The following is a 57,671-nucleotide window of genomic DNA, read 5'->3' on the forward strand; positions in this document are numbered from 1 at the left end:
AGGCAGCGGGGTTGACCAAACATGTGACCAGCCACACGTTCCGTCACTGCTTCGCGACTCATCTGCTGTGGACGGGAACGGACATTCGCCGGATCCAAGAACTGCTGGGACATGCCGACATCAAGACAACGCAAATCTATACACATGTCGACAACACGCTGGGACCGGTCGTCGTCAGTCCACTGGATCGGTTAGCGGCGGATGCGGCGGGGAAGGCAGCCGAAAAGTGAGGAACTGGGAGAATTGAAAAAGCTAAACTGACAATTGAAATAGGTAAATTGAAGTGGGGGCGGATGATATGCCGGCAGCCTGTGCTACGTGAACGTTCGGTTCGACCGTAGTGGATCTTGCTAAAGATCCTCATGTGGCAGGAACTTAAGCAGTACCCACTACGCTGAGGTTACCATTGATTGACGGCTTAAAGAGACTTGGTTCTTAGGCTGGAAGCCTAGGCTACGTGCACCTTCGGTTGCTCCGGTGGCACTCCGCTGAGCTCCACCGCAATGGCGAGAATCGGATTATTGGCAATCCACGCGGCAGTTGCAAGCGAATTCTCGGAGGATTTCTGTTCGCTGCCGGAGCTCGAGGATGGGAGGTGACGACTGGCCCCGAATGGGGAAGAAGTCATTGAACAGGAGGAAAGGGAGATAACGGAGAAAGAGGGGATTTGTGGCTCGGGCGTCTCGGCTTGCCGCTGTTCAAATTGTCCGTGCAAAATCCACTTCCGTATGCATCGGAGAAATCGTGTGTAATGCGGAGGCGTGATTGAATGGGGGCGGCGGGGAGTGGTTGACGGTCGAATGTGGGCGGGATCTTTAGCAAGATCCACTACGGGAGGCCTCGACGGCCCGTCCGACCTCTCCCGCGCTGCGCTCGGGAGAGGTGGCTGATGGAGAAGCTTATGGAGAATACGTGACTTGCGGCTCTGTTCCCTCGGTTTGCTCCTGTTTAAAACAGACCTCGCATCTGTTGCTTGCGTCTGTGGCGGCGAGCATCGATGCGGAGTTGTGATTGAATGGGGGCGGCGCCGAGGGGGTGACGGTCGTCTTGAGGCGGGATCTTTAGCAAGATCCACTACGGGAGGCCTAAGGGGCCCGTCCGACCTCTCACGTGCTGCGCTCGGGAGAGGTGGCAGATGGAGCGAGGGCCAATGGGAAACATTGTCCATCACCAGGTAACCTTTACCGCGGCCTGTGGATCACTCGTCGGTGACACAGCCTTCGCTAGCGCTTTTCACGTTCTTGATGTACTTGTACAACGTGCCGCGAGTTGCTTTCAGCGGTGGTGCGGTCCAGGCGTCGCGGCGTTTGGCCAGTTCGGCTTCGTCAACGTCCACATCCAGTCGATTGGTTTCCGCATCGATCGTGATCGTATCACCATCTTGAACCAGAGCGATCGGGCCACCCTCTTGGGCTTCCGGCGTAATATGGCCGACGATAAATCCGTGGCTGCCGCCGCTGAATCGGCCATCGGTCAACAGTGCCACATCCGATCCAAGTCCCGCGCCCATGATGGCACTGGTCGGGGTCAACATCTCAGGCATGCCGGGGCCGCCCTTGGGACCTTCGTAGCGGATCACAACGACATCACCCTTTTGGATCTTCTTTTCCTCCAGTGCATGCAGCATGTCCTCTTCGCTGTCAAAGACGCGTGCCGGGCCGCTGAACTGCAATCCCTCTTTTCCCGTGATCTTGGCCACCGCGCCGTCGGGTGACAGCGATCCACGCAAGATGCGAATGTGACCGGTCTTTTTGATCGGTTCCTTGGTGGAGTGGACGATCGTTTGCCCTTCTTTCAAATCGGGCAGCGACTCAAGGTTCTCGGCCAGCGTTTTGCCGGTCACGGTCATGCACGATCCGTCGAGCAGGCCTTCTTTGAGCAGGTACTTCATCACCGCAGGAGTACCACCGACCGAATGCAGGTCTTCTTGCACAAATTTGCCGCTCGGCTTCAAATCGGCGAGGAATGGGATGCGGTCACTGACGCTTTGAAAGTCGTCGATCGTCAGCGGTACTTCGACCGCACGCGCCATCGCGATCAGATGCAACACGGCATTGGTGCTGCCACCGAGTGCCATCACGGTCACCATCGCGTTTTCAAACGCAGTGCGGGTCATGATGTCGCGTGGTTTCAGGTCCAGTTTCAGCAGTTCTAGGATCGCATGGCCTGCGTGTCGGCATTCTTCTTTTTTCTCGGGATCGACTGCCGGGATGCTGGCCGAATACGGCAGCGACATGCCCAAGGCTTCGATTGCCGAGGCCATCGTGTTGGCAGTGTACATCCCGCCACAAGCGCCTGCACCTGGGCAACTGTGGCGGACGATTTCTTTGCGTTCCTCTTCGTTGATTTGGCCGGCGATGAATTGGCCATAACACTGGAATGCGCTGACAATATCCAAGTTCTGGTCCTTGAATCGTCCCGGCTTGATCGTTCCGCCATAGACCATGATGGCAGGGCGGTTCAATCGTCCCATCGCGATCAAGCATCCTGGCATGTTCTTGTCACATCCAGGTAGTGCGATCAGCGCGTCGTACCACTGAGCGCCCATGATCGTCTCGATCGAATCGGCAATCAAATCGCGGCTTTGCAGCGAGTAGCTCATGCCGTCGGTGCCCATCGAGATGCCGTCGCTGACGCCGATCGTGTTGAACCGCATTCCGACCATGCCGGCGTCCACGACGCCCTTTTTGACCTCGGCGGCCAAATCCAATAGGTGCATGTTACAGCTGTTGCCTTCATACCAAACGCTTCCGATACCGACTTGCGGTTTGTTCATGTCTTCGGAAGTCATCCCGGTGGCGTAGAGCATCGCTTGGGATGCGCCTTGGCTTTTGGGCTGGGTGATGTGTTGGCTGTACTTGTTTAGCGGAGCATTCATGGCCGGTGGAGTACGCAGTGCAGGAGGAATGGGGGAGAAACGTCAACAAGCGAAGAGAGGATTTTGCGGGGCTGAGTTCGCGTTCTCTGGCAGACTAAATCTGCGTCGATTTGCCGACTTCACAGGCCACCGATTATGATCTTCAGCGAGCGTTTCACAACGGGACGGCGAAGCGAACTTTATCGGAGTAGACAAAATGATGCGTTTTTCGTGGTTTTTGCTGGCGTTTGCGGTTTTTGCCCCTGGGGTCACGCTCGGCAACCGCGAGGCGTTGGCAGACGATTTTCAGCTCAAGTCGATGTCGCTGTTCGATGGGGATACCTTGGCAGGATGGGAAGGAAACGGTTACTGGTTCCGCATCGAGGACGACGCCATCGTGGCGGGGCGACTAGACGAGAAGATTCCGCACAACGAATTTTTGTGCACGATGGAACGTTTCGCTGATTTTGAACTGCGATTGGAAGCCAAATTGGTCTCGCCGAACGTCTCGGATGGGAAGGGGCCGGACCTTGGTAAGAAAAAGCCTTCGCTGAACGCCGGAGTCCAGTTTCGAACCAAACGCATCCCCGGCGATACCGAGGTTTCGGGCTACCAAGCGGATATGGGGAATATGGGCGAACGATCGATTTGGGGGGCGTTGTACGACGAGTCGCGTCGCCGGAAATTCCTGGCTGAACCCGCTGCGGATCTCCCCCAAGACCTCGTCAAAGACAACGATTGGAATTCGATTCGGATCCGCTGCGAAGGTCCGCGAATCCAGATTTTCATCAACGGCGTGCAAACGGTGGACTATACCGAAACCGACGACACGATTGCTCGCGACGGGATCATCGGGCTGCAAATCCACAGCGGTCCTCCGGCCGAAGCCCACTACCGCAACATCCGCATCCGCAACCTCACCGCAAATTAGGCAATGTCGCTGATCGCTCCGCGATCTTGCGTTTTCGGGCATGGTGCGATTCCGAGCCCCTGCGTTTTTACAGACTTCTCGTTTTGATCGCCGAGCGAGCAACGACATAAATATGATGAAAATTGCATTTGTTTACTTCGATCTCGGCAACGTGATCGTTTCGTTTGATCCGAAAATTGCCGTCGGCAATGTCGCGAGTCGCTTTGGGGTGGACGTCGCGATGGCAGAACAGGCGATTTATCGGAGCGGATTGCAGGATCGCTTTGAACACGGCCATGTCACCGGCGAAGAATACGCTCAGCTGGTTCGTGATTTGCTGGCGGTTTCCGATTCGCAAATGCCGACCGCCGACCTGCTTGACGCGATCAGCGACATGTTCACGCCGATCGAATCGATGCGAAATACGGTCACGAAGGTCCACGAATCGGGAACACGTTATGGGTTGCTATCGAACACCTGTCACGCTCATTGGGACTGGATCGCCCGACAAACGTGGCAGGTTTCGTCGCTTGCGTGGCCTGTTCGTGTATTGAGTTGCGAAGTCAGCTCGATGAAGCCCGATCATGGGATTTATCAGGTGGCTGAAGAATTGGCCGGTGTTTCTCCCGAAGCGATCCTGTTTCTCGACGACAAACCTGAGAATGTGGCCGCGGCAATCGACCGAGGCTGGAATGCGGTCCAGTGTTTCGGAGGCGATCAAGCCGAGGATGCTCTGAAGACATATGGGGTGATCGCTTAGCCCGTTCGCCATCTCGGCGGTCGGTCCCCTAATGCCATCGACGTTGGCCGGTCCCCCATGCCGGCTCGCTAAATAGGGGAAGCCCTTCGGCTGTGCCGGGCGGCGTGGACGTCGTATGATGAGGCCAGGCACGACATCCGCTCTTTTTCTTTTCATCTTTCGCATCAACTGCAATGGCACAGCTGGCACCCCCCTCATCGATCCCGATTCAATCCACGCCTCCTCGTCCCGTTGCCGTGATTGATATTGGGGCAACCAGCGTTCGCATGGCGATTGCCGAGATCCATGCCGATGGCGAAGTCCGCACGCTCGACACACTGGTCCAACCGGTTGACCTGGGACGCGAAGCGTTTGACGTCCGGCGGTTCTCGCGAGGCACGATCGAAAAGGTCGCCGGGATCCTGAAAAAGTACCAGCGAGTGCTGCAAGAATACGGTATTTCCGCACCGCATGATTTGCGGGTCGTGGCCACCACGGCAGTCCGCGAAGCCCTGAACCGGCTTGCCTTCACCGACCGCGTCTACATCGTCACGGGGATGAACGTCGAGCCGATTGACGAAGCCGAGGTGAACCGCATCACCTACATGGGGATCATGCCCCAGCTCCGCACGCATCCCGATTTGGCCGACGGTCGTTCGGTGGTGGTCGAAGTCGGCGGCGGCAACACCGAATTGTTGGTGATCCGTAGCGGCAATGTGTTGCACAGCCAATCGTATCGCTTGGGATCGCTGCGGCTGTTGCAACTGCTTGACCAAGCCAATGTGTCGGTCGCGAGACGACGGATTTTACTAGAAAGTCACATCCGCCGAATCTTGGACATGATCGTCGAAGAGGTGCACTCCGATGCGATGATTCATTTGGTTGCCTTTGGTGGCGACATGCGTTTCGCCGCCCATCAATTGCTCGATGGTTGGGATGGCACCTCGCTTGCCCAATTGTCGACCGATCGGTTGATCGAATTTACTAACGAAGTGCTCAAGCTTGACGAAGACGCGATCGTCAAACGATTCGGGGCAAGCTTTATCGAGGCCGAAACGCTCGGCCCGGCACTGCTTGCCTATTCGATGTTGGCCCAAGCGTTCAATCAGACGCACGTCTACGTTTGTGACACCAATTTGCGTGACGGTTTGTTGCGTGACATGGCGATCGGCGGCGAGTGGACTGCCGAATTTCGCAATCAAATTGTCCGCTCAGCCATCACGCTCGGGCGGCGGTTCGATTTCGATGAAACGCACGCCCGAAATGTTGCCGAGTTGTCGCGGAAATTGTTTGAACAATTGGTTGCTGAACACCAATTGGATCAGCGACACGAAGTGATTCTGCACGTCGCGGCGCTGTTGCACGAGATTGGATTGATGATCAACGTTCGCAGCAACCACAAGCATGCTTTGTACGTCATCCGCAACAGCGGATTGTTTGGATTGTCCAAAAGCGAATTGCTGCAGGTCGGTTTGGTGGCTCGCTATTATCGCCGCGCCTCACCCCAACCGGCTCACGAAGGGTACGGATCGCTGGAACGCGAGGACCGTGTCATCGTGGCAAAGTTGGCGGCCATCCTTAGGCTTGCGATCGCACTGGACGATACCCGCAGCGGACGGATTCGCGAGATCGAATGCACTCGCGAAGGACGACAACTCGTCATCAATGTTCCCGGTGTCGATGACGTTTCGCTTGAACAAATTGCGATGCGACAAAACTCGGGGCTGTTCCGTGACGTGTTTGGGATGCAAGTGTTGCTGCGTAGCGGTCGTTAGTCCAAGGGATAAAAACGGTTGCTTGATTGATTACAATGGACGTTTGGCGAGACGTTCGCGTTTTGACCGTTCCCCCCCTTGCGGGACGGCGTCGATTCGCCGCGTGAATCCCCGTCCTACAACCCGAATCGGGCTCGTCGTAGATCCGGTGACAATCCGTTCGTCGACACCGCTCACGAACTGCGCAGAGGCATATCCATGAGTTTTTCTAATGACGTTCCGGCGTTTATCAAATCTATCTGTATCTTCGGGAGTCTGGTTTTGGCGTTTTTGATTCGCAGTGAAGAAACGTCGGCGGACGATCTGTATACGATTTTGCGAGAGCGTTTGGTCGAAGACCGGATCGCCTCGGCCGGGGTCAAGGACTCTCGCGTGCTCGACGCGATTCGAAATACCGAGCGACATGAATTTGTCCCCAAAAGCCAACGAGAGAGGGCATATTTGGACATGGCGCTGCCGATTGGCGATTCGCAGACGATTAGCAGCCCGTTTACCGTGGCGTCGATGACAGAGGCGATCGAGCCCGAACCCACCGACAAAGTGCTCGAAATCGGTACCGGCAGCGGTTACCAAGCGGCTGTGCTTAGCCCGTTGGTCGAGCATGTCTATTCGATCGAGATCGTTGATGAATTGGGACGCCGAGCCGCCGAGACGCTCTCGCGTTTGGGCTACGAGAATGTGTCCACGCGAATTGGTGATGGGTTTCTCGGTTGGCCCGATGCCGCGCCATTTGACAAGATCATCGTCACTTGCAGCCCTGAATCGGTACCGCAGCCTTTGATCGATCAACTTCGCGAAGGCGGGCTGATGATCATTCCCGTCGGCCAGCGCTATCAGCAGACGTTGTATCGAATGCAAAAGGTCGACGGGAAATTGGTCCGCCAAGCACTGCACCCCACTCTGTTTGTCCCGATGACCGGCGAAGCCGAAGAGACTCGCCGCGAATTACCCGATCCGACCAATCCGGTGGTCGTTAACGGGAATTTCGAGACGCTGCCGACGCCGGAACAGAGTTCGACCGAAGATTTTGTTCCTGGGTGGTACTACGGACGCCAAGTTAGCCAGGTCACGCCCGGCTCGGAATCCGCCAGCGAGGGGACGCTGTCGTCATCCGGATCGCCACGAGCGACGGTGCCTGAGGGCGCGACGTTCGTGCGATTTGAGAACGAGACATCGGGGTTGAGTTCACATTTGTTGCAGGGGATTGCGATCGACGGCCGCGAAGTGTCCATGATCCGGTTGAGTGGCCGCGTGCAAATCGAGAATGTGAAAATTGGCCCCGACCCCGAATCACTGCCCATGATCGCAATCAGTTTGTACGACGAACAACGCCGTGATTTGGGAGCCTATTGGCTCGGACCGTTCCGAGGGACCCGGTCATGGCGCGAAGTGAGCCGTTTGGTGCGAATCCCTCATCAAACCCGCGAGGCCATTCTGCGGATCGGATTGTTCGGAGCGACTGGCAAGGCGGAGTTTGACGCCATTGCCATCGAAAAAGTGGATTGATTTTTTACCGGCCGCCTCTATTTTTTTCTCGGCGGCACGCTGTGGCGTTTTGACTCAGATTCTGCGGCTGATCGCTTGATTGGTCGCCCGATCGGCAGCAGAAAATATCTCAATTTTGCGACGGAAACGGCGGTTTCTGTCGGCTCTTTCTCGTTTTCGGTTTGCCGAAATCCGGTGCGAGCATTGTTAACGCAGATCGGTCCGGGGGGTAAAGAGTCCGCCCTAGGATGTCGGTAATCGGTAAATTTTGCCTAGGCTGCTTGTTTCCCGCATTTCAACGGTTATTCTACCGCTGATACCAATCGTATCGGATATCGCTACAAGGCTTTCATAACGCGTTCAGAAATCGACGGAGGGGATTGAATTGGCTATCAGGCATTTCCAGGTTTTGACCATCACCGCATCGGTGGTCCTATTCTCAAGCTTGCCGGATTCGGTTCAGGCAGGAGGTTCATGGGGAGGCAGCTACGGCTCGTCCGGTGGCTATTCTTCTTCGGGTGGATCCTCTGGCGGAGGATTATTGAGTAGCTATCGAGCCCGCCGATATTCGGCTGGCTCAAGTGGCGGGTCCAGCGGCGGTTCGTCCGGTGGATACTACAGCGCTTCGAGCGGCGGATCTTCCGGCGGTTCAAGTGGCGGTTCCTCCGGTGGATCTTCCGGCGGTTACTCGGTCTCGTATGCCTCCAGTGGAAGTTCGGGCGGCAGCTCGGGCGGGTCTACCGGCGGACACGTTGGACCGATTCGTCGATTGATCGCCAAGATGCACGCTAAACGTAGTTCGGCCGGCAGCAGCGGCGGGTCAAGTGGCGGCTACGCCAGCCATGGCAGTTCGGGCGGTAGCTCGGGTGGCAGCTATGTCCGCTACGCAAGCTACTCGATGAGCTCCGGCGGATCCTCTGGTGGCTCTTCGGGCGGATCGTCCGGTGGCGTGATCTACGGTCACTACTCGAGCCCAGTGTCGTCGGGTTTTGATGCAGGTTACGAATCTCCGGTCATCGAATCGGGCTACGAAACCTACTCGGCACCGATCGAAGGCACGATCATTGACGGCAGCCACGACTCGGGGGTCAGCGCTCCGGTTCAAACTTCCGAAGATCAATCCGCGTCGACCGCAACCGAAACGATCAACGACTCGACTCGTTACGAATCGGCCAAGCCAAGCATCGAGCAAGACTCAGCGCTTTTGACCGTGGCAGTGCCAAGTGACGCAACCGTCACCGTGAACGGCCATGCCACGACCAGCGAAGGCAACATTCGCCAGTTCATGTCTCGCGGGTTGAAGGAAGGTTACGTTTACACCTATGTCGTCAACGTCGACTACACCGTCAATGGCGAGAAGCAATCGGATTCCAAGGAAATCAAGCTTCGTCCCGGCGATATCGAGCAGATCGTATTCGATCTGAATGAAGCAAGCGACACGGCCAGCTCCGAAGAAACTGTGGCTCCGAAGACCGACGAAGTCGTAACGGTTGTCAAGTTGCACGTGCCCGAAGACGCAAAGGTCGTTCTGGCTGGCAATGAAACCGCGGGTCAAGGTTCGATTCGGACCTTCCGCACGAACCAATTGAAGGTTGGCGAACAGTGGACCGATTACACCGTCCACGTGACCGCGATCGTCAATGGTCAACCGATCAGCAAGGAACGCACCGTCGACGTGATTGCCGGTGATACCACCGAGCTGACGTTCAACTTCGACGATTCGTCGATTGCACAGCGTTAATCTGGCGGATTGCATTTCGTCGTCAAGACGGAAAGCAAGTCATCGATCAGCCGCGTTCTCGCCTCGAGAACGCGGCTTTTTGTTTGGCTGTTCACTATCTCGCACACTGAACACGTCTGTACTTCCACGCGTTCCCAACTAACCTAGAACGGTCTACCATCTATCATTTTGGGGAGCTCCCTAAGCGAAATGACGTCCGAAGAAACTCCTCAGGTGTCCAAACGCACACGATGGATCGTTTCGATCCTGGTGTCTGCTCATCTGATCGCACTTGTCTTACCTCCTCTCGCTTTTCAAACTCGCGGCGCGATGGGCGATTCGCCCTCGGTACAGACTCTGATGGCGTTGGTGCGTGATTACACACAGTTCCTGTATATCGACCGCGGTTATGCCTTCTTCGCTCCCGATCCGGGACCAAGCCATTTGATCCAAGCTGCGATCACCGACGCATCCGGAGAGGTCGAGGAGAAGATGATTCCAAGTCTGGATGATCAATGGCCACGGCTGCTGTACCATCGTCATTTTATGTTGGCGGAATACTTAAGCTCGATCTATCAGCCGCCAAATCCACCCGAAGAAATTGCAAAATTGGATCCGGTCGGAGCCCAGTTGTGGGAACAATCCCGTGCCCGTTATGAGTACGTTCGCCAATCGATCGTCGATCATTTGCAACACAAAAACAACGGGCAACGCGTTGTGATTCGTCGGCTCGAACACGCCTTGCCCGGATTCATCGAACTTGCCAATGATCCCATCCCGCTGAACGATCCACGGCTGTATCGCGTGCTGCGTGATCAAGCGATTGATCCACTGCAAACCAACGAAACGTCCAGCAACCTGCCCGAAGCGATCCCGGCACCGAAAATGGTTCAGCCCGAGGGCGAATCCAGTGCTCCGGCTGCGAACGAAGGTGAAACCACGCCACAGCAGCCATCCCCAGCGGCTAATTCTGAGTTGAGCTCTGAATCAAACGCCGAGGCTGACGAAGAACCGGAGACTGCAGCGGAGGGCGAGGAATGAACGGATCAACCGTGATCGGGATTTTAAAAGCATGGGTGCTGCAGTTGGTTGCCGCATGGGATCGATTCTGGTTCACGCCGCGGTATTCGCAGGTGTTAGCCGTATTGCGAATCGTGACCGGAGCCATGCTGTTCTATTCGCATCTCGTGCTGGCGATGCAGCTAAGCGATTTTCTTGGTGATCATGCATGGATCAACAACACGACCATCGCGCAGCTACACGATGGCGCGTTTGGTACATCGGATATGGGGCGTAGCTATCTGTGGCATCTGAGCAACCCGTTGTTGCTGTGGCTGCACCACGCCGTGACGCTGTCGATTACAGCGGCGTTTGCCGTCGGGTTCATGACTCGCGTGACTGGCCCAGCGGCTTGGTTTCTGCAAATCATGTACATCCACCGTTTAACGGGAACCCTGTTTGGGCTGGACCAAATTGTCACCTACATGGCGATGTATTTGATGCTGACGCCCAGCGGCAGTTGTTTCAGCGTCGACGCATGGCTTCGCGAACGTTTTTCCGACCGCCGCCAATCCAATCGCAAATTAGCGTGGCTGTTGCCCGAGAATCGCCCTAGTGTGGCGGCCAATGTGGGAACGCGATTGTTGCAATTGCACCTCTGCGTGATCTACCTGTTTGGCGGTCTGGCCAAGGCACGCGGCGAATTGTGGTGGGATGGAACCGCCATTTGGTTCGCAGTGGCCAACTACGAATACCAATCGATGAACATGACCTGGATCGGTAGGTACCCGCATGTTTTTTCGGCACTGACGCATCTGACGCTGTTTTGGGAAGTGTTTTATTGTGCGTTGGTGTGGCCGCGACTTAGCCGTCCCCTCGTCATTGCGATTGCGATCTTGGTGCATGGTGGGATTGCGACCGCGCTAGGGATGGCCACGTTTGGTTTGATGATGATCGCCGCGAATTGCATCTTCATTGAACCGAAATGGTTGCTGTTGCGATCCGCTTCTGAACCCTTGGCCGCGGCCGAGGGGACGAGTGCCCAGGAAGACTCGGTCACCGATACCCAGGTGGACGACGCCGATCTCCGGCAGCGAGAGGAAAAGCTTGCCGCGGACAAAGAGAAATTGAAGCAGCGTGTCGAAACGCTGAAGAAACGTGAACGCAAGGTTCGCCGCGCCGCGAAGAAACTTCGCGAGCAAGGTGCCGGCAATCACCAAGAACTGGCGGAGTTGGACGAACCGCTCGAGCTGGATTAGCCCGCGGATTTGGTTCGTCCGGATAGCCTGGATCAATACGCTTCGGGTTGGCTCCAAGCCACTCGCAGCGTTTTGAACAAGATCTTGATGTCCAACCACAGCGACCAATTGCGGATGTAGCGATGGTCCCAATCGATCCGCCGTTCCATCTTGTCGATCGTATCGGTTTCGCCGCGACAACCGTTGACCTGGGCCAATCCAGTGATTCCTGGTTTGACTTTGTGGCGAAGCATGTAGCCGCGAATTCGGCTGCGGTATTGCTCGTTGTGTGCCGAGGCATGAGGTCGCGGCCCTACCAAGGACATCGTCCCCGCGATCACGTTGAACAGTTGCGGTAATTCGTCCAGACTGGTGCGGCGCAGAATGCCTCCCAACCGAGTCACCCGCGGGTCCCCTTTGGTCGCCTGTTTCACCACTGCGCCGTTGTCACAGGTTCGCATCGAGCGAAACTTCCACACCAAGATTTCTCGACCATCCAAACCGTAGCGTCGTTGCCGAAAAAAGACGGGGCCGGGGGACGATAGCTTGATGGCGATTGCGATTGCCAACATGGGGATCGCCGCGACGACCAAGGCTGCCGTGGCGATCGCGACATCCGTCAATCGCTTGATCACGCCATCGACACCAAACAACGGATTCTCGAACACGCTGACCGCCGGAATGCCTCCCATGCTGGTCCATCGAGAGTGCAGCAGTTCAAAAACAAAAAAGTCGGGAACGATATAAACGGACGCCGTCGAGTCACTGAGTTGTTCTAGCAGTTTGCGGATGCGATCCTCGGCCCGCATCGGTAACGTGATAAAGATCGTGTCAATTTCACCTTGCCGTGCTTTTTCGACCATTTCCGTCAAATCGCCTTCGAGCGAAAATTCTTGGCTCGACGAAGCGTCCGCGGATCGAAATTCGTTTCGGTCGTCAAAAAAGCCAACCATCTGAAAACCCAACGAGGGATCATGCTGGACATTCTCGGCCATTTGCACCCCCAACTCGTTCAGTCCTGCGACCGCGATGCGACGGGTGCCGATGCCTCGCTGCAACAAGCCTTGTTGGATGATTCGCAAACACATTCGTCCCAACCCGATCACCGTGGGGGCTAGGATGATCCAGCAAAGCATGACCGAGCGAGCGAACTCTTGACCGTAGCGAGTGGCAAATGCTAACAACGCGAGCACCAAGACGGTCATGCTCCAAGCGCCCGCGATGCTGGACATTTCCATGTTGGCCGACCCCGCGTGCGATCTGCGGTACAACCCGGTCAAGTGGCCGGTCAGCAAGAACACGATCACGGCAATCAAACCCATCGCCAACGTGGTGTCGTCGACCCAGCCACGCGCGATCCATTTGACGGTCGCCAACGATGCGATCACGCCAGCAGCATCAAGACACGGTTGAAAGAAATCCCACCAATGGCGGTGAGGAAGAATGGGTAACCGCATGAATCAATTCCGGTCGATTAGGGCGTCTCGAATTTTGTGCAAAAGGCCGCGTGACGTGTGAAAACGAAGACGCTTTCTTCACGATGGCGACGCTACAAAACCCTAGCTCAACGATTGATCGAACCAGTCAAAACCGAGGTCTAACCAGGTCGCTTGGTGTGTCAAAGCGCCACAACTAATTCGCTCTACACCGGTTTTAGCGATCTCGGCAATCGTATCGATCGTGACATTGCCCGAGGCTTCGAGTTCGACCGCGGAATTTTGCTGGTCGCGAATCGCCACGGCTTCACGCAGCGATTCGAGCGAGAAATTATCAAGCAAGATAATGTCGGGATTTGTTGAAATCACGTCGCGAAATTGCTCGAGTGAATCGACTTCGATCTCAACCATCGTTGGCGCTACCAAGTGTTCCACATTGGCACCCCGCCACTGAATCGCTTTTTTCGCGGCCGTGCTGGCAGCAATCGGTCCCGACGAATCGCCTGCCAACGCCAAATGGTTGTCTTTGATCAAGAACCCGTCGTGCAAACCGCTGCGGTGGTTATGGCCTCCACCGCACCCGACGGCGTACTTTTCCAGCAACCGCCAACCCGGTGTGGTTTTACGAGTGTCGTACAATCGTGACCTAGTCGATGCGATCACTTCGGCGTAACGCCGGGTCTGTGTTGCGACTCCGCACATCCGGCTGAGGATATTCAAAATCGTTCGCTCGCAAGTCAACAAGTCACGTGCATTGCCGGTCAAGCGTGCAATCGATTGACCGGCGACCAAATCCGATCCATCCTCTTGCAAACACGTGACTTCCAATGATGCATCAAATTCATCCACAATCCACGGCAGCGTCGCTAGTCCCGCGCAGACGCCCTCGCCGCGAGGCACGATTTCGCAACCGCCTTGGCGATCGGCGTCGATCAAGCAGACCGTCGTCCAGTCCATTGCATCACGGAGGTCTTCGGCGATCGAAAGTCGAACCAACATTCGCAAATCATTTTCGAGCAGCGAGTCAGCTTCGACGCGGGGATAATCAGTCATCGATGTACGTCCAGGGTTCGATTCGTGTTAATGGTTGGGGGGCAAGCGGAATGTGCCATCTACTTTCGCACTAACCGGGTGGTATTTATAGCGGAGTGGCGCGAGCCGCCCGGTCTAATTCGAACGCGTTACTCGCCGCAACCGGACGGCTCGCGCCGTGCCGCTACTAAAGTAGATGACATTGGGCTCGCGGACGGTGGCAAGCGATGTTGTCGATCGATCGTGCGATCGCATCACAGCAAGCTCGCTAGCATTGTAGCGTTTTTGCCAAAAAGTGGACCTGCCGTCGAAGTGATGCGTTGTTTTCGTCCGGCTCGATCGCGGATAATGAGCGAACCGTAACTCGATATTAATCTCGGATCGATGAATCCAATTCCCCCAACCCCCACGCGGCATTCGCCTCTGCTGCAGCCCTCGGTGCAGTGGACATTAGCGGTGGTTTTGTTGGTTTGTTTTGGGATGTTGGGCGGGCGGATTGCCATGCATCACGAATTGCCGCGGGCCGAGCCCCGCCGTGATGCGGACGCAAAACTACTGTGCTTGGACGTCAATGCCGCGGCCGAACATGAATTGTCGCTGCTGCCGACGGTCGGCCCGGTGCTTGCCAAACGCATCGTCCAGGATCGTCAACAGCGTGGGCGATTTGAATCGGTCGAGGATCTCCGCCGCGTACCGGGGATCGGTCCCAAAACCATTGCCGAGATTGCTGAGTACTGCTGTGTCGAGGTCGCTTCGCCGCAAGATGAAATCGCTCCCCCGCATGAGGCGATCGCGACGAACCAACAGTAAACGCCATCCTCAAACACCGCGAATTGTGGCGTTTCGCAGTCCCTCGCTCACGCGTTCTGAAATGACGCTGTTGTCGTTTCTGCCGGCAAATCACAACCCGACGCGTCAGCGAGGGACCGAATCATGATCGAGATTCCCTCGCTAACGCTTCGGGTTGTGATGAACGCTTTGCTTCAGAACTCACATGTCGGGTTCTGATTTTCAAGGCCGGACCATCGTCGTTTTCGCGGTTCTTCGTTACAGTGAAGCGGTCAACGCATGTCACCATGACCGCCTGTGGAACGATCCATGACGTCCAAATCAAAAAAGCTTCCCCGCGCCGAATTTCACCTCAATCAGCCGTTTCCGCCTGCGGGAGACCAACCGCAAGCGATTGCAGAGCTGACGCGAGGGTTTTTGGCGGGGCGGTCCGCTCAAACCTTGCTCGGAGCGACCGGCACGGGCAAGACGTTTACGATGGCCAACGTGATCGCCAATCTGGGCCGCCCTGCGCTGATCCTCAGCCACAACAAAACCCTGGCCGCTCAGCTGTACGGCGAATTTCGCGAATTCTTTCCCGAGAACGCGGTTCACTATTTCGTAAGCTATTACGACTACTATCAACCCGAAGCCTACATCCCCCAGCGTGATGTCTATATCGAAAAGGATTCGTCGATCAACGAAGAGATCGACCGGCTACGTTTGGCGACGACAAGTTCATTGGTCAGCCGCCGTGACGTCGTGATCGTCGCATCGGTCAGCAGTATTTACGGATTGGGATCGCCCGAGGATTACAAGCAGTTGATCGTTTCGCTTCAAAAGGGCGAAAAGACGCGACGCGACCACTTGTTGCTGAAGTTTGTTGACGTGCTCTACGAACGCAATGACGTGGCATTTGAACGTGGCAAGTTTCGCGTCCGCGGCGACAGCATCGAGCTGTGGCCGAGCTACGAAGAATTCGCTTATCGAATCGAAATGTGGGGTGACGAGATTGAACAAATCTCGCTGATCAACCCTGTGTCGGGCGAGACAATCAAAACGGTCGATAGTCTCTACATCTATCCCGCCAAACATTTTGTGATGCCCGAAAATCGTATTCAAAATGCGATTCGTTCGATCCGCGAAGAATTGACGCAGCAGGTCGAACTGTTTCAACAGCGAGGCAAGCTGCTCGAGGCCCAGCGGATCTCGGCTCGCACGCGGTTTGATCTGGAAATGCTTAGCGAAGTTGGGCATTGTCCAGGGATTGAAAACTACAGTCGTCCGCTGTCGGGCAAGCCGCCTGGTGCGACCCCCGATACCTTGTACGACTTTTTTCCCGACGACTTTATTACGTTTGTCGACGAGTCGCATGTGACGGTTTCGCAAGTTCGGGCAATGTACGCCGGAGACCGCAGCCGAAAAACAACCCTCGTCGAACATGGATTCCGTTTGCCGAGTGCGTTAGACAACCGCCCGCTGAAATTCGAAGAATGGGAAGAGCGAACGGGGCAGATTTGTTTCGTTAGTGCAACGCCCGCCGAGTACGAATTGAACCGTACCGGAGGCGAGGTGGTTGAACAGATCATTCGGCCCACCGGTTTGCTCGATCCCGTTGTCGAGGTGATTCCGGCGCGAGGCCAAGTGAATCACTTGCTAAACGAGATCCGCATCCGCGCCGAGAAAAATGAACGTGTGCTGGTGACCGCGTTGACAAAGCGGTTGGCCGAAGACCTTTCCACGTTCTTTCAAGAACAAAACGTGCGTTGTCGTTGGTTACACAGCGAACTCAATGCGTTCGAACGTGTTGATTTGCTGCAGGAACTTCGCACCGGTCGCTTCGATTGTTTGGTCGGTGTCAACTTATTGCGAGAAGGCCTGGATTTGCCCGAAGTCTCGTTAGTGGCCATCTTGGATGCCGATAAAGAGGGCTTTCTGCGTAGCGAAACCAGTTTGATCCAAACGATCGGACGCGCCGCTCGGAATGCGAATTCGAAGGTCATTCTGTACGCCGACAAAGTGACGGCATCGATGCAGATGGCGATCGAAGAAACGAGCCGCCGACGAAAGATCCAAGAAGAGTACAACGCCAAACACGGGATCGTTCCCCAGACCATCTTGAAATCGATTCGGACGGGAATCGATTCCGATGCTGCAAAACGCAAGAAAGAGACGGCGCTGGCAAAAAGCGAGGCCGAGACGGTTTACATCACATTGGAATATGTCGAAGCACTCGAGCGTGAAATGTTGTCAGCTGCCGAGGATCTCGAGTTCGAGCGAGCCGCGTCGCTGCGTGACCGGGTGCTGCAGTTGAAAGAGAACATCGGCAAACCGATCTCGGAAGTCGAGTTCACGACCAAAAGCGAAGCGACCGGAATCCAAAAGAAACGTCGCAAAGGCGTCAAGGGAGCCGGCCGTAAAAACGTCCCCCGTCCCAATCGCGGGTAAGGGGGTAGGCTCGAACTTGCTTCACTCACTCGGGCTGACGGCGACACTCCGAAACTCGCGTCGCTCCGCTATAAAAACCACTCAGTTTGGGCCAAAGTCGATGGCATTGGCCGCGTGGCGTTCGGCGGTAAATCAATGATCGTGATACCCATTCGTCCCCAAAGCCTTTCGCTGCTTGGTGTATAGACTTTTGGTCTGATTCGGTCGCATTCCTGTGGGCGAGCCATTAAAATTGATGGGGCGTTACCTGCCAAAAACGTTCGTCGACCCCATCCCTCGACCTTTAACGCCTGCGGTTCGAACTGACACATCGCCGCCAATTCGAATCGCTGTCGACCGGGCTGCCGAGCGTCTTTCGCGGGTTTCCTGCGTTCCCCGCGTTTCCAGAGGGGGCGAATCAATTTCTCCGCAAGTCATCGTGAGGTCTCTAGTGAATTTCGTAATGAGTCGATTTTGGTTGTGCGTCGGTTTGGTTTCATCTGCGACGATCACGTTGGCCGAGGAATCCAATCGTTTGCCGACCATCGATCTTTCCGGAGAAACCGAACGTCAACTCGTGATCGCCGAGGGCACACCGCAAACCTACCAAGGACACCCCACGACGCTGAAATTGCCTGGCAGCGACACGCTGTTTTGTGTGTGGTGTATCAACCATGGGGGGGCGGCGGGGCCGATGGCGCGAAGCGACAATGGTGGACGAAGTTGGGTGCGTCTGGATTCCACACTGCCACCCGGATTTTCAACGCATCAAAATTGTCCCAGCATCTATCGCATGGTGGACCCGCAAGGAGTCGCCCGGTTGTGGGTGTTTTCAGCTGCACTGGGTAAACGAGGCGGCCCTGGGATGCCAAGCATCATGAGTGAAGACGATGGCAAGACGTGGAAGGAAATGCCGCCGCTCGGTTTTCCCTGTGTGATGACGTTTAGCAGCGTGATTCGGCTAAACGATGGACGCTACCTTGGACTCTATCACAAAGGCCCCGACGGCCAAGACCGAACCCCACTCAATGTGTTGCAGTCGATCTCGTCCGATGGAGGGATGACTTGGTCGGATCCCAAAGTGGTTGCGGCCGTGGACGGTAAAAATCCATGCGAACCGTTCGTGCTACGATCACCCGATGGAAACGAACTGTGCTGTTTGATGCGTGAAAATACCCACACCGGCAACAGTTTGATGATGTTCTCTCAAGACGAAGGCGAAACGTGGAGCGAGCCGGTCGATACCGCTTGGGGGGTGACGGGGGATCGCCATATGGGCATCCAAGCTGCCGATGGACGCTGGGTCATCGCGTTTCGCGATCAAGCCCCCAGCAGCAAAACGAAGGGGCACTTTGTCGCTTGGGTGGGCACCTATGACGACATCAAACACGGACGCCCCGGCCAATATCGGATCAAGCTACTACACAACCACGCACGCAATGTTTTCGACTGTGGCTATCCAGGACTCGAGCGTCTAAGCGATGGCACCCTCTACGCAACGACCTACATCAAGTATCGCCCAGGGCCCGAGAAACACTCGGTCGTCAGCACGCGTTTTCAGCTGTCTGAAATCGACAAACGGGTGGATTCGCAGTAGGCACTGTCTGAGAACGCATCCGAGGCGGAAACTTGGCAGCGGAATTCGTTAACGGCTTGTTGTTTTAGTCGTACGATGGACTTCCTAGTCCGTCGAATACACCATTGACGGACTAGAAACTTCATTAAATCAACAAACCGTTAACGACTTGTTGATTTATTGAGCCGTGACGCGTCAGCGGCCGGGTCCCACGCGGTACCCGGTGCCTTACGACCCACGGCTCACTATTGCAATTCGCATTTGGACTAAAGCAACAAGCCGTTGACGATTTCCGCTACGGCATTTAGACAGAGCCTAGTACGTTTGTATTCTTAGTTTGCGTATTGTAGGCGAGGGTCGTCCAAACCGAGTCGTTTCATTTTCTTGTACAGCGTGGTGCGGTTGATGTCCAACGCGTCTGCCGTGGCGGCTCGATTCCAGTGGTGGGAACGTAGCGATTGCAGGATGATTTCACGCTCTGGAGCTTCCAAGGCTTCACGGAGTGTTTTGCCATCGATCTGCCCAATCGCGTGGTTGACGCGGTTGGGCGTGCTGGTCCCTGGACTGGCAAAAACCACATCGGACGTTCGCCCAGTTACCTCGGGTGGCAGATCGTCGATCGTCAACACCGGTCCTCGGCCAAGCAAGACCGCACGTTCGACAATGTTTTCGAGTTGACGCACGTTCCCCGGCCAATTGTAGCTTTGTAGCGCCGCGATCGCCTCGCGGTCAAACCCTTCGATCTCTCGGCCACACGACTCCGCTGCTTCGGTGAGGAAATGGTCCACCAATAAGGTGACGTCGCCGGGGCGTTCACGTAGCGGTGGCAGAACAATGTTCACCACATTGATTCGGTAGTACAAATCCTGGCGGAACGCGCCACTGGTTACCGCGCCGGTCAGATCTTCGTTAGTAGCCAGAATAACGCGAGTGTCGACCGAGTGGGTTTCGTTGCCTCCGAGCGGCTCGAATTTGAATTCTTGCAATACACGCAGCAGCTTGACTTGCATTGCCGGAGTTGCCGTTGCGATTTCGTCCAAGAACAACGTCCCACCGTCGGCCATATCGAATTTGCCAAGCTTGTCATGGTTGGCGCCGGTGAATGCGCCTGAAACATGGCCGAACAACTCGCTTTCTAGCAGCGTGTCGGGCAACGCCCCGCAAGCAACTTCGACAAAGGGGCCATTTCGCCGCGAGCTACGAGCATGGATCGCGCGAGCAATCATGCTTTTGCCGGTGCCGTTTTCGCCGGTGATCAACACCGAGGCCCGGGCGTCCGCCACACTGTCAATGACATCAAATACCTTCAGCATTCGATAATCGTGACTGAGGATGTTTTCCATTCCGCTGCGGCGGTCCAGCTGCAAACGTAGCGTCTCGTTTTCTTGGGCGATCTTACGCTGTTGGACGGCGCGTTCGATCGCCAGCGTCAATTCGTCGTCGATCAACGGTTTCGTCAATAGATCAAACGCGCCGGCGCGGACCGCTTGGACGGCGGTGTCCGGAGTCGCGTAGCCGGTGATCACCAACACCGAGGTGTCCGGGTGTTGTTTTTTGGTGTAACCGATCAGATCAAATCCGTCGTCTGCTCCGAGACGGAGGTCGGTGATCAGCAAATCAAATTTTTGTTTTTTTAATGCTGCTTTGGCTGCTGCCAACGTTCCCGCTGTCTCTATATAGTGGGACATCTCGCGCAACCACTGCGCCATGGAATCGGCGAGATGTTGGTCGTCGTCGACTAACAGGATCGATGCAGGTGCGCTCATGATGATTTGTAGATCGAAAGGGCGTGAGACGGATGTTGCGTTGCCAAAGGTCGCCATACCGGTCAAGGTATGCCAGCAATCACCTCCGGAGATCGAAGGAGTTTGCTGATTGGGTTCGCCGTTTGATTGGCGCTCGTCACGGTCCTGCACCCTTCGTCTGGGGCAATTGCCCAGCCGGATGACGGAACAGCGGTGAGGTCGTGCTAAATACCAGCAAACTCTGCGGATGCGGAGTGATACAGGTATCTAGGTCACCATTAAGAATTGGTCAAATAAGTGCGAATCCGCGCGCCCAAAGGCATACGGCAATCCGAAACCCCTCCTTTGACGCACTTTTTTGCTCCGTTATGACTGTAAGTGCTGTTTTATCAATGCTTTAGCGAAAAAGTGGGCTAGTGTTGAGTACACAAACAGTGAACAATCGTCGACATCACAAGTTCAACAGCACGTTCATCATCATCGTTTTTTGGAAGCAAGCATGTCCCCACAACTCCTAGTTGTAGACGATCACGAAGCCGCACGTTTTGGCTTAAAATGCATGTTTAATGGGACTTCAATGCAGGTCGCGATGGCGACCGGCACCTCAGAAGAAGCGTTGAAATTCATGGCCGAGCAACCGTTTGCCGCCGTGATTATGGATATCCGAATGCCTGAGATGAATGGGCTTGAATTACTCGAAAAAATTCGGCAATCCGAATTCGATGTGCCGGTGGTCGTGCTCAGCAGCTACGACAATCCGACCTACATCGCCCGCGCCGCGGCGCTGGGAGCGAACGATTACGTCCTAAAAAATACCGAGCGAGAAGGACTGATTGACGCCGTTTCTCGCGCGATCAACGCACAAGGGGCTGTTCCGGAGGGGCGTTTTCATCAAATTCGTGAAAAAATGCTCAACGAAGTGGACCTCGCCAAATTCAAGTGCGATTGGCCTCTGACGAGCCGCGAATCCCAAGTGTTGCTGCACATCGCGCTGGGGCTTAGTAACAAAGAGATTGCCAAGTCACTGATGATCAGTGTTGAAACGGTCAAAGAGCACGTGCAAAACATCTTGCGAAAACTTGGTGCCAACGATCGAACCGATGCCGCCGTCAAAGCGGTGCGAGTGGGCTTTATCGACTAGGTGATTCTATGGACTTTCCTGCTCTATGGACTAGCGGTCTCTATGCACTCGACACGTCTATGGATTAGTTGCCCACGTCGGCGAAACCGCTCAATCGGCTAACCGCAAAGGAGCCAATGTGATGGTGCTCCGCTCGCGATGATCATGCGTTTCTCTCATCACGCTCGATACTCAGTCCCGCCGCCTTCCACTCAGGAACGCTGAAACGCAAACGCTGGGATTTGAATTGATGTTCTCGCAGCCAGCGATTTCCCGCAAACGCGGCCGCGCAAAATGGGCCGCGGCAATAAACCAACATCGATGCCGATTTGGGTAGCTTTGGTGCCGCTTCGGCAAGCGAAGCAAAGGGGACGTTTCTCGCTTTGGGCAAATGCCCTTGTTCAAATTCGGTTGCCGGCCGCAGGTCCAACAGGGTGAAACGTCCGCGATCGAGCTTGGCGTTGAGTTCAAGTTCGGTCAGCGGGGATAAACCGTCGTCGGCATCAAATTCCTCTCGCATGACCTCGCGAATCTCGGGGACGACAACTTCGCCAAGATCGCGAAATCGCAGCCAAAGTTCCGCGACACGCGGATCTTTTAGCGAACAATAAACGCTGCGTCCTCGCTTTTCTGTCGCGATCAAGTGGCAGTTTCGCAGCACCTTCACGTTGGCGCTCGCGGCCGCCAGCGACTGATTGGTCAATTTTGCCAATTCATCGATCGGTTTATCGCCCTGCGCCAACAGGCTGATCATTTTCAGCCGATGGGGATTCGAAAGTGCCCCCCCGACCTCGGCAAGCTGCCGATAAATCGCCGCTTGATTCTGTTTGTCGAGCATGATTCCCCTCGGGGGGTGAGTGAATTGGCTGCGTCGCGGTCACCGTGCCGGCGTCAAAAATCGGTGTCGAATGTCAGTCCTGTCCGCGATCAGCATCTGTGATCAGCATCCCCGGCGGCATGGGCGTTTCTGTTTTGCCATCATAGCCGTGGTTGTTACAAAGTCAATGAACTTTTTGAGTTTGGGTTGGCGGACGTGACGGAGTTGCGTACATTAAAAAAGTCAACGAACCCTTTGAGTGTTGTGGCGGGGGAATTCATCGGACGCCCGTTCTCAACCAAACGCAGTTCATCCATCAAGGAGCCAACGATGAGCACATTCTTGAGCACATTCAATCGACGCGAAGTCCTTCAGCACGCCGGCGCGATCGGGCTGGGAACGGCCTTGCTGACCAAATTCGGAACGATCGCCCAGGCTGGCGAGAGCTCCGACGCCACCCAGCCACCCTCGCATCTCGTGCTGGAGACGATCAAAGCCGGCGGCTTGTCACACTATTCGTATTTCATCGGTGACAAAACCGCGGGCGTGGCCGTCGTGATCGATCCACGACGCGATGTTCAGGTCTATTTGGATCTGGCGGAAAAACATGGCATGACGATCACCCATGCGGTGGAAACACATGTGCATGCCGACTTTGTGTCGGGATCACGAGAGCTTGCCGATCGTACAGGCACGGCGCGGATCGTGGCCAGTATCGAAGGCGATCCAGGGTATGGATTCAAGCTCGATCGGCCTCTGCGTGACGGTGACCAATTGACCGTCGGCAGCATTCAATTGCGTGGTATTCATACTCCGGGGCACACGCCTGAGCACATGTCCTATTTGGCATCGTCCAAAGACACGGGCAAGGCATGGGGGTTGTTCACCGGCGACTTTTTATTCGTCGGCAGCGTCGGACGCCCTGATTTGATGGGGGTGAAAAATACCGATTCGCTCGCTAAATCGCTCTACCAATCGGTCCAGAATGCCTACGCTCAATTGCCTGGCGAACTGACAATCTATCCCGCCCATGGTCCAGGGTCTCCGTGTGGTGCCGGAATCAAAGCACCCGAAGGGGATCCCACGCTTGCCAAAGAGCGGCAAGGCAATCCGTATTGGCGGATGAATGACGAAGCGATGTTCATCGAAGCGCTGCTAAGTGCCCAGCCGCCCGTGCCGTATTACTGGCCGCGAATGAAGGAAATCAATTTAGCTGGCCCTGAAATTTTAGGAGGAACGCCACACGTCCAGCGGCTGAAGCCCGATGCCTTTGATAGAGAGCTACGTTCCAACGACATGCAACTACTGGACCTCCGTTTGATGCAAGCCTTTGCCGGCGGCCACATTCGCGGTGCGATGAACATTGGTTACAACGAAGTGCTGTCGATGTGGGGAGGCTGGATGCTCGATCCGGATCGCCCGATCGCGATTGTCAAACCGGCCGAAGGGAATTTTGAAGATCCGTTGGATTGGCTATCGCGTGTCGGGCTGACCAATGTCAAAGTCGCACTTGATGGCGACATGAAAGCGTGGATCAATTCGGGACGCGAATTCGATTCGTTCCAAACGATGTCGGTGCATGACGTGAAGCGGCAATTTCCGACCGACCAAATGACGCTGCTGGATGTGCGTCAGCCGTCCGAATGGGACATGGGCCACATACCCGGAGCGAAGTACATGTTCTTGCCTGAAATTCCCAAGCGAATCAGTGAGCTGGATCAACGCAAGCCGGTGATCGTGTACTGCGGCAACGGTTACCGCGCCAGTGTGGCTGTGAGCGTACTGCGCGCGAATGGCTTTGACGCGCGGACCGTTCCAGGGTCTTGGGACGCATGGACTGCGGCTGGTTACAAAGCGATGAAACCCGCGAAGCCCGGCAAGGCGAGCGATACAACGCGAACAGCCTAGGGCTCCCTGAGTAGAGTCCCGTGGGATGCGTCTGCGAAGCGTCTCTTTCTTCTTCTCTCTTATTTGAAAGCTTTAATCATGAATCCTATTGGCATTTTTATGACTGCCATTGTCGGATGTTTGGCGACAACATTGTCGGCGTCCGCTGCAAACAGCATCCCCGCAAACGGTGCAGAACCGAACGCCAAAAAGTTCTCGATCGCCTTTGTCAATGACATTCATGCACAACTGGAACCGCACCCCGAGTTGTTTTGGCGAGACGACCATTCCAAGCGTGTTCACAACGCGGGCGGGCTGAGCCGGATCGCCACCGCGTTCAAGCAACTCGAAGCCGAGCGTCCCCACGGGATGCTGAAAATTGATGGTGGAGACACCTTCCAGGGCAGCGGTCCCGGTGCGTGGACCCAGGGCGAAGTCATGGTGCGACCGCTGAATGCACTTGGATTGGACGTCGCGGTCCCTGGCAATTGGTCGGTGGCCTACGGAGCAAAACAGTTGCAATCGCTCAGCGAAAAAGTCAATTATCCGATCATTGCTGCCAACATCTTTGACCAGAAAACGGGCGACAGGTCCTTTCAGCCTTATCTGGTCAAGGAAGTCAATGGATTGAAGATTGGTTTGCTTGGGTTTACCGATCCCGATGTTCCAACGCGACAACCGCCGCACATGAGTAAAGGGCTCAATTTCCAAGCCGCCAAGGTGCTGCAGCCGCTGATTGACGAACTTCGCAACGAGGAAAAAGTCGATGTAGTGGTGTTGATCACTCACATTGGTTTGCACAAAGCCGTTCCGCTGACGCGTCAGCTTCGCGGTGTCGACATTTCGCTTTCGGCGGACACTCACGAACGCACTTACGAACCGATCGAAGTGGGGGATGTTTGGGTGGTCGAAGCCGGTGCATTCGGTTCGCTCGTTGGCGTGATGGACATCACGATGTCCGGCGGCAAGATCGTTGATCGGCAATGGGAATTGATCGAGCTACGCGAAGATAAGTTCGCCGAAGACGAACATGTCAAAGGGATCGTCGACGAAGTGCTTGCCCCGCATCGCGAGCGAATGAATCGCGAGATCGGTCATACCGATATCTGGCTTGAACGTTACAACGTCATGAGCACGTCGATGGACCGTTTGATTGCTGACGCGGTAAAGGAATCAGCCGGCACCGATATCGCGTTGAGCAACGGTTTTCGCTTCTCGCCGCCCACCGCTCCCGGCCCTATCACCGAGGCCGACTTGTGGAATTGGTTGCCATTGAATTTGGAGATCAAAGTGGGCAAAGCCTACGGAAAACAGTTGATCGACTATTGGGAAAACGAATTTGAAAACGTCTTCTCTCGCAATCCGTCTCGGCTGTATGGCGGTTGGTTGGCGAGACCTTCGACCAACATGGACGTGCAGTTTGATTCCACCGCCAAGGCCAACGAGCGACTTCGAAGTCTGGAGATCGACGGCGAACCGGTGGGCCCCGATAAATCCTACAGCCTGGCTGCAGGAGCTCGCGACGGCCAACCCGCCGACCAGATTCACCGCGTCAAACGATGCCACGTTACCAAGCAAATCGGACTGACCACGCATGATGCGGTCCGCCATTACTTGGCACAACGTGGCGATGTCACCGAGACCGGAAAACCGCCGGTACAGTGTGTGGTGCGTCCTGATGTGTTGCGTTCGCAATATCTGGCATTCATCAAGGAACGTCAACAAGAACGCGAAGCGGAGATGCAGGGTGCAGATTCCCCGGCTGATCCCAAAACCAGTATTAGTCCCTCCGTAGATTCCAATGAAAAAGAACCTCATGAAAAGGAAATGAATGATGAATAAGTTTTTCACGACCACGCTTGCGTCGCTTATGGTACTTGCCGTGAGTGTTACTTTGCCGGCATTCGCAGCATCGCCGACGGACAGTCCTTCGGCCCAATCGAATTCCGACCCCGCAAATCGGCCCGTCATTGGGCTGCAGTATGAAGGCCCGATCAAGGTTGTCTATCAATGCACCCGAGACGAATGGAAAGAGGGGGTCAGTAAGCCGCTGCTCTATCTGAAGAAGCTTCGCGGTTACTATGCGAAGCAAGGCATCGATCCGGAGCAACTCGATTTGCGAGCTGTTTTCCACGGAGACGCGTCGACTCATGTGTTAACGGACGAAGCTTGGAACCGAGTCAAGCAAACCGATACGGGTAACCCCAATACAAAGCTACTTGCAGAGCTGAAACAGATGGGAGTTCACGTCGAATTTTGTGATTCACGGCGTCAAAAGGAAGGATGGGCGAAAGCGGATATCCATCCCGATGTGATGCTTGCCGAAGCGGCGTTTGCCCGAGTGATCGATTTGCAGCACCAAGGTTATGCCTACATTCGTTTCTAAACGCGTGTCGTCGACGAAATACAACGAGCAAAAACGAGGAGCAGGTAATTCGATGAAAACATTACATCAACCGATGCGGTCTGGACTCATTTCAATCTTGGTCGTTGCGATCATGATGTTGGCTGTCATGGTCACCGCGATTTGGGTCTATCGCGGTGGCGTCGTTCCTGGTGCGATCCCCGACTCGGGGGCGACGCTAGCCATCGAGTCGGCCAGTGGTGACGAAAGCCACGTGGCAAGGCGTGAACCGGTTGACGGGAATCCCAAAGAAGAGGTGAACGTCGCGGTGACAGCGGCGGAAAGAGTCCCGGAAACCGAAGCGGTGTGGGAGAGCGACTACGAGGAAGCAATTGCCAAGGCCCGAACGTTGAAACGACCGGTGCTGATCGACTTTGCCGCCTCGTGGTGTGTACCCTGCCGAATGATGGACAAGCATGTCTGGCCCGATGCCGCGGTTCAGCAAGCGTTGTAGAACGATGTGGTGCCGCTACGGGCGGACATGGATGCGGCCAACACCCACGTTTTAGTCGAGAAGTTTGGTGTCGAGTTTGTGCCAACCCTATTGCTGGTCGATACCGACGGCACCGTACTGAAGCGATCTGGTTTCGTCGATGCAAAAGGCTTGCTCGAACTATTGTCAAAGTGACGTGGAATCGCGCGAAATAGTCGCTCGGCTCTCCGAGCCGTCAGCAGGTGCGGCATGGTCGAAACGTTTGCCGCTTTCTCCGCGTTTCCAGATCCGCGGATCGTTCGGTGTAATGCGGTACCAGCTTGGAAAGCTGGCCGACAATGTCGCTCGGCTCTCCGAGCCGTCGGCGTGTGCGGCATGGACGAACCGTTTGCCGCTTTCACCGCGGTTCCAGATCCGCGAATCGTTCGTTGCAGTACGGTACCAGCTTGGAAAGCTGGCCGACAATGTCGCTCGGCTCTCCGAGCCGATAGCGGGTGTGGCGTGGGCGAGACGTTTGCTGCTTTCACCGCGTTTCCAGATCCGAGGATCGTTCGGTGTAATGCGGTACCAGCTTGGAAAGCTGGCCGACATTGTCGCTCGGCTCTCCGAGCCGATGGCGTGTGCGGCATGGTCGAAACGTTTGCGACCTTCACCGTGGTTCCTGATCTGCGGATCGTTCGGTGTGATGCGGTACCAGCTTGGAAAGCTGGCCGACATTGTCGCTCGGCTCTCCGAGCCGATGGCGTGTACGGCATGGTCGAGACGTTTGCCGTTTTCACCGCGGTTCCAGATCCGCGGATTGTTCGGTGTAGTGGGTTACCCGCTTGGAAAGCTGGGCGACAATGTCGCTCGGCTCTCCGAGCCGTCGGCGTGTGCGGCATGGACGAACCGTTTGCCGCTTTCACCGAAGTTCCAGATCCGCGGATCGTTCGATGCAGTGCGTTGCCCGCTTGGAAAGCTGGCCGACATTGTCGCTCGGCTCTCCGAGCCGATAGCGTGTGCAGCATGGTCGAAACGTTTGCCGCTTTCTCCGCGGTGCCAGATCCGCGGATCGTTCGGTGTAATGCGTTGCCAGCTTGGAAAGCTGGCCGACAATGTCGCTCGGCTCTCCGAGCCGATAGCGTGTGCGGCGGGGGCGAGACGTTTGCCGCTTTCACCGCGTTTCCAGATCCGCGGATCGTTCGGTGCAATGCGGTACCAGCTTGGAAAGCTGGCCGTCATTGTCGCTCGGCTCTCCGAGCCGATAGCGTGTGCGGCATGGTCGAAACGTTTGCGACTTTCACCGCGTTTCCAGATCTGCGGATCGTTCGTTGTAGTGCGGTACCCGCTTGGAAAGCTGGCCGACAATATCGCTCGGCTCTCCGAGCCGATAGCGTGTGCGGCATGGTCGAAACGTTTGCGACTTTCACCGCGTTTCCAGTTCTGCGGATCGTTCGGTGTAATGCGGTACCAGCTTGGAAAGCGGCCGACAATGTCGCTCGGCTCTCCGAGCCGATAGCGGGTGTGGCGTGGGCGAAACGTTTGCGACTTTCATCGCGGTTCCAGATCCGAGGATCGTTCGTTGTAATGCGTTACCCGCTTGGAAAGCTGGCCGACATTGTCGCATTACTTCGCGGCGACGATGTAGCAGATCCAACTTGGGTCGCTTGATGCGGATTCGCACCGCTCCCAGTGGGTGTCTCCGTCCTTGTCTTCGATTTCCCAGTAGACGTGATTTTCGCTAAAACCTGCCTCGCTGAGCATCTCGCGGACTTCTGGGATCGTCCAGAAACGCCAGTGGTATTCGAACGCTCGTTTTAGTTTGCTGCCGTCTTTGAATTTGAAGCTGATGTAAAAGCTTGCGTCCGCGTTGATGGGGTTAAACGAAGCTTGTTCCCATTCATAGCGAAATCCTTTGCGTCCTTTTTTGATGGTGCGTTTGTCGACGTGTTCTTCGGTGTAACATTCACCGCCCCCCATCATGTCCATCACCATCACGCCCTCGCTTTTCAAATTCGCACGGGCAGCTTTGAAGTAATTGATCACCTCGGCTCGCGTTTTGAAGATCCAGAACGAGAAATTCTGGGCCGACAGAATATCGACTTGGGGACGATTGCGTTTGCGAACATCTTGTTCCAGCAACTTCACGCGGCTTTGCTGTCCTTCGCTCAGCGTGGCCAGGTTGTGTTCGCGGCCCCAATCGAGCGTTTCGCCACACAGGTCGACGCCGACGGCCGTCCGCTCGGGATCGGATTGCACCCAGTGGCAGCAGATCGCAAAGGTGCCACAGAAATCTTCGCGTAACGTCAGCGGTTTGGTTTGATAAAAGTCGCGATAGGCTTGCTCAAAAAACTCGACTTCATGCTCCGGTGTTTGCACCGATTTCTGGTAGCAGTCGAACTTGTCCGCCAACTCAGCTTGCGTTGGCTTGGCGGCCTTTGGCTTCGGTTTGTCCGCCTTCGCGTTTTTATCCGATTTCTTGTTCTTGGGTTTTCCCATCGGTGATGCACTTATTTGGAGACGTCGAGCAATTCAGTGCGTCCAGATTAGTTTAGAGCTTCCCGTCGCGAAACGGGAAGCTTCCAAGAATTCACAATCGATGGGGCTATCGGCTGCAGTTGCAACGTAAGCTGCTAAGGACGTTCAGAATAATCAATGGCGTGCGGTACGGAAGACGCCGCCGGTTATGCTTCCGACGGTGCTTAGCTGACTTCCATCGAAGTGCCCATCGTCGTGCCAGGGGCGGGCAGCGAACTCGAGCCTTCCAAGTAGATGTCGATCGCACGTGCCGCACCGCGGCCTTCGTTGATCGCCCACACGACCAAGCTTTGGCCACGACGGCAATCGCCTGCGGCAAAGACCCCGTCGATGCTGGTGGTAAATTCACCATGCGTCGCTTGGTAATTGCTGCGTGGATCGACTTCGATGCCGAGCGATTTTGCGATGTATTGCTCAGGCCCCAAGAAGCCCATCGCCAACAAAATCAACTGTGCCGGCCACTCCTTCTCGCTGCCTTCGACTTCGGCCATCTTCCAGCCGCCGTCGTCTCCCTTGGTCCACTGCACTTGGACCGTTTTGATGCCACGCAAATTGCCGGCTTCGTCCTTGAGGAATTCCTTGCTAAGGATTTGGTATTCACGAGGGTCGCGACCGAACTTGGCACTTGCTTCTTCATGTCCGTAATCGACACGGAAGATACGCGGCCATTCAGGCCATGGGTTGTCCGGAGCACGATCTTCGGGCGGTTGTGGCAACAGTTCAAAGTTCACCAGGCTTCGGCAACCATGGCGAATGCTCGTGCCGATACAGTCGGTACCGGTGTCACCACCGCCGATCACGATCACGTCTTTGCCTTCGGCGCTGATGAATGCATCGCCAAGCGAATCGCCATGCACGCTTTGCTGCGTATTGGCGGTCAAGAATTCCATGGCAAAGTGAACGCCATTGGCATCGCGGTTTGCGATCGGCAAATCACGAGGCTTGGTCGCACCACAGGCCAACAGCACTGCGTCAAAGTCGTTGGTCAATTCCTTGGCATCAATGTCTTCGCCAACGTTCACGCCGGTGACGAATTTAATGCCTTCAGCGGTCATCTTGTCGATCCGCCGCTGGATCACTTGCTTGGAAAGTTTCATGTTGGGGATGCCGTATTGCAGCAATCCACCGATGCGGTCGGCTCGTTCATAGACCGTGACTTCGTGACCAACCTTGTTCAATTGATCCGCGGCTGTCAAACCGGCCGGTCCGCTGCCGACAATCGCAACCTTCTTTCCGGTGCGAGAGGTTGGCGGTTCCGGATGGATCCAACCTTCTTCCCACGCGCGATCAACGATTGCATTTTCGATGTTTTTGATCGTCACCGGCGGATTCGTGATGCCTAGCACGCACGAACCTTCGCACGGAGCCGGGCACACACGGCCGGTGAACTCGGGGAAATTGTTGGTTCGGTGAAGTCGTTCGATCGCTTCTTTCCAGCGATCGTTGTAGACCAAGTCGTTCCATTCAGGGATCAGATTGTCGATCGGGCATCCGCTGCTGGATTGGCAAAACGGCACGCCACAATCCATGCATCGTGCGCCTTGTTCACGCAGATGCTCGACTCGTGGTTCGGTATAGATTTCGTCGTAATCGTTGATACGAACGACGGGCAGTCGCCAAGCGACTTTTTTGCGATCAAACTCTTTGAATCCGGTTGGCTTTCCCATAACTATTCTCAATCAGGTCGGTGGGTGGTTGTTCGGTAATGGACGTCGCCAATGTTTGCGATCGTCCGATGCGACAGAGTCGAGCGGCCGGAGGGTTCGGCCAAGGCCGCTCGACGATACGGGTTGGGGCTTACGATGCCGAAGCAGCGGTTTGAGCCTTCATTTCTTGCAAGACGCGTTTGTAGTCTCGCGGCATTACCTTGACGCACTGGGCGACAAAGGTATCCCAATCCTCGAGGGCTTGCTTGGCCATCGCACTGCCGGTGTAGTCGTAATGCAATTGGATCAACTCCTTGACCTCGGCCTGTTCCTCGTCCCCTTCGATTGATTCGAGTTCGACGGTGGCAAGGTTACAGTTCAGGTTGAAGTCGCCCTTCTTGTCCCAGACATAGGCGATTCCTCCGGACATCCCGGCTGCAAAGTTTCGCCCGGTCGTTCCCAGCACCACCACGCGGCCGCCGGTCATGTATTCACAACCATGGTCGCCGACACCTTCGACAACGGTTTTGGCACCGCTGTTGCGAACCGCAAAACGCTCGGCCGCACGTCCTCGCAAGAACGCTTCGCCGCCGGTCGCCCCGTACAAACAGACATTGCCGACAAGGATGTTGTCCTCGGCGACAAAACTGCTTTGTTTCGGTGGGTAAACCACAACGCGACCGCCCGAGAGTCCCTTGCCGACGTAATCGTTGGCATCACCATCGAGTTCGATCGTGATTCCGTGTGACAAGAACGCACCCAAGCTTTGCCCTGCCGATCCGGTCAACTTGATGTGGATCGTGCCATCGGGAAGTCCCGCTTGACCGTATCGCTTGGCCACTTCGTTGCTGAGGATCGTGCCGACGGTGCGGTTGATGTTGATGATCGGCGATTCGATCGTCACCTTCGTTCCGTTTTCGAGTGCCGGCATCGCGGCTTCCAACAACACCGTCATGTCCAACGATTTGTCCAATCCGTGGTCTTGAGCACGCGTGCAGCGGACGTCGACATTGGGATGAGGCTTGTTCGCTGGTTGCAAGATCGGAGTCAAATCGAGACCGTCCATCTTCCAGTGGCGAATCGCTTCTTCGGTCTTCAAACAGTCGGTGCGTCCGATCATTTCGTCGATCGTGCGGAACCCGAGCTTCGCCATGATGCGGCGAGCTTCCTCGGCCACCATGAACAAGTAGTTAACGACATGCTCAGGTTTGCCAGTGAATTTGGCTCGCAATTCAGGGTCCTGAGTCGCGATACCCACGGGACACGTGTTCAGATGACACTTACGCATCATGATGCATCCGAGCGTAATCAACGGCGCGGTGGCAAAGCCAAACTCTTCGGCACCCAGCAGCGCCGCGATGACGACGTCGCGACCGGTTTTCAGTCCACCGTCGGTTTGCAGTACCACGCGGCTTCGCAAATCGTTCAGCACCAGGACCTGATGCGTTTCCGCGATACCAAGTTCCCATGGCAAACCAGCGTGTTTGATACTGGTCAGCGGTGAAGCACCCGTTCCGCCGGTGTCGCCAGCGATCAGGATGTGGTCGGCGTGTGCCTTGGCCACACCCGATGCAATCACCCCAACGCCCACTTCGCTGACCAGTTTGACACTGATCCGAGCGGCACGGTTGGCGTTCTTCAAATCGTGGATCAGCTGAGCCAAGTCCTCGATCGAATAAATATCATGGTGAGGCGGCGGGCTGATCAAACCGACGCCCGGCGTGCTGTAGCGAATCCGGGCGATGTTCTTGTCGACCTTCTTGCCCGGCAATTCACCCCCTTCGCCTGGCTTCGCCCCTTGCGAAATCTTGATTTGCAATTCGTCGGCGTTGGTCAAGTACTCGATCGTCACACCGAAACGTCCCGATGCGATCTGCTTGATCGCCGACCGCTTTGAATCGCCGTTATCCATTGGATGGAACCGAACAGGGTCTTCCCCCCCTTCGCCGGTGTTGCTCTTGCCGCCAAGACGATTCATTGCGATCGCCAGCGTTTCGTGTGATTCGGCACTTATGCTGCCGAAGCTCATTGCGCCGGTGCAGAATCGTTTGACAATTTCGCTCGCCGGTTGGACTTCATCCAGTGGAATCGCTTCACCAGCAACGCCTTCTTTGAAACCGAGCAATCCACGCAGCGCACAACGTTTGCGATTGTCTTCGTTGACGCCATGAGCGAATTTCCAATAGGCATCTTCGTTGTTGGTTCTCGCAGCAACCTGCAGTGTCGCGATCGACTGAGGGTCCCAAGCGTGTTTTTCGCCTTCGGCACGCCAGTGGTATTCGCCCATGTTGGGCAGCTGGGCTTGGCGATCGACGTTTCGATCGGGATAACCCAAGCGGTGGCGGCGGAGCGTTTCTTCGGCAAGCACGTCGAACGAAACCCCTTGAATTCGGCTGGCCGTTCCGACGAAGCAGTTGGCAATGATCTCGTCCTTCAAACCAAGCGCCTCGAAGATCTGAGCACCCTTGTAACTTTGCAGCGTGCTGATCCCCATCTTCGCCATGACCTTGAGCATGCCTTTAGCAACACCCTTGCGGTACGCCGCGACAATCTTGTCGTCGTCCAGCGTCGAATCCATCAAACCATCGCGGCGAGCTTGCCACAATGCTTCGAACGCCAAGTAAGGGTTGATCGCGTCGGCACCGTAGCCGATCAACAAGCAGTGATGATGCACCTCGCGTGCTTCGCCGGTCTCGATCACCAAACCGATACGGGTTCGTTTGGCTTGTTTGACAAGGTGGTGGTGAACCGCACCGACGGCCAACAGGGCGCTAACCGGGACACGGTCGTGGCTGATCTGACGATCGCTCAATACCACCAATTGGATGCCTTCGTCGGCCGCCTCTTCGGCTTCCTTGGCGATCCGCTCGAGCGTTGCTTGCAGTCCCGCCTTGCCTTCGCTGCGGTCAAACGTGATGTCAATCACGCGGCTATGCCAGCCTTCGTAATTGATGTGCTTCAGCGCTGCGATTTCTTCGTTGGTCAAAATCGGATGTTCAACGAGCAAGCGATGGCAATGTTCAGGGCTTGCGTCCAACAAGTTTTGCTCGGGACCGATGTAGCACTCGAGCGACATGATCACCTCTTCGCGAATCGAATCGATCGCAGGGTTGGTGACCTGAGCAAACAACTGCTTGAAATAGTCGTAGATCATTCGCGGCTTGTCGCTTAGACAAGCCAACGCACTGTCGTTGCCCATCGATCCGACAGGGTCACGCAGTTGTTCGACCAACGGCCGCAGCATGAAGTTGATCGTTTCAATGGTGTAGCCGAACGCTTGCATCCGAGGCAGCAATGTCTTGCTGTCGAAACCATGCGGTTCGGATTCGGGATGCAAGTCCGCCAACCGAATGCGGTTTTCTTTCAGCCAATCCCCGTAGGGCATCTTTTTGGCGAACGAGCTTTTGAGTTCTTCGTCCGGGATCAAGCGGCCCTCGGCAAAATCAACCAAGAACATCTTGCCCGGTTGCAAACGCCCTTTTTCTTTGACGATCGCAGGATCGACCGGCAACACGCCCACTTCGCTGGCCATGATGACGCGGTCATCGTGAGTGATGTAATAGCGGCTCGGACGCAGCCCGTTTCGGTCCAACGTCGCACCGATGTAATGACCATCGGTAAACGCGATCGAGGCCGGACCATCCCAAGGTTCCATCAAGCACGAGAAGTACTCGTAGAAAGCACGTTTGTCTTCGGGCATGGTTTCGTGTTTTTGCCACGCTTCAGGGACCATCATCATGATCGCTTCTTGCAGCGTGCGGCCGTTCATCAACAAGAACTCGAGCACGTTGTCGAAGGTTCCCGAGTCGCTGCAGTGAGGTTCGACCACTGGGAATAGCTTCTGCAGATCGTCACCGAACAATTCGCTCTTGGCCGAACCTTGGCGAGCACGCATCCAATTCGAGTTGCCGCGAAGTGTATTGATTTCGCCGTTATGGCTCATGAAACGCAGCGGTTGAGCACGGTCCCAACTGGGGAACGTGTTGGTCGAAAACCGGCTGTGAACCATCGCCAAATGGGTTTCGAAATCTTCGTCTTGCAAATCGGGATAATAAGGCAGCACTTGGGCCGGAGTGAGCATGCCCTTGTAGATAATCACTTTCGTGCTCAGCGAACAAACGTAGAACATCATCGCTTGCTTGAGCGATTCGTCGGCGCGGAGCTTGCTGGCCTGCTTGTGGATCATGTACAGCTTGCGATCAAAGGCGTCGTCGCTCAGTCCATCGCTGGCGCCGACGAACAATTGTTCGATCACTGGCTCGCTACGACGCGCGGTCGGACCGACGTCGGCGGCGTCGGTCATTTGCGGAACGTCACGCCAACCGATCAATTTTTGGCCCGTTTGGGCAATCAATTTTTCGACGGTTTCTTTGCAGTATTTTCGCTCGGCTTCGTCTTTGGGCAGGAATACCAAACCGGCAGCGAATTGGCCCGCCGCGGGCAAATCGACACCGAGGTCTCGCTTGGCAACCTTCTTCAAAAAGGCGTGTGGTAATCCACACATGATGCCCGAGCCGTCACCGGTGTTGGGCTCACAACCGCATGCACCACGATGGTCCATCGCTTGCAGGATTTGGTCGGCGTCCAAGACGATTTGGTGGCTCGGTTTGCCTTTGATGTGCGCGATGAAACCCACGCCACACGAATCCTTCTCGTGGTTCGGGTCGTACAAGCCTTGTGCCGGCGGCAAATGGAATTCGGCAATCGCTTTCTCGGCACCGGTTTCCGGAGCCGTCTGCGTTGGTTGGATTAAATGATTCAGAGATGAATTCTTGTTTTCGGGTTGAAGCGTCATTTTCAGTCTTTCCATTTCGCTAGTAAAAATTTGGATGAGGCGTCCGAGCTACACCGGGAATTCCCGATGCCGCAGGCAAAACCAATCGACTAATTCGATGCGTCTTGCAGCTCGATCGAATCAAGCGACAACCGAAGTGCCCGTCCTGGCGTCGGTTGCTGAGTTTTCCGCGGCATGCTTCCCGCTGCCGGATTTGCGTTTTCCCGTCTCAACCCTGCGACCAAGCAACAGCGACGTGTATTCACTCGCCGCTTTGCTCAGTTGTCCTCGTCGACGAAAAATAATTCCAAGCGGGCGCGTCATCCGGAGCCCGCGACAAGCTACTACTTTTAACGATCCGTTGGCCGTTTCACGACGCACCGCAGCCTCGGGGACAATCCCCACACCACGGCTCGCCTGAATCGCACGGATCAATGAATCGGCGTTGTCGAATTCCATTCGAGTGTCAACCGAAACGCCTGCCTTCAAAAGGTAGTGATCAATCTCTTTTCGTAGCGTCAAACCACGATCAAAGCCGATCAAAGCGATGCCTTTGAGAGCATCAAGAGAAAGGTTGGTGCGGGATGCAAAGGGATGCTCCGAGGAACACACCAATCGCATCGGTTCCTGTTGCCACATCACGCTTTGCAATGTCTTGCTGCTGCGTGGGAAGCTGACCAAGCCAAAGTCGACCTCGCCATCGGTCGTCATCTCGACGACCTTTTCGACCGAACCAAACTCGAGCTTGACGTCAACTTCCGGATGCAAGGCCGCGAACTCTTCGCTGGCCTCGGGAAGGTAGCTGAGCCCGACCGAATAAATGGTGCCAATCTTTAGCTGGCCACTCAGCTTGCCGCCGATCGAGACGACCTCGGCTTCCAATCGCTGCAACTGACGCAGGATATCGCGAAGCCCGCGAACATAGGTTTGACCGGCTGCGGTCAACACCAACGGCCGCTTGGATCGATCGATCAATTGCACGTGCAGCGAATCTTCAAGTTGTTGCATCGCCTGGCTGACCGCACTCTGAGTCAAATCGTGCTCGGCCGCAGCTTTGGAAAAGCTGCGTTCGTCGGCAACGCTACAGAACAACTCGAGATTTCGGACGTGCAATATTCGATTCGTGCTAAATAAGTATTCCTAATAGTGTGGCTTCCCTGTGGCAGCCGATTTAATGCAAGGTAGATCCCTGGCCCCCATTCGTCAAGACAGTCCCCCACAGGCGGTGTGCTGTCGCGACCGGGGCGATCGTCATTGCCCGGACGATTGCCGCCATCGAGCATAGCGAACCGGGATCAGGTAGGTGTACACAATGGTGATGATTCCGCCGCTAAGTAGAGACCAAGGCATCCAATCTTTAGGTCGGAAGACTTTGGCAGAGTTGGCGGGAGCCCCGGTGGGATCGACAAAACTGACCGCACTGGCCGATTCGCCTTGGTAGAACGTAGCCGAATCGATAAACAGAAATTCAAGGCCGACGATGACCGCCATGATCCCAATCGCGATGAATACGGAACGCCACATAACCACTCAGTCCGTTCTAGAGGATTCGAAGTACATCGAACCTCTTCGTCATCGCCGAGCGGCGGCCATCAATGATATCAAACCCGCCTCTACAACCCGTCCCTCCAAACCCTCTTGCCCAGCCCAAAAAAGGTGTCGGAGCAAAAACGGACCAAGAAGGTGCCAGGCGCTTTTTTGGGCGATTTTCTTAGCGGAGCAGGATATAGAACGCGTTGGGGGGCAGGGTTAGGCTTAGGCCGTCGACGTTCTTTTGAACTGGCAGATCGGCGATGGCGATTCCGTTGGCGTCCAGCAATGTCGCCTGGCTGAGCCCCGAATTGGATAGGGTGACGTCGGCGGAGGCGTTGTCGATGTTCCAGGGGCTGCTGCCAAGATTGACAATTCGCTGAGACTTGCCGCCGCCAGCCGGTTCGGTTTTCCAGCCATGAGGCCGAGCGACGGTGCCGATTTGTAGTAACACCTGTTTGGATTCAGAGAGATTCACGCCGTCCATCGAGACGGCCAGCACGGTGGCGTAGTCGTTGTCGCATCGCAGCGTCAGGGTGCCGAGCGATATCGTTCCAGCGGCGGCGAGGTTGCCCGCCGCGCCTTGTGCCTTGGCCGCGTTGAGCGTGCAGTAGCCGTCGCCGTAGTTCCAATTCAATTCGCCCGTGATGCTGCGGACGGTTCGTTTGTCCGTATCGATCAGGGACGAGATGTCGGCGAGCTGCGTTTCGCCACTGTCAAACGCTACTTCGACGGGACCGGCAAGGTAGGTCAGCGGGGTGATCGTGCCTTGCCGGGCAGCTTCGGCTTTCGTCGCCTGCGTCGATGAATCGCGATTTGGGTCAAAGCCTGATTCCTCGGGCAACAGCGGTGGTTGGCGATTGAACACATCGTTCAAGTTGCGGCTTTCGACCAAGGCTGGTTCACCTTGCCGGATGTAGCCTTGACGAAACATCACCGCGGCGGCGGGGAACATTCCGATTTGGGCAGGCGTGGAAAGTTGCCACTTTTCCATCGGAGGACCAAACCCGATTTGGTCGGTGGTGAACCAGTAGAAAATATCGACTCCGGTCATCGCTCCGTAGGCCGCGACCAAAAAGGGGCCTTCGGTTTGATAACGCAGCGGCGGCACCCAGGCGCTTTCCGAAACGATCATCGGATGTCCGCTGACTTGTCGCAGCGCCAGCGGAAATGCCCAGGGTTGTCGCAGTGCCGAAATCCCATCAAACAGATCACCACGACTGATCAAATATCCTGCGCGATGATTGTCGGTCGGATTGGTATGGTTGCCGCCGGTGTAATAGCGATTCACCCCGATGACATCGTTTGCGGCGTAGGCGTAGCGTTCCGCGTCAAGCAGTTTGGCTTGATCGGCGGTTCGCCAATTGCCGGCGTTGATCAACCCTTCGTAACCAATTTCCTCTTTTAGGAATTTCGCGATCGAAAGGTTGAAGTCACGCATTCGCTCGGTGTAGAAGGCCAATTGATCGGCCAAGCGTTTGGCCATCGGCCCGTGATGGTCTTGCGTCAGCTGCCAAATTTGGTGAGGCATCACGATGTCGTTGGCAAAGTCGTCGCCTTTACATCGAGCAGTGCCTCCCCAGACGCGAACCGCGTTATCGAGCGATCCGTGTTTAGCGTTCAGCCAATCCGCAAATTGTCGACCCAGTTCAACTCGCTGTTCGCCTTGGATGGCGTTTTCGGTCCAAAACAGCAGGCTGTCTTCGTTCTGGATTTGAAAGATCGCCAGCGCCGGATCTTGGGCCAACGGGATGCCGGTGTGCGGGTTGGGGGGTGTCAGCAGTTGTTTGAGCCACCGTTTGTAAGCCGCTTGCAGCCGAGCGTCGAAGAACAGCAGCCCGGTCAAATTTTCCCCCTCGGCATCCTTCAGACCCCAAGCGGGATCCGGTTTCACGCTGATGGCCCAGTATGGCGATAGTGTGACGTAGATGCCGTTTTCTTTCATCGCGGCGACCAATCGCCACGCCGCCTCGATATCCTCGGTGTTGACATCGTCAAGTTTTTGACCGTTCCGCGGCGCAAGGTGTCCGTGATGCCGGACCATGTTGACGCCACGTTTGGCGAGCCAGCGGGCATGTTCGCGGACCGCTTCGATGTCGTCACGGTGCTGGACGCTGGTGTTGACGGCCCAGAATCGCAGCGGTTTTCCGCCACCATCGACAAACGATTCGCCGTCGGGTGATCGGGCCACTCGGCCTTTCGCACCCGCCGGTTTCTCGTTCATGCTACTTAAATCAAGCAGCGAGTCGGGCGAAAACGCATCGCGATCGGGTTCAAACGCCCAAGTGCCTGGATCCGCCAGCCCCGTTTTCTCGCCCGGTCGCAGTTTGCCTTGAGGCAGAAACGGCTGGCGACTCAAAACAAAGCAGTCGAGGCCGCCATGGCGATTGTTTTGGCTCTCGAAACGCACCTCAAGCGAGTTTTTACCCTCCGATAGCGAGACCGGATCGGCCTTGATCCATGCGACAAATCGGAGGTCCGGTTGTCCATCGGCGGCAATGTTGACGCTCTGTTCATGCTTTTGCGGCGCGACCGGTGCCCAAGTTCCGCCGTTGACACGCACCGAGATTGCTGACGCAATCGGATTGGCACGCAGCCACAGTTCGTAGCGGCCCGCCGCGGACACATCAAACTCGAACCGGGCGACCGGCATGTCGCCATCGGCGAAATGCGAGAGCCAATCGTTGCCCGACAATTCGGCCGTTTTGACCGAGTCGTACCAATTGTGCCCTCGCATCGTGCTGTTGACCGCGTCTTCGCCTTCGATCCAGATCATTTGCCCGTGCAGTGGCGAGCACCACGCCAACACCAATGCCATGAGCAGCGGCGTTTTGAGATTCCGCAATAATCCAGGCTTCATCATTTCCACCTTGGTTCCGGGTTGGGACGAAGAATCAGCGACAGCAACTCGTTCTCGTTGCTGGGCAATCAATCTCGTTGCTGTGCAATCAAAACGTAGGTTGGGGCAGGTCAACCACGCCGTTACAACAGGTGTTTTGCTTTGATGTCGAGGTATTGATTCACCAGCGGTGCGGTCAATTCGTCGGGGAATGCGTCAACGCATAGCACACCGCGATGTTCCAAGTCTTTGAGCACTTGGTGTCGCCATAGCAAGATGTCGGCGGCGGCCGCTGCGCGATACATTTGGAGGCGATCGTCATTGGACGGCGCATCGGCGGCGTCAAACATCTCGCGGTCACGAAGCAGCACGCCAAGCGGCAGGTGTTGGCCGTTGATGTTGGACAGGTAATCGACCACGGCGCCGGCGTTCACCTCGTCGATCACGTTGGTCGTCAACACGACCAGCGATCGACGTTTGCAGTGAGTCGAAAGATACAGGAACGCTTGATCGTAGCGTGATTCGACCAGTCGAGGAAATTGGTCAAAACCAGCTTGAATCAAGCGATTCATCTGGCTGCTGCCGCCCCGTGGTGGGATGTAGGCATGGATCGTATCGGAAAAGCAAAGCATGCCGACCGAGTCGCCTTGATGCAGCGCCACGTAGGCCATCATTAGCACCGAGTTCAGGGCGTGATCCAACAACGAGTAGCCATTTTGTTCGTTGGTCATCATCCGCCCGCAGTCCAACAAAAAGACCACTCGTTGGCTTTGGTCGCTTTGAAATTGCCGTACGGTCAGTTTGCGGCGACGTGCGGTGCTGCGCCAATCGATATGTCGATAGTTGTCGTCACGGCTGTAGTCACGAAGCCGCTCAAAGTCGCTGTCCTGACCGATTCGTCGTGTTCGCCGCACCCCAATCAGACTCAATCGGTTTGTCCTGGCAAGCAGGGCATAGTCGGACAATTGTTTCATGTCGGGGTAAACATTGAGCCGATCGTGTAGCTCGATTTTTCGGTGGCGATTCCACAGTTTTAGCGGGCTGAAGAAGCTGAGGTAAACGTACTCGAGTTCAAACGCGCCTCGTCGACCTGGCAGTAATTTTCGATGTGCCGTCATGCGTCCGCGAGGCGGCAATCGCAGCGAGTGTTTCTCGGGGGTCGCGGTGAAGTGTTCGGGCAAATCGTCGCAAACCGCGCCGGACAACGTTAGCAGCGTGCTGTTTTCAACCGTCAATTCACTCGCAACCGGAACGCCCAACGAACACGTCCGCGGCAAACTGCGAAAGACTTGGATTCCATGATTGGTGCCAAGATAGATCAGCAGAAAATCGACCACCGCAAGTGTCAAGATGATGCCGTCGATCAACCATACCGCAATGATAATCGAGGGAACAAACACCGTGGCGAGACTGGCGATCAGCGAAACGCTCAGCAGCGCCACCCACCAAGTCGTCGGGTAGATCTTGGCACGCCAAGACGCCACGATCAGCGGCAACGCGATCAACCCGAGGAACAACCAAGGAATTTGCGTCAGCGACTGAAACTCGTCTTTAGCAATTTGGGTGATCGCGTCGTTCACGAACGGACGGGCCTTGGTTCACGGAGTTCGAGGCGGAAGGAGAGAGCGTGGCTGCATTGTAATCGATCGGGTTGCCGCGAGGGATCGGCACTAAGCAGCTAGGCAGCAGTCTTTCAGTATCTTGGTCGTTTTGACGCTAGCCACGGTTCCGTCGCTGAACCGGGGGGAGTGTCCAAACGCGAGCGCTGTGAAGCATTTTCTGGTAGCTACCTTCGCCAGAAGGTGGTGATTCGTATTGGCCGGCAATCATCCACGCTCTGGCGATCGTAGCTACGGAACGCAAATGCCGTAATTTGCTGTCTCTAGACGCTTCACAGCGTTCGTCCAAACGGCTAACGGAATTTCACCTAATGATTCCTGCCTAACGGCTTAGGTCACTCGAAATGCGGATGCCAATCCGATCGCGGGAATGATCAATGCAAAGATGGCGAGGCCCCATAGCGGGCCGGCACCAAGCATCGCAACCGCCGCCGCCAAGGGGATGATGCTCAGAATCCCTGAGCGGATCGTCGTCTGCACGTTTGCGGGCGTGGCGTGGCGAACGCAGCGGATGCCGCGAAGCACCACCGGGTAAGCGATCATCGCGATCAATAGCGGAAAGGCATAGGGAGTTCGGAGGAAGTTCGCAAAGCCCGCGGGAGCCTGCTGCGGCGCAAACGCCAACGCAAAAAGCCCGATCACAATCAGGCTGAGTCCGACTTTTAGATTGGTGTCGTTGCCACCGGAGGCTTCGTCGCGAGCCATCAACGTGATTCCGGTGATGTAGATGCCAAAACCCAATGCGAAGGCAACCAAGTGCAGCGGAACGAGCGGTCCGTCGGGTTGCACGATGATCACCGGCGAGGCGCCAAGCAGGAAACTGAGAAAGCGGCATGCCCCCATGGCGGCCGGGGCGAGCGGTGTCTTTTTCAGCGGTCCATCGTAGGCCACGATCATGACCGCTAAAACGATTGAGGTTGCCGCGGGCAGCCAAGTGGTGGCAAGGTTATCGCCCGGCAGATATCCACTGAGCGATCCCAGAATGACTCCTAAAATGAGTATTGCCCAGCCTGCCGCGCGAGCCGCTGCAAGCGAGATTCGTCCGGAAGGCAGCGGGCGTTTCGGACGCTCGGCACGATCGCGTTCAATGTCGAACACATCGTTCAGGATCATGCCGGCCCAGTACAGCGAGATCCCGGCGGCGAGTACGCAGATCCAGCGGACGACAGGCGTTGGGCCTTGAGCCGCCAGCAGAAAAGCAGCCGAAACATCGGCAACCACGGTAAACACGTTCGGCAGCCGAACCAATTGGGCCCAGGCAAACAGGGGGCTGGTTTGTTGCGTTTCGGCGGTCAAAGAATTGTATTCCCAAAAACAGAGGACGTTTCGGCGGTGATGGGTTGCGGGTACGCAAGCGATACCCCAACGGATGATACCTCAGAACGATCTTCGGGACAGCGTGGGCATCGGGCAGTGTTGGCATTAGGACAGTGTGGGATCCCGCCGGACTGCCCTGCCCTGCTCTCCCCTGCCCCTCGTCGACTTTCGTAGCGGCACGGCGCAATCCGTCCGGTTGCAGTGCGTAAAACGTTCGATTTTAAGCGGGCGGCTCGCCCCGCCCCGTTAAGCATGAATCGTGTTCAGCACGGGGATCACCGCGTTACTTTCGCAACAGACTTTTGGGGATCGCTTCGCCGTCGTCGGCGAACCAACGCAGCACGCGACGGCGAGGTCCGTTCAAGGCACTTTCGCGAACACGTGCAACCCACAAGATCTCGCCGGGACCTTCGGAGGTTTCGCCGTCTTTGATGACATCGCCGTTCTGTAGCAAGTAAATGCCAACGTCGCGAAGAAAATTTTCGACTTCGGCGGCATCGTAATCTTGCGGCCGAAAACACCCTTCCATATCGGGAATGTCAAGTTGGATGTGCCCCACGGTGTCCATCACCGACCACTGAGGATCGACCTCGTGGAATCGCATGTTGGCCCACAATTCCACGGGAGGCAGTGAATGCTCGACTGAGAATTCGGCGGCCTCGGTCAGCACCTCCAAATCGCTAAGCACTTCGCCGCCGGGATTGAAGTAACAAATCGCTTCGGGAAGCTCCAACAGCATGCCGACCACCTCGGTCATGAACGCCAATTCATTGTACGGGTCGTAGTTCTCGGGAAGATTCGGGGGCGTTGCGTTGCCATCGAGCACGTAGCTACAGCGAATGCGGATAAACGCTTGGTGCAATTTGGTTGCGGTTCTTCCCGCCTCCCAGTTCCACGATTGTTGGGTCGCGCGGAGCAGAGACTCGGGGGCCGTGAATGGTCCAAGTTGGCCTTCCTGATACGCTCGCGCGATCCGGCTCGGGTCCGCCGCAGTCGTCGGATCATCCGGCCAAATTTGATCGACCACATCGACGACGACTTTGCCTTCGTCTTGGTCATCGATTTCCAGCTGGATCGACGGACCGCAGTTCAGGACCTCTGCGGCGGCAGGTTGGGCGGCCGAAGGTGAAAAGTCGGCAAGGATCGCGGCAACGGATTCAATGGAGACCGCTTCACGTAACAGCACGACGAAGGTTTGAGTGTAAAGGCCTTTGGACATTCCCAAGCTCGGTGGATCAGAAGGATTTGATGGTTCAGCGGGGATTCTATCAGAAGCACTGGCAATTGCGCGTAGGCCAACAAGGAGGACTCGGGAACACAGAAATTGTCAAACAGAACGGAAACTGCCGGTTCGAAAGGGACGCCAGAGTCGGAATCATCGTCAATGTCGTTATAACCCGATCAATGCGTAGGGGGTGAGAGAAAAGTTTCGGGGGGGCTAGCGGATTTTTGAATGCTCCTGCAGCGAACGTGACATAGGTTTCCAGAACTCAACCCTCTTGTCTTTTAGACGCTTCTCTGTCGCTTGATCTCACTCGATCAACGGCAAAGTGAACGCCGACGTGATGCGAAAAACCATCCGCTTAGCACGATTTTGAAATCGCGTCATGTCGTTCCCGAGCGTGTGCAAGACAGGGCGGTTTTCCGTGTTGTGTCTTCAGTGGGAAACAGAACGATGATGCGAATTGCACAAACCATGATCGGGGGGATTCTCACGCTAGCGGTTCCTCCGGTGACCGATTGCAGTGCCGAGGATGTGGCGATTTTTAAGGTGGAAGAAGATTGGGAAATGGTGCTCAATGAGCCTGACGCAATCAATCACTCGCCGCAGGTCACCTTCTTTACAACGCCGACGGATGATTCGAGCCGCTATTTTCAGTTTCAACTGAATCATGCCGTGGACACACAGTTTACCGGAGGCGGGTTTCTCGTTGCTGCGGTAGAGGATGACCACATTCTTGATCAAGCACGCAGCGAGACTCGGGCTGCGCTTTCGTCAGACGGAGATCATGTTCGTTGGACAAGTATCCTCGCTACGGTCGAAGACCAGGCGCTGTTTGCAATCAAGAATGGGCATGCAAGCCAGTGGGGCGACTTCGGTGGTCCAGAGTTCTTGGTCCGGATGAATTCCGACGCTTCGTTAGGACTATCTCAATATCATCCACAGAAAAGTTTGGATGCCGTTGACATCGGGTTTGGGGCAAATCGAGTGGCGTCCATCACGCTACTTGAAGTACGCGTTTTTTATGTCGATGGGACCGTGGTTGCGGTTCCTGTGAACCGGCAACCTTCGATTGAAATGTAATCATCACCATGCCGCTCAAATCACCAAGTCTTCAGGATCACGTTCAATGAAAAATCTAAACGTAAAACAACTCAGTCACGTTCCATGCGATGGGGATGTGCCGGTAAATCGACGTCGCATGCCAGCCCGCAAACGTCGTGGGGCTGCGGCCGTATTCGGTCTGATTTTGACAGTCAGCCTCGTGGCATTGATGGCCGTCACGATCGATCTGGGGCATATCCGCGTGGCCGAAGCCGAGATGCAGCGATCGGCTGATGCGTCAGCGATGGCCGCATGCTGGGAACTGTTCGATCAGCAAAATTCGGGAGCCTCCGAAAGTGTGATGCAGTCTAGTGCCCGACAAGCTGCCAACAGCATCGCCACCCGAAACTCGGTCGGGCAGCAAGCCCCAGAGTTCTCTTCGGGCGATGTCGAGCTTGGCACCTATTCGCCCGATCAATCGTGGAGCACATCGGATCCGTCGACTTACAACGCCGCGCGAGTGACGCTGCGACTGCAAACGGGTGGCAATGGTGAATTGCCGCTATTTTTTGGCGACGTAACAGGCCGGCAAAGTCAATCGCTAAGCACCACGGCAACCGCCGCGATGTTCAATGCCATCTCGGGATTCAACGAGCCTGACACCCACGACGAGACAATCGACATTTTGCCGTTTGCACTCGATCTGCCGAGCTGGGTTGCCATGTGTTCAGGGTTAACCGACGACAGTTTTTCGTATAGCAGTGGTTCGGTGCATTCCGGTTCCGACGGGTTTTGTGAAACCAACCTTTATCCTCAAGGCACCGGAGCACCGGGCAACCGAGGAACGGTCGACATCGGTGGCAGCAACAACAGTACCAAAGATTTGTCACGCCAAATCCTGCACGGAATCTCTAAGCAAGATTTCATCGATTTGGGGAAACCACTCAAGTTCGACTCCAAAGGTGAATTGAAGCTCAACGGCGATACCGGGATCAGCGCTGGAGTCAAAGACGAGTTGGCATCGATCATTGGCGAGGTTCGCATCATCCCGATTTACACCACCGTGACGGGCAACGGAAACAATGCGATGTACACGATCGTGAAATTCGAAGGTGTGCGAATCTTGGAGGTCAAGTTGACCGGGAAAATGTCGGAGAAGCGAGTGGTGGTCCAGCCAGCCAAGGCGGTCGCCCGACACGCGATCATCGATAACTCGGGCACTTCCCAAAGTTCATATCTAGTCACCCCCGTGATGCTGGTTCAGTAATATTTATCCAAGAAAGCTAGAATCATGATTCACAGAATGAATCGGCCAAAGAAAAAGGCGACAAGGATGGCGGCATCCGCTGTCGAGTTCGCCTTGGTCGCACCGCTAATGATCGCCTTTACGTTTGGTTTGGTCGAGCTCGGGCGAATGATGTTGGTCAAGCAAACCGCAACGCATGCGAGTCGCGAAGGGGCGCGAATCGCGGTGCGTCCCGCCGCCACCACCAGCGAAGTCGTTGAGCGAGTTAACGACGAGCTCGCTTTGATGGGGATCCAGGATGCGACGGTCGAAACCGTCCCGTCATCGATCGAAACGGCCACGTCCGGCGGCATCGTGACCGTGCGTATCGCGATCGATATTTCGTCGATCACTTGGGTTCCTGGGTTCTTGAATCTCGATGCCACCCAAATCGTCGCCGAGTCATCGATGCGGCGAGAGAGTACAAACTAGCGAATTTTTACCCGTCGATGTGGCTACCGTCGCCAGACGGTGGACCACGTTCTGGCGAACGTGGCTACTTTTTCAATCAACGTCAGCTCTCAAATTTCGCCGATGCAATCGTGTCGGCTCACAGCTTTCCCGCGGCCCACAGCGTGCCTTTGACGATTGTGTCCAGATAAACGGCGTCTTCGAACGTCTCGTTCGAGTGACCATAGGTGGTGCCGAAAACACGAGCCTTGCCGTATTGGTTGGTCCAGAAAACGGGATGTGATTGGTCTGTCTTTTCGCTTTTGCTGGTGGCCAACACCGTCATGTTTGGCCACTGTTTTTCAATCACGTACAGCTCATCCATTGCTGTTTTGTGGCCATCGGGATAGCCCTTCATGATGGCGTGGTTCTGAGCGGCCACGTTCACCGTGTAGTGGCTTTGGTGTTCATGTCGGCGGCTGGTCACACCCAAGAATTCTCGCCAATCATCGATCTTGGCGTCGCGGTAAGTGTGCATCGCACAGTGAATCACCACGGCGTTGGCCCCTTTATGATGCGACCGAGTGATGCTGCGGATGTACTCGGGATTGGTGGTCGCGGCAAAGCATTCGTTGTGGATCACCACGTCAAAGCCCTCGGCCCACTTGGGGTTTTTGTAGAGATCGATTTCGGCGCTGGTTCCATTGCCGCCGTCATTCACCACGGTCCAGTTCACGGCGACGCCGCGTTCCTTGAACGCCATCTGCATCGCCTTGGTTTGGAAATCGTAATCATGGCAGCAGCCACCGGTGATCAGCAGCACCTTGATCGATGGTTTCGTGGCAGGCTGCTCAGCGCTGCTTCGAACAGGGACAGCCATCATTTGAAAGGCGAAGCAGGCGGTCAGCAAAAGGGACAGAGGTTTCAAGGCGGACAGAGGTTTCAAGGCAGCGGCTCCAGTTGAGTGGTGGGGGGGATCGTTGAGTGGTGAGGGTATCGACAAAAAAACAGGACGGATTGGGAAATCCGTCCTGGGCAGAGAGTTGAAATGGAAGTGAATCCGCAAGGCGGTCGTCGGCTTGCTAGAAGCGGTCGTCGATTTCGACCGTTTCCATCACTTTCGTGTTCCGCTCGACCGCGATCACCGTGGTGCGCTGTCTCAGTCCATCGCGGCTTTCGCAAGTCACGGGCAACACTTGGCGTTTGTCGGGCAATTCCATGCGGACCGTAAACGATCCATCGCTTTGCAATTTCACAGGGCGACCGGCGATACTCACCGATGCGTTGGACGTTGTCTTTCCGAACACGATCAGTTCAGCATCGACTTTGAACGGCAGCTTCGTTTGTCGCAGCAAACTGGGGTCCGCCACGGTTTGTCCTTGATCGCCCCGGCTAGGCATCGGGCGATGCAGACGTTCTTCGAATACGTCTTTGAGGTCGCCCGCGTCTTGATCGTAACCACCGCTGAGCGAGTAGATTCGTTCATAGTCTTCGGCAATGTCGTTCCAGTGTTCGTCGAGTCGTTCGCATTCGCCCGGACGTGGGGTCTCGACGACATTGCTGCGGCAGATCGTGTAGAACTCGCCAAAATCAGCGAGGTAACCGATGATGACTCGGAATCGCGATGGTGGCTCGTCAACATCGATGTACCAATTGTTCACACCGCCGTGGATCGGGATGTCGCGGGCCACGCTTTCGGCTTGATTGCTCGACGCATCGCCCACCGCCAACAGTCGCAGGATCGGTTTGGCGGTGTGCCATCGCTCGGCCATCGCCGATTCGGCTCGCTGGACGCTTGATCGCGTGATTTCCCAATTGGCTTGCAGCCAATACGAATCACGTACCAGCAGCACGACGCGGTCTTGGTGAGGTTCGCCGTTTCTTGTTCGCGAAGCTCCGTTGGTCACCGCAGAGCCGCCGACAAGGGTGCCGGTGGAGATGTCGCGATGGCGATCGAGGGTTTCACGGCGGCGACGCATTTGGGCGCGGATGCGAGCGGTTTTGGCGGAAACCCGTTCCTTCTGCTCTTTTTGGTCCAGTGCTTCGGCACAGCGTTGGGCGCTGACGGCAGCGGCACGAGCACGAGCGGCGGCAATTTGGGCCCCTTTGCTCATGGGGGCGGACGCTTTTGATTTGGATTTCGCAGAACTGGTGCTCGACGCTCGAGAGGAGGTCGATGATTTCTTTGATGCGGCGGTTTTTGACGCCGTGGACTTCGCGCTGTCCGATTTTCGTCTCAGCTTGCGTTGTACCTTTGATATTTCAGTAACAAGGTCGTCCTTTCGCATGCTGTGCCAGCCCGATACACCATAGGTTTTGGCTAGCTCGGCCAATTCTCGTCGTGTTTGCGCTTTAAGGTCTGCCGTTTTAATCACCCTGCATCTCCAAGCTGTGAACCCTGTCGCAAATCAATGGACAGAGCTAATTCATAATTGATTTTGACCACGACTAGCTTTGCTCCACCCTTTTGCGGGTGGCTGCCGTCGACACCGTAAGTCTGTCGTTTCCTTTGCCGCTTCCTGCGCCGCTTCCACTTTTCTTGTCTCGGGCAACCGAACCGCTTGTCTCATTGCCGTCGACATTTAAACACTCGCTTCGAAAACCGCGACCCTGACAACAGTTAGGTCTGTCTCAAAATGCGATTCACGTCACGCGTGTGGATGTTTTACCACTGCAGGGCGTCTCTGTGGCTTCTGGAAACCGATTTTTATTCGGGTTTCGAATACCATTTGACGCAGGCCTATCCGGCCACAATGGGACAATCATCCCCTGAAACATTATGGCAAGGGGATGGCCCAAGTTCTAGATGCAGAGTGACAAAAGAATCCGAATCGTGGCCGGAAATTGCGTTTTCCTAAGGATTATTGGGACAATTGTTGAAGCAGTCGTATTTGCGACGCCTTTCCCATGTTGCCTGGGTTTCCTATTGTTCGCTCGGTTTTTGCCGTCCCATCGGCCGCTATGATGCGATTCTGATGACGGGGGGTGCGGGATTGCGCCCTGCCCTGGCTTGCGGGGGCCTGTTTCGAGAGCGTGTCGTGGCGATGTCGGGCTACGTTTGTCGCAATATGAGACGAATTGCCAGCAAGCGATCCTCGTTGCCGTCATCTTGCCTCTTGCGCTTCTCGATGGCCGCGAGTTCCGTACGTGCGAGTCATGCTTGGTCAACATTTTTAGGTGCGGCGATCCGTCGCTGCCTCTGGTGGTTCGCGATTCGTTAGTCACACTGTGCACGTCGAGTTAACGCAAAGTCGCGAACAGGCGATTTTAGCAACACCGACGAAGACGTCGTCACGCGAAGCGGTTCAGGCCAATTGGAGAATCCTCCCGATGGTGAATCCAGAGAAAAGCCCTTCCGATCCCGATGACGAGTCAACCCACAAGGATGGGATGGCCGACAAGGTAGAGGTCGCATCCGGACCCGTTGCGAAAAATGACGCAAAAGGGGGCGCGGTGTGGTTTCGGTTTGCCGGTCTCGGGATGGAGCTCGCTGGAATAACACTTTTGTTCGCCGGTGTGGGTTATTGGATCGATGCCTGGCGAAACCACGACCAAATGTATGCGACCGCGCTGAGCACGATGGTTGGGTTCGGGTTAGCGATGACGCGATTTATCGTCAAAGCATCCTCGTTCCGATCGTAAGCTGATGAGTTAAATCACCCGGGTTTTCGTAATCCGGTCAGTTCGTGCCACCCCGCCAATACTGATGACCGTATATTGGAAGCGAAGTTGGCTTCGCTTTTGAGTAAACTTTTAAAAAACACGTGACGATCCTTACTTCAACTCGACGATCGCCAAGTTCTGCCTGCGTTTCCGATCTGTATCGGCAGACGTTGGGTTGGGTGGTTGCAGCATGGTTGGTGGCGGCCGTGATTGCGATGGCGGTGACGCTGGTTCGTGATGCGGATCGTGCAGGCGATGTGTTTTTTGTCGCTGTCGCAAGCGGCATGATTGCATTAGCGTCGATGTTGCCCGGGCTTTGTTTGCGTTGGGCCAAAGAAGTGAAGTCGCGAATTGCTTCCCGAAGCACTGCGAATCACGCGGATTCAGGTTCATCATCGGATCCGTTTGGTGATTTTGTGTTGGCTTCGGGGATGGGAATGATCTTTCGGTTATTTGGGACGGTTGCACTGTTTTTGTTCTGCCGGTATCAATTGGCCGAATCCAGTCAGTGGGTGGCTGGTTTTACGATTGGTTGGTACGCCTATTTGACCTTGGTCGAAGTCGGAGTGCTCGCATTCAAGCAGAATCGAGTTTCTTCGCAGCAGCGAAATGAGAAAGCTACCACCAGCACGGATGCGAGTTTGTCAGCCAGTGTTTTGCCCGTGAAGGCAGGTTTGCCGTTGAAGGCAGAGGGGTATTCATCGCATTCAATCGACTCGTCTGAATTACCCTGCTCTTCATTGGTGCGTTTGCACCCTTCCGATGCTTTGCACTCGCGGCCTTTGGGCGTGTGGGAAGCCTAACGATTGCGGATCGTGTTCACTAAATTCAAATCTGTAGCTCAATAACGATTTACCTGATGCCATTGCTTGTTGCTTCTACCGACCACAGCCCGATAACGCATGTGCTGCCGCATCCGTTGCACGAGAATCCGATCGTGAGCGTGCCGGTGGGCGAAGGCGATATTCCGGCGCTGAATATTTTTGATGGGCGTTACGACTTTTTCATCACCAACCACTTGATGATGAGTGTGGTGGGGGCCGTGACGGTGGTGTTGGTTTTTGCCTATGTCGCAAGCCGAGTGCGTGCGAAGGGGCAGGGACTCGAAGCCTTCAAGACGCGTGGTCGCGTGGCTCAGTTGTTCGAGACGATGTGTTCGTTCATTCGTGACGAAGTCGCTCGGCCGAACCTAGGTCATTTGACCGACAAATACATCTACTACATCTGGACGATCTTCTTTTTCATCCTGTTCTGCAATGTGATTGGGTTGGTTCCGATTGGCTACATCATGCAATCGTTTACCGGCAACACTGCGTTTTCACATTGGGGCGGAACGGCGACTGGAAACTTGTCCTTGAATGCGGTTTTGGCGTTGGGCAGTTTCATTGCGATTTTGTTCATCGGGATCCGTGAAACCGGCGCGAAAACGTTCTTTCTACACTTCAATCCGATTGGTTGGGACGACCCCAAGATGCTGTTGATCGGCATCCCGCTCTACGCACTCGAGTGGATTGGATTGATTATTAAGTGTGTGGTACTTGCGATGCGGCTTTTTGGAACGATGATGGCAGGCCACTTGGTGATCGCCGCGTTCGTGGGCCTCGTCTTTACCGCTGCTGAGTTTTCACATGCACTTGGCTACGGTGTTGAGTTGTCGGTGATCGGCGGCGGCATCGTGCTGACCTTGCTTGAGTTGTTCATCTGTTTTCTGCAAGCGTTTATCTTCACCTTCTTGACGGTCTTGTTCATCGCGATGACAGCAGTTCATCATGACGACCATCACGAAGAAGAGCATCCGTTTAGCGACGAAAGCCAGATGGACATCGACAAGTTGATCGATCCAAAACGACTGGGGCCATTGGTTCACGAATAGTGAGCCGTCGATCCCGCTTTTGATTCACTAAAAATTGTTTGACCCTTTAACCAAAAACTGTCGGCGTCCAAGTTCACGGTCGCAGGCATTTCCCGTTCGAGAATTAGCTCAGGAGTTTATGAAAGATGTTTGATTTCGCGCTTGTTTTGGCCCAGGAAGCTCTTAACGTCGGCAAGATGGGTGTCGGTATCGGAATGGGCCTTGTCATTCTCGGCGCTGGCCTCGGCATTGGCCGCATCGGTAGTGCAGCGGTTGACGCAATCGCTCGCCAACCCGAAGCGAGCGGAACGATCAGCACCCAGATGCTGATCTCGGCGGCACTGATCGAAGGTGCAACCGTGATTGCTTTGATTCTGATGTTGATCCTTGGCTAAATCCGCCTTTGGCAAAAGTTGAAACGATGGTTTTAAAATTGACTCGTTTATCGGTGCTAGGGTTCGTCGCAGCGGCCACGCTTGGTGTGTCGCCTGCGGTTAGCTATGCCGACGAAAAAGCGAAACCCGAAGTCGCGACCGAAGCATCCGAAACGGATCACGCGGTGCTCTTGGTCGCTGCGGACGCGGACGTTCTCGACGAGGAAGTGGTTGTGGGTGATCACGATCATCCCGCAGCAGCAGGCGACCATGACGAAGATGGGCACGACGACGCGCACACGCCGCCGTTGTTGTCATTCGACATTGGTTCGGCGGTCTGTAACATCGCGATCTTTCTTGGGGTGCTTGCCATTTTGTCCAAGTTCGTTTGGCCTCCCATTTTGAATGGGTTGAAGGCTCGCGAAGACAAAATCAATGGTGACCTCGAAAATGCCGAGCGTATCAACGCCGAGGCGCGGTCGTTGTTGAGTGACTACCAAACCAAACTCGACGAAGCGGCAAGCCAAGTGCAAGGCATGTTGGCCGAAGCGCGTCGCGATGCCGAAGCCAACGGTCAGCGAATTGTTGCTGATGCGAAGGCGGAAGCCGAGCGGACGCGTGATCGTGCGATCGCTGATATCGAGACCGCAAAGAAGGTGGCCTTGGCCGATTTGGCTGGTCAAACCTCGGACATGGCGATGCAGGTTGCCAAGTCGGTGGTGGGCCGCGAGCTTCGTCCCGAGGACCATGCTGATTTGATTCGTCAATCGCTTGATCGACTTCCAAGTAATAACTAAGGATGGGCTCGCGGTAGGTGCTTCGGCTCTTACCGCGTGCTTGTGGAACCAGAACCACGGACGTGGATCGGTTTATTTAACAGATTTTTCCGCCCTTTCAACGCGTTTCCATCACGCCCTGACAACCCATGACCGAAGCTCCCAAACACGACACGGTTCTCGATACCGGCGCCGAGCAATTGGGCACTACTTACGCGCGAGCCCTGATCGCTGCGGCGCAAAAAGAAGGTGTCGCGGACCAGGTCGTCCAGCAGTTGGGCCGGATGGTCGACGAATACCTTTCGCAAAGCCCTCAGTTAGCCGCTTCGTTCGCTTCACCGCGAATCGATGCCGATGAAAAGTGCCGGGTGCTTGATCGGATTTTTGGTGATGAATTTCACCCGATCTTGATCAAGTTTTTGAAGGTGATGGCGAGTCGTGACCGTTTGGGTTACGTCGCCGCGGTTCGTCGTGCCTCGGAAACCCAGTTGGACGAAATGCTCGGTCGCTTGGTTGCCACCGTGCGTACCGCGGTCCCGCTTGAAGATGCCATGCGAAGCCAGATTGCCGAGCGGCTTTCTGCACTGCTTCATCGCGAAGTTCGCTTGAAAGAAACGGTTGACCCCGACTTGATCGGCGGGATGGTCATCCGCATCGGCGATACGGTTTACGACAGCAGTGTCGTCAACCGAATCGACAAGATGCAAAAGAAGGCCAAGGCTGGATTCTCGAGTCAATTGTTGAAGCGATTCGATGAATTCGTGCAGGACAAGACTTGATTTCAATCTCGCCTGTGACTTGTTCATCGGCGGATTCCCCTCGTATAAAAATTCCAATTCAGACGCCCCTATCGATTGATTAGCGTTACCCATGAAATTTAGTAGCGATGAAATCGCATCGGTCTTGCAACAAGAGATCGAGCAATTCGACAGTAAGATTGATGTTCGTGAAGTCGGCACCGTGTTGGAGGTGGGCGACGGTATCGCTCGCGTCTACGGTTTGTCGGGTGTCATGGCCGGTGAAATGGTCGAGTTCCCCAACGGTGCGATCGGGCTAGCGTTCAACCTCGAAGAAAACTCCGTCGGGGTCATCATTCTTGGTGACTACCTGACGATCGAAGAAGGCGACGAGGTCAAAGCACTCGGCACGCTGTTGTCGGTTCCCGCCGGCGACGCCGTGATGGGCCGCGTGCTCGATCCACTGGGTAACCCCCTGGACGGCAAAGGCCCCGTGCAAACCGACGTCACTCGTCCCGTGGAAATCATCGCGACGGGCGTTTCCGAGCGTCAACCGGTAACCGAGCCGATGCAGACCGGTGTCAAAGCGATCGACGCGATGACTCCGATCGGACGTGGTCAACGTGAATTGATCATTGGTGACCGTAAAACCGGAAAGACCGCAATCGCGATCGACGCGATCATCAACCAAAAAGGCAAAGGCGTGATGTGTTTCTACATCGCGGTCGGCCAAAAGGACTCGGCGGTTGCTTCGATCGTCGAAGTGCTGCAGCAAAAAGGGGCGATGGAATACACCTGTGTGATCGCTTCGGGAGCAAGCTCGCCTGCCCCGCTTCAGTACATCGCTCCGTACGCCGGAACCGCGATGGCCGAGCACTTCATGTTCAACGGCGGCCACGCCCTTGTTGTCTACGATGACTTGAGCAAGCAAGCGACGGCCTATCGTCAAATGAGTTTGTTGATGCGTCGTCCGCCAGGCCGCGAAGCTTACCCCGGGGACGTTTTCTACTGTCACAGTCGTTTGCTTGAGCGTTCGGCGAAATTGTCGGACGAACTTGGTGGCGGTTCGATCACCAGTTTGCCGATCATTGAAACGCTCGAAGGCGAAGTTTCGGCTTACATTCCGACAAACGTGATTTCGATTACCGACGGTCAAATCTACCTGCAACCCGACTTGTTCTTTGCTGGGATTCGTCCTGCGATGAACGCCGGTATTTCGGTGTCTCGCGTGGGTGGAGCGGCTCAGATCAAGGCGATGAAAAAAGTTGCCGGTGGTTTGCGCCTCGACTTGGCAGCGTTTCGTGCCTTGGAAGCATTCGCCCAACTCGGTACGGACCTGGACGCCGACACACAAAGCCAATTGGATCGCGGATATCGCATGGTCGAGCTGCTCAAGCAGCCTCAGTACCAACCGATGTCGGTGACCGAGCAAGTGATTAGTTTGTTCGCAGGAACCCGTGGCTATTTGGACGATGTACCGATCAAGTCGGTCCCACAGTGGGAAAAGGACTTCATCCAATATGTCCACGACAAGCACGGCAAAGTGCTGAGCGATTTGGAAGAAAAGGGTGACCTGACCGACGAGATCACGGAGTCGATCATTGCCGTCATCAAAGAATTCAAATCCGGCTACAAGCCTGTCGAAGTGGAAGTGTAGTGCCTCTGCGTTCGGGGTGGCCGGAACAAGGAAAGTGTTATGAACAACCCATTCCAGCCGCCCGAATCGAGTTACGAACCCTCGCCGATTGAACCTCCTGATTTCACCCCCAGCAACGAAGACCGAAATTTAGCATTGATTGCACATCTATCCGGATGTGCCGGGATTCTAGGGGGCGGTTTGATCGGGTTTGTCGGCCCTTTGATTATTTTTTAACCCAAAAAGACAAGTCACCGTTTGTGGAGCTGCAGGCCAAAGAAGCACTCAATTTTCAGATCACGTTGCTGATTCTGAGTGTGGTTTGTGGTGTCCTGGCGTTTGCCAGTTGTGGTGCCCTGCTTCCGATTATTTTTGTACCCGTGGTGCTACAAATCGTTTTCGGAATCATTGCCGCACTGGCCGTACGCGACGGTCGACCTTACCAATACCCGTTTAACTTCCGTTTGTTCCAGTAACGATCGCCTCATCTTATGGCCAACGCACGAGCACTCGATAAACGACGCAAGTCGATTCGCAATATTCGCAAAATCACGCGAACGATGGAGTTGATTGCGACCGCGCGTTACAAGAAGGCAATGGACCGTGCCCAGGCGGCAACCGCCTATACCGATCAAATCACCAAGATCGTCAAACGGTTGGCCGCAGCCGGTTTGGATGTCAAACATCCACTGCTCGAACCCCGCGATAACCCCGACAAAGCACGCGTTTTGGTGCTGACCAGCAATCGTGGTTTGTGTGGTGGTTACAACGGCAACGTGCTGCGAACCGCGATGCCACGGATTCGCGAACTTCGCGATACGATTGACAAAGTGGCGGTGGACGCCAGCGGTAAACGAGGCGTCAACGGATTGAAGTTCCGCAAAACCTTGGTCGACAATGCATACTTGGGTTTTGAAGATCAGCCGGCTTATGACGAAGTCGAAAAGATCGCCGACCAATATCTCACCGAATACGTGACTGGCAAGATTGATCGCTTGGATGTGGTTTACACCAAGTTCATCAGCACCAGCCGCCAAGTCGCCACGATCGAAACGCTGCTGCCACTCGGTTCGCTCAGTAGC

At 55.5% G+C, this 57,671-nt stretch carries 47 protein-coding genes (1 of these 47 running past the window's edge); 31 read left to right on the forward strand and 16 right to left on the reverse strand.

Annotation, left to right across the window (positions count from 1 at the left end):
• Positions 1–230: tyrosine-type recombinase/integrase (locus tag ABEA92_RS28370; protein WP_345688721.1), on the forward strand; the 230-nt coding region annotated here is incomplete at its 5' end.
• Positions 231–1,198: 968 nt separating this feature from the next.
• Here the strand turns inward: ABEA92_RS28370 and ilvD are convergent.
• On the reverse strand, positions 1,199–2,878 hold the full coding sequence (gene ilvD / locus ABEA92_RS28375) for a dihydroxy-acid dehydratase (RefSeq protein WP_345688723.1): 1,680 nt from the start codon (positions 2,876–2,878) through the stop codon (positions 1,199–1,201).
• 196 nt (positions 2,879–3,074) lie between these two features.
• Here ilvD and ABEA92_RS28380 point away from each other — a divergent pair, with 196 nt between their 5' ends.
• From ABEA92_RS28380 to ABEA92_RS28410, 7 genes are all read left to right on the forward strand, one after another.
• On the forward strand, positions 3,075–3,788 hold the full coding sequence (locus tag ABEA92_RS28380) for a 3-keto-disaccharide hydrolase (protein WP_345688725.1): 714 nt from the start codon (positions 3,075–3,077) through the stop codon (positions 3,786–3,788).
• Between the two features lie 112 nt (positions 3,789–3,900).
• Positions 3,901–4,527 (forward strand): HAD family hydrolase, encoded by a 627-nt coding sequence (locus ABEA92_RS28385; protein WP_345688727.1) that lies wholly within the window; start codon positions 3,901–3,903, stop codon positions 4,525–4,527.
• 173 nt (positions 4,528–4,700) lie between these two features.
• The gene (locus ABEA92_RS28390) at positions 4,701–6,281 is read left to right on the forward strand and encodes a Ppx/GppA phosphatase family protein (RefSeq protein WP_345688729.1); all 1,581 of its coding nucleotides are present in this window, start codon (positions 4,701–4,703) and stop codon (positions 6,279–6,281) included.
• 198 nt (positions 6,282–6,479) lie between these two features.
• Entirely contained in the window at positions 6,480–7,787 is a 1,308-nt protein-coding gene (locus ABEA92_RS28395) for a protein-L-isoaspartate(D-aspartate) O-methyltransferase (RefSeq protein WP_345688731.1), read from the forward strand.
• Positions 7,788–8,151: 364 nt separating this feature from the next.
• Entirely contained in the window at positions 8,152–9,507 is a 1,356-nt protein-coding gene (locus ABEA92_RS28400; protein WP_345688733.1) for a TIGR03000 domain-containing protein, read from the forward strand.
• Between the two features lie 213 nt (positions 9,508–9,720).
• Complete coding sequence (locus ABEA92_RS28405) at positions 9,721–10,527, forward strand: hypothetical protein (protein WP_345688735.1); 807 nt, start codon at positions 9,721–9,723, stop codon at positions 10,525–10,527.
• Positions 10,524–11,744: an HTTM domain-containing protein gene (locus tag ABEA92_RS28410; protein ID WP_345688737.1), complete on the forward strand. Its 1,221-nt coding sequence runs from the start codon at positions 10,524–10,526 to the stop codon at positions 11,742–11,744. The genes ABEA92_RS28405 and ABEA92_RS28410 overlap by 4 nt, the downstream gene beginning before the upstream one ends.
• Positions 11,745–11,776: 32 nt before the next feature.
• Here ABEA92_RS28410 and ABEA92_RS28415 read toward each other — a convergent pair whose 3' ends face one another.
• Both ABEA92_RS28415 and nadC read right to left on the reverse strand, forming a co-directional pair.
• Positions 11,777–13,180, reverse strand: a complete 1,404-nt coding sequence (locus tag ABEA92_RS28415) for an undecaprenyl-phosphate glucose phosphotransferase (protein WP_345688739.1) — start codon at positions 13,178–13,180, stop codon at positions 11,777–11,779.
• A gap of 102 nt (positions 13,181–13,282) precedes the next feature.
• Positions 13,283–14,212: a carboxylating nicotinate-nucleotide diphosphorylase gene (gene nadC, locus ABEA92_RS28420; RefSeq protein ID WP_345688741.1), complete on the reverse strand. Its 930-nt coding sequence runs from the start codon at positions 14,210–14,212 to the stop codon at positions 13,283–13,285.
• A 363-nt stretch (positions 14,213–14,575) separates the two neighbouring features.
• Between nadC and ABEA92_RS28425 the strand changes: the two genes are divergently transcribed.
• The 3 genes from ABEA92_RS28425 (at position 14,576) to ABEA92_RS28435 (ending at position 18,983) form a co-directional block, all read left to right on the forward strand.
• The gene (locus ABEA92_RS28425; RefSeq protein ID WP_345688743.1) at positions 14,576–15,001 is read left to right on the forward strand and encodes a ComEA family DNA-binding protein; all 426 of its coding nucleotides are present in this window, start codon (positions 14,576–14,578) and stop codon (positions 14,999–15,001) included.
• A 288-nt stretch (positions 15,002–15,289) separates the two neighbouring features.
• Positions 15,290–17,407 (forward strand): excinuclease ABC subunit UvrB, encoded by a 2,118-nt coding sequence (gene uvrB / locus ABEA92_RS28430; RefSeq protein ID WP_345688745.1) that lies wholly within the window; start codon positions 15,290–15,292, stop codon positions 17,405–17,407.
• A 442-nt stretch (positions 17,408–17,849) separates the two neighbouring features.
• Positions 17,850–18,983, forward strand: coding sequence for a sialidase family protein (locus ABEA92_RS28435; RefSeq protein ID WP_345688747.1), 1,134 nt, complete (start codon positions 17,850–17,852; stop codon positions 18,981–18,983).
• 311 nt (positions 18,984–19,294) lie between these two features.
• On the opposite strand, the gene ABEA92_RS28440 is transcribed toward ABEA92_RS28435, so the two are convergent.
• Positions 19,295–20,728, reverse strand: a complete 1,434-nt coding sequence (locus ABEA92_RS28440; RefSeq protein ID WP_345688749.1) for a sigma-54-dependent transcriptional regulator — start codon at positions 20,726–20,728, stop codon at positions 19,295–19,297.
• 478 nt (positions 20,729–21,206) lie between these two features.
• Here ABEA92_RS28440 and ABEA92_RS28445 point away from each other — a divergent pair, with 478 nt between their 5' ends.
• Entirely contained in the window at positions 21,207–21,848 is a 642-nt protein-coding gene (locus ABEA92_RS28445) for a response regulator transcription factor (RefSeq protein ID WP_345688750.1), read from the forward strand.
• Between the two features lie 142 nt (positions 21,849–21,990).
• Here ABEA92_RS28445 and ABEA92_RS28450 read toward each other — a convergent pair whose 3' ends face one another.
• A complete protein-coding gene (locus ABEA92_RS28450) occupies positions 21,991–22,665 on the reverse strand; it encodes an ArsR/SmtB family transcription factor (protein WP_345688751.1) in 675 nt (224 codons plus the stop codon).
• 309 nt (positions 22,666–22,974) lie between these two features.
• Here ABEA92_RS28450 and ABEA92_RS28455 point away from each other — a divergent pair, with 309 nt between their 5' ends.
• The 6 genes from ABEA92_RS28455 (at position 22,975) to ABEA92_RS28480 (ending at position 28,866) form a co-directional block, all read left to right on the forward strand.
• The gene (locus tag ABEA92_RS28455) at positions 22,975–24,552 is read left to right on the forward strand and encodes an MBL fold metallo-hydrolase (RefSeq protein WP_345688752.1); all 1,578 of its coding nucleotides are present in this window, start codon (positions 22,975–22,977) and stop codon (positions 24,550–24,552) included.
• A 99-nt stretch (positions 24,553–24,651) separates the two neighbouring features.
• Entirely contained in the window at positions 24,652–26,373 is a 1,722-nt protein-coding gene (locus ABEA92_RS28460) for a bifunctional metallophosphatase/5'-nucleotidase (RefSeq protein WP_345688754.1), read from the forward strand.
• Positions 26,363–26,917, forward strand: a complete 555-nt coding sequence (locus ABEA92_RS28465) for a DsrE family protein (protein ID WP_345688756.1) — start codon at positions 26,363–26,365, stop codon at positions 26,915–26,917. The genes ABEA92_RS28460 and ABEA92_RS28465 overlap by 11 nt, the downstream gene beginning before the upstream one ends.
• Positions 26,918–26,969: 52 nt before the next feature.
• Positions 26,970–27,389, forward strand: coding sequence for a thioredoxin family protein (locus ABEA92_RS28470; RefSeq protein ID WP_345688757.1), 420 nt, complete (start codon positions 26,970–26,972; stop codon positions 27,387–27,389).
• A gap of 6 nt (positions 27,390–27,395) precedes the next feature.
• The gene (locus tag ABEA92_RS28475; protein WP_345688759.1) at positions 27,396–27,563 is read left to right on the forward strand and encodes a thioredoxin domain-containing protein; all 168 of its coding nucleotides are present in this window, start codon (positions 27,396–27,398) and stop codon (positions 27,561–27,563) included.
• A 112-nt stretch (positions 27,564–27,675) separates the two neighbouring features.
• A complete protein-coding gene (locus tag ABEA92_RS28480) occupies positions 27,676–28,866 on the forward strand; it encodes a hypothetical protein (RefSeq protein ID WP_345688761.1) in 1,191 nt (396 codons plus the stop codon).
• 107 nt (positions 28,867–28,973) lie between these two features.
• Here ABEA92_RS28480 and ABEA92_RS28485 read toward each other — a convergent pair whose 3' ends face one another.
• The 9 genes from ABEA92_RS28485 to ABEA92_RS28525 all read right to left on the reverse strand — a co-directional run bounded on the left by ABEA92_RS28485 (position 28,974) and on the right by ABEA92_RS28525 (position 44,829).
• Entirely contained in the window at positions 28,974–29,846 is an 873-nt protein-coding gene (locus ABEA92_RS28485) for a hypothetical protein (RefSeq protein WP_345688763.1), read from the reverse strand.
• A gap of 203 nt (positions 29,847–30,049) precedes the next feature.
• On the reverse strand, positions 30,050–31,552 hold the full coding sequence (locus tag ABEA92_RS28490; protein ID WP_345688765.1) for a glutamate synthase subunit beta: 1,503 nt from the start codon (positions 31,550–31,552) through the stop codon (positions 30,050–30,052).
• A gap of 130 nt (positions 31,553–31,682) precedes the next feature.
• Positions 31,683–36,326 (reverse strand): glutamate synthase large subunit, encoded by a 4,644-nt coding sequence (gene gltB, locus ABEA92_RS28495; protein ID WP_345688767.1) that lies wholly within the window; start codon positions 36,324–36,326, stop codon positions 31,683–31,685.
• A 120-nt stretch (positions 36,327–36,446) separates the two neighbouring features.
• Positions 36,447–37,418, reverse strand: a complete 972-nt coding sequence (locus ABEA92_RS28500; protein WP_345688769.1) for a LysR family transcriptional regulator — start codon at positions 37,416–37,418, stop codon at positions 36,447–36,449.
• Between the two features lie 138 nt (positions 37,419–37,556).
• On the reverse strand, positions 37,557–37,829 hold the full coding sequence (locus ABEA92_RS28505) for a hypothetical protein (RefSeq protein ID WP_345688771.1): 273 nt from the start codon (positions 37,827–37,829) through the stop codon (positions 37,557–37,559).
• A gap of 187 nt (positions 37,830–38,016) precedes the next feature.
• The gene (locus ABEA92_RS28510; protein ID WP_345688773.1) at positions 38,017–40,698 is read right to left on the reverse strand and encodes a hypothetical protein; all 2,682 of its coding nucleotides are present in this window, start codon (positions 40,696–40,698) and stop codon (positions 38,017–38,019) included.
• Between the two features lie 119 nt (positions 40,699–40,817).
• On the reverse strand, positions 40,818–42,254 hold the full coding sequence (locus ABEA92_RS28515) for a DUF58 domain-containing protein (RefSeq protein ID WP_345688775.1): 1,437 nt from the start codon (positions 42,252–42,254) through the stop codon (positions 40,818–40,820).
• A 369-nt stretch (positions 42,255–42,623) separates the two neighbouring features.
• Positions 42,624–43,589, reverse strand: coding sequence for a UbiA family prenyltransferase (locus ABEA92_RS28520; RefSeq protein WP_345688777.1), 966 nt, complete (start codon positions 43,587–43,589; stop codon positions 42,624–42,626).
• Between the two features lie 304 nt (positions 43,590–43,893).
• Positions 43,894–44,829: a DUF4261 domain-containing protein gene (locus tag ABEA92_RS28525; protein WP_345688779.1), complete on the reverse strand. Its 936-nt coding sequence runs from the start codon at positions 44,827–44,829 to the stop codon at positions 43,894–43,896.
• A 456-nt stretch (positions 44,830–45,285) separates the two neighbouring features.
• Between ABEA92_RS28525 and ABEA92_RS28530 the strand changes: the two genes are divergently transcribed.
• The 3 genes from ABEA92_RS28530 to ABEA92_RS28540 are packed head-to-tail and all read left to right on the forward strand — an operon-like array spanning position 45,286 to position 47,593.
• On the forward strand, positions 45,286–45,915 hold the full coding sequence (locus ABEA92_RS28530) for a hypothetical protein (protein ID WP_345688781.1): 630 nt from the start codon (positions 45,286–45,288) through the stop codon (positions 45,913–45,915).
• 46 nt (positions 45,916–45,961) lie between these two features.
• On the forward strand, positions 45,962–47,143 hold the full coding sequence (locus ABEA92_RS28535; protein ID WP_345688783.1) for a TadG family pilus assembly protein: 1,182 nt from the start codon (positions 45,962–45,964) through the stop codon (positions 47,141–47,143).
• A 24-nt stretch (positions 47,144–47,167) separates the two neighbouring features.
• Entirely contained in the window at positions 47,168–47,593 is a 426-nt protein-coding gene (locus ABEA92_RS28540) for a TadE family protein (protein WP_345688785.1), read from the forward strand.
• 118 nt (positions 47,594–47,711) lie between these two features.
• Here the strand turns inward: ABEA92_RS28540 and ABEA92_RS28545 are convergent, their stop codons facing one another.
• Positions 47,712–48,497, reverse strand: coding sequence for a ThuA domain-containing protein (locus tag ABEA92_RS28545; protein WP_345688787.1), 786 nt, complete (start codon positions 48,495–48,497; stop codon positions 47,712–47,714).
• A 136-nt stretch (positions 48,498–48,633) separates the two neighbouring features.
• A complete protein-coding gene (locus tag ABEA92_RS28550; RefSeq protein ID WP_345688789.1) occupies positions 48,634–49,926 on the reverse strand; it encodes a DUF4912 domain-containing protein in 1,293 nt (430 codons plus the stop codon).
• A gap of 955 nt (positions 49,927–50,881) precedes the next feature.
• On the opposite strand from ABEA92_RS28550, the gene ABEA92_RS28555 reads away from it, so the two are divergent.
• The 10 genes from ABEA92_RS28555 to atpG all read left to right on the forward strand — a co-directional run.
• On the forward strand, positions 50,882–51,193 hold the full coding sequence (locus ABEA92_RS28555) for an AtpZ/AtpI family protein (RefSeq protein WP_345688791.1): 312 nt from the start codon (positions 50,882–50,884) through the stop codon (positions 51,191–51,193).
• A gap of 122 nt (positions 51,194–51,315) precedes the next feature.
• Positions 51,316–52,017, forward strand: a complete 702-nt coding sequence (locus ABEA92_RS28560; RefSeq protein WP_345688793.1) for a hypothetical protein — start codon at positions 51,316–51,318, stop codon at positions 52,015–52,017.
• A gap of 56 nt (positions 52,018–52,073) precedes the next feature.
• Positions 52,074–53,087 (forward strand): F0F1 ATP synthase subunit A, encoded by a 1,014-nt coding sequence (atpB, locus tag ABEA92_RS28565; RefSeq protein WP_345688795.1) that lies wholly within the window; start codon positions 52,074–52,076, stop codon positions 53,085–53,087.
• A 125-nt stretch (positions 53,088–53,212) separates the two neighbouring features.
• Positions 53,213–53,461 (forward strand): ATP synthase F0 subunit C, encoded by a 249-nt coding sequence (gene atpE / locus ABEA92_RS28570; RefSeq protein WP_008694334.1) that lies wholly within the window; start codon positions 53,213–53,215, stop codon positions 53,459–53,461.
• Between the two features lie 26 nt (positions 53,462–53,487).
• Entirely contained in the window at positions 53,488–54,237 is a 750-nt protein-coding gene (gene atpF, locus ABEA92_RS28575; protein ID WP_345688797.1) for a F0F1 ATP synthase subunit B, read from the forward strand.
• Positions 54,238–54,365: 128 nt separating this feature from the next.
• A complete protein-coding gene (gene atpH / locus ABEA92_RS28580) occupies positions 54,366–54,995 on the forward strand; it encodes an ATP synthase F1 subunit delta (protein WP_345688799.1) in 630 nt (209 codons plus the stop codon).
• Between the two features lie 91 nt (positions 54,996–55,086).
• Positions 55,087–56,610 carry a F0F1 ATP synthase subunit alpha gene (gene atpA / locus ABEA92_RS28585; protein WP_345688801.1) on the forward strand — a complete coding sequence of 508 codons (1,524 nt, stop codon included), beginning with the start codon at positions 55,087–55,089 and terminating at the stop codon, positions 56,608–56,610.
• Between the two features lie 39 nt (positions 56,611–56,649).
• Entirely contained in the window at positions 56,650–56,826 is a 177-nt protein-coding gene (locus tag ABEA92_RS28590) for a hypothetical protein (protein WP_345688803.1), read from the forward strand.
• A 23-nt stretch (positions 56,827–56,849) separates the two neighbouring features.
• Complete coding sequence (locus ABEA92_RS28595; RefSeq protein ID WP_345688805.1) at positions 56,850–57,065, forward strand: DUF4870 domain-containing protein; 216 nt, start codon at positions 56,850–56,852, stop codon at positions 57,063–57,065.
• 15 nt (positions 57,066–57,080) lie between these two features.
• On the forward strand, positions 57,081–57,671 hold the 5' portion of the coding sequence (gene atpG, locus ABEA92_RS28600) for an ATP synthase F1 subunit gamma (protein WP_345688807.1). 297 nt of this gene lie beyond the right edge of the window; the window shows 591 of its 888 coding nt (coding positions 1–591); it begins with the start codon at positions 57,081–57,083; its stop codon lies beyond the right edge, outside the window.

This window comes from Novipirellula caenicola (assembly GCF_039545035.1).
GTDB lineage: Bacteria > Planctomycetota > Planctomycetia > Pirellulales > Pirellulaceae > Novipirellula > Novipirellula caenicola.

Coding starts and splice junctions, on each gene's coding strand:
- nadC (WP_345688741.1), bottom strand. CDS start 14,212: ATGACTGATTATCCCCGCGTCGAAGCTGACTCGCTGCTCGAAAATGAT.
- ABEA92_RS28415 (WP_345688739.1), bottom strand. CDS start 13,180: ATGCGGTTACCCATTCTTCCTCACCGCCATTGGTGGGATTTCTTTCAA.
- ABEA92_RS28445 (WP_345688750.1), top strand. CDS start 21,207: ATGTCCCCACAACTCCTAGTTGTAGACGATCACGAAGCCGCACGTTTT.
- gltB (WP_345688767.1), bottom strand. CDS start 36,326: ATGACGCTTCAACCCGAAAACAAGAATTCATCTCTGAATCATTTAATC.
- ABEA92_RS28505 (WP_345688771.1), bottom strand. CDS start 37,829: ATGTGGCGTTCCGTATTCATCGCGATTGGGATCATGGCGGTCATCGTC.
- ABEA92_RS28485 (WP_345688763.1), bottom strand. CDS start 29,846: ATGGGAAAACCCAAGAACAAGAAATCGGATAAAAACGCGAAGGCGGAC.
- atpB (WP_345688795.1), top strand. CDS start 52,074: ATGCCATTGCTTGTTGCTTCTACCGACCACAGCCCGATAACGCATGTG.
- atpF (WP_345688797.1), top strand. CDS start 53,488: ATGGTTTTAAAATTGACTCGTTTATCGGTGCTAGGGTTCGTCGCAGCG.
- ABEA92_RS28590 (WP_345688803.1), top strand. CDS start 56,650: ATGAACAACCCATTCCAGCCGCCCGAATCGAGTTACGAACCCTCGCCG.
- atpH (WP_345688799.1), top strand. CDS start 54,366: ATGACCGAAGCTCCCAAACACGACACGGTTCTCGATACCGGCGCCGAG.
- ABEA92_RS28540 (WP_345688785.1), top strand. CDS start 47,168: ATGATTCACAGAATGAATCGGCCAAAGAAAAAGGCGACAAGGATGGCG.
- ABEA92_RS28410 (WP_345688737.1), top strand. CDS start 10,524: ATGAACGGATCAACCGTGATCGGGATTTTAAAAGCATGGGTGCTGCAG.
- ABEA92_RS28490 (WP_345688765.1), bottom strand. CDS start 31,552: ATGGGAAAGCCAACCGGATTCAAAGAGTTTGATCGCAAAAAAGTCGCT.
- ABEA92_RS28450 (WP_345688751.1), bottom strand. CDS start 22,665: ATGCTCGACAAACAGAATCAAGCGGCGATTTATCGGCAGCTTGCCGAG.
- ABEA92_RS28435 (WP_345688747.1), top strand. CDS start 17,850: ATGAGTCGATTTTGGTTGTGCGTCGGTTTGGTTTCATCTGCGACGATC.
- ABEA92_RS28390 (WP_345688729.1), top strand. CDS start 4,701: ATGGCACAGCTGGCACCCCCCTCATCGATCCCGATTCAATCCACGCCT.
- ABEA92_RS28425 (WP_345688743.1), top strand. CDS start 14,576: ATGAATCCAATTCCCCCAACCCCCACGCGGCATTCGCCTCTGCTGCAG.
- ABEA92_RS28460 (WP_345688754.1), top strand. CDS start 24,652: ATGACTGCCATTGTCGGATGTTTGGCGACAACATTGTCGGCGTCCGCT.
- ABEA92_RS28480 (WP_345688761.1), top strand. CDS start 27,676: ATGCGGTACCAGCTTGGAAAGCTGGCCGACAATGTCGCTCGGCTCTCC.
- ABEA92_RS28525 (WP_345688779.1), bottom strand. CDS start 44,829: ATGTCCAAAGGCCTTTACACTCAAACCTTCGTCGTGCTGTTACGTGAA.
- ABEA92_RS28510 (WP_345688773.1), bottom strand. CDS start 40,698: ATGATGAAGCCTGGATTATTGCGGAATCTCAAAACGCCGCTGCTCATG.
- ABEA92_RS28470 (WP_345688757.1), top strand. CDS start 26,970: ATGAAAACATTACATCAACCGATGCGGTCTGGACTCATTTCAATCTTG.
- uvrB (WP_345688745.1), top strand. CDS start 15,290: ATGACGTCCAAATCAAAAAAGCTTCCCCGCGCCGAATTTCACCTCAAT.
- atpA (WP_345688801.1), top strand. CDS start 55,087: ATGAAATTTAGTAGCGATGAAATCGCATCGGTCTTGCAACAAGAGATC.
- atpE (WP_008694334.1), top strand. CDS start 53,213: ATGTTTGATTTCGCGCTTGTTTTGGCCCAGGAAGCTCTTAACGTCGGC.
- ABEA92_RS28395 (WP_345688731.1), top strand. CDS start 6,480: ATGAGTTTTTCTAATGACGTTCCGGCGTTTATCAAATCTATCTGTATC.
- ABEA92_RS28530 (WP_345688781.1), top strand. CDS start 45,286: ATGATGCGAATTGCACAAACCATGATCGGGGGGATTCTCACGCTAGCG.
- ABEA92_RS28465 (WP_345688756.1), top strand. CDS start 26,363: ATGATGAATAAGTTTTTCACGACCACGCTTGCGTCGCTTATGGTACTT.
- ABEA92_RS28555 (WP_345688791.1), top strand. CDS start 50,882: ATGGTGAATCCAGAGAAAAGCCCTTCCGATCCCGATGACGAGTCAACC.
- ABEA92_RS28535 (WP_345688783.1), top strand. CDS start 45,962: ATGAAAAATCTAAACGTAAAACAACTCAGTCACGTTCCATGCGATGGG.
- ABEA92_RS28440 (WP_345688749.1), bottom strand. CDS start 20,728: ATGAGCGCACCTGCATCGATCCTGTTAGTCGACGACGACCAACATCTC.
- ABEA92_RS28385 (WP_345688727.1), top strand. CDS start 3,901: ATGATGAAAATTGCATTTGTTTACTTCGATCTCGGCAACGTGATCGTT.
- ABEA92_RS28455 (WP_345688752.1), top strand. CDS start 22,975: ATGAGCACATTCTTGAGCACATTCAATCGACGCGAAGTCCTTCAGCAC.
- ilvD (WP_345688723.1), bottom strand. CDS start 2,878: ATGAATGCTCCGCTAAACAAGTACAGCCAACACATCACCCAGCCCAAA.
- ABEA92_RS28380 (WP_345688725.1), top strand. CDS start 3,075: ATGATGCGTTTTTCGTGGTTTTTGCTGGCGTTTGCGGTTTTTGCCCCT.